The 56,587-nt window shown below is 72.6% G+C and carries 54 protein-coding genes and 3 tRNA genes (2 of these 57 cut by a window edge); 32 read left to right on the top strand and 25 right to left on the bottom strand.

What is annotated here, in order from left to right:
• Window positions 1–751, bottom strand: the 5' portion of a protein-coding gene (gene glsA / locus OHL10_RS10705; protein ID WP_265522193.1) for a glutaminase A. Its footprint begins 635 nt before the window's first position; the window shows 751 of its 1,386 coding nt (coding positions 1–751); it begins with the start codon at window positions 749–751; the stop codon falls past the left edge of the window.
• A 54-nt stretch (window positions 752–805) separates the two neighbouring features.
• Here glsA and gltX point away from each other — a divergent pair, with 54 nt between their 5' ends.
• Entirely contained in the window at window positions 806–2,305 is a 1,500-nt protein-coding gene (gene gltX / locus OHL10_RS10700) for a glutamate--tRNA ligase (protein WP_265522192.1), read from the top strand.
• Window positions 2,302–3,063: an HAD family hydrolase gene (locus OHL10_RS10695; protein ID WP_265522191.1), complete on the top strand. Its 762-nt coding sequence runs from the start codon at window positions 2,302–2,304 to the stop codon at window positions 3,061–3,063. The genes gltX and OHL10_RS10695 overlap by 4 nt, the downstream gene beginning before the upstream one ends.
• Before the next feature lie 36 nt (window positions 3,064–3,099).
• Here OHL10_RS10695 and OHL10_RS10690 read toward each other — a convergent pair whose 3' ends face one another.
• Complete coding sequence (locus OHL10_RS10690; RefSeq protein ID WP_265522190.1) at window positions 3,100–4,050, bottom strand: LysR family transcriptional regulator; 951 nt, start codon at window positions 4,048–4,050, stop codon at window positions 3,100–3,102.
• 69 nt (window positions 4,051–4,119) lie between these two features.
• Between OHL10_RS10690 and OHL10_RS10685 the strand changes: the two genes are divergently transcribed.
• Window positions 4,120–5,235 (top strand): YeiH family protein, encoded by a 1,116-nt coding sequence (locus OHL10_RS10685; RefSeq protein ID WP_265522189.1) that lies wholly within the window; start codon window positions 4,120–4,122, stop codon window positions 5,233–5,235.
• A 12-nt stretch (window positions 5,236–5,247) separates the two neighbouring features.
• Here OHL10_RS10685 and OHL10_RS10680 read toward each other — a convergent pair whose 3' ends face one another.
• Both OHL10_RS10680 and OHL10_RS10675 read right to left on the bottom strand, forming a co-directional pair.
• Complete coding sequence (locus OHL10_RS10680; RefSeq protein WP_265522188.1) at window positions 5,248–5,907, bottom strand: hypothetical protein; 660 nt, start codon at window positions 5,905–5,907, stop codon at window positions 5,248–5,250.
• A complete protein-coding gene (locus tag OHL10_RS10675; RefSeq protein ID WP_265522187.1) occupies window positions 5,904–6,689 on the bottom strand; it encodes a class I SAM-dependent methyltransferase in 786 nt (261 codons plus the stop codon). The genes OHL10_RS10680 and OHL10_RS10675 overlap by 4 nt, the downstream gene beginning before the upstream one ends.
• A 159-nt stretch (window positions 6,690–6,848) precedes the next feature.
• Here OHL10_RS10675 and OHL10_RS10670 point away from each other — a divergent pair.
• The 3 genes from OHL10_RS10670 to OHL10_RS10660 all read left to right on the top strand — a co-directional run bounded on the left by OHL10_RS10670 (window position 6,849) and on the right by OHL10_RS10660 (window position 7,229).
• Window positions 6,849–6,920, top strand: a tRNA-Gln gene (locus OHL10_RS10670).
• Between the two features lie 93 nt (window positions 6,921–7,013).
• A tRNA-Glu gene (locus OHL10_RS10665) sits at window positions 7,014–7,086 on the top strand.
• Window positions 7,087–7,156: 70 nt separating this feature from the next.
• A tRNA-Glu gene (locus tag OHL10_RS10660) sits at window positions 7,157–7,229 on the top strand.
• An 82-nt stretch (window positions 7,230–7,311) separates the two neighbouring features.
• Here the strand turns inward: OHL10_RS10660 and OHL10_RS10655 are convergent.
• The 3 genes from OHL10_RS10655 to OHL10_RS10645 all read right to left on the bottom strand — a co-directional run bounded on the left by OHL10_RS10655 (window position 7,312) and on the right by OHL10_RS10645 (window position 9,291).
• On the bottom strand, window positions 7,312–8,205 hold the full coding sequence (locus tag OHL10_RS10655; RefSeq protein ID WP_265522186.1) for a PH domain-containing protein: 894 nt from the start codon (window positions 8,203–8,205) through the stop codon (window positions 7,312–7,314).
• 7 nt (window positions 8,206–8,212) lie between these two features.
• Entirely contained in the window at window positions 8,213–8,380 is a 168-nt protein-coding gene (locus OHL10_RS10650) for a hypothetical protein (RefSeq protein ID WP_265522185.1), read from the bottom strand.
• Between the two features lie 191 nt (window positions 8,381–8,571).
• A complete protein-coding gene (locus OHL10_RS10645) occupies window positions 8,572–9,291 on the bottom strand; it encodes an IclR family transcriptional regulator (RefSeq protein WP_265522184.1) in 720 nt (239 codons plus the stop codon).
• A 171-nt stretch (window positions 9,292–9,462) separates the two neighbouring features.
• Here OHL10_RS10645 and leuC point away from each other — a divergent pair, with 171 nt between their 5' ends.
• Both leuC and leuD read left to right on the top strand, forming a co-directional pair.
• Window positions 9,463–10,944: a 3-isopropylmalate dehydratase large subunit gene (gene leuC / locus OHL10_RS10640; protein WP_265522183.1), complete on the top strand. Its 1,482-nt coding sequence runs from the start codon at window positions 9,463–9,465 to the stop codon at window positions 10,942–10,944.
• Window positions 10,945–10,987: 43 nt separating this feature from the next.
• Complete coding sequence (leuD, locus tag OHL10_RS10635; RefSeq protein WP_265522182.1) at window positions 10,988–11,623, top strand: 3-isopropylmalate dehydratase small subunit; 636 nt, start codon at window positions 10,988–10,990, stop codon at window positions 11,621–11,623.
• Between the two features lie 85 nt (window positions 11,624–11,708).
• Here the strand turns inward: leuD and OHL10_RS10630 are convergent, their stop codons facing one another.
• Both OHL10_RS10630 and OHL10_RS10625 read right to left on the bottom strand, forming a co-directional pair.
• Entirely contained in the window at window positions 11,709–12,593 is an 885-nt protein-coding gene (locus OHL10_RS10630) for an LLM class flavin-dependent oxidoreductase (RefSeq protein WP_265522181.1), read from the bottom strand.
• 57 nt (window positions 12,594–12,650) lie between these two features.
• Window positions 12,651–13,589: a DUF808 domain-containing protein gene (locus OHL10_RS10625; RefSeq protein WP_265522180.1), complete on the bottom strand. Its 939-nt coding sequence runs from the start codon at window positions 13,587–13,589 to the stop codon at window positions 12,651–12,653.
• A gap of 178 nt (window positions 13,590–13,767) precedes the next feature.
• On the opposite strand from OHL10_RS10625, the gene OHL10_RS10620 reads away from it, so the two are divergent.
• The 12 genes from OHL10_RS10620 (at window position 13,768) to OHL10_RS10565 (ending at window position 26,098) form a co-directional block, all read left to right on the top strand.
• Complete coding sequence (locus OHL10_RS10620) at window positions 13,768–14,664, top strand: pentapeptide repeat-containing protein (protein ID WP_265522179.1); 897 nt, start codon at window positions 13,768–13,770, stop codon at window positions 14,662–14,664.
• A gap of 10 nt (window positions 14,665–14,674) precedes the next feature.
• A complete protein-coding gene (lpdA, locus tag OHL10_RS10615) occupies window positions 14,675–16,084 on the top strand; it encodes a dihydrolipoyl dehydrogenase (RefSeq protein ID WP_265522178.1) in 1,410 nt (469 codons plus the stop codon).
• Between the two features lie 239 nt (window positions 16,085–16,323).
• A complete protein-coding gene (locus tag OHL10_RS10610) occupies window positions 16,324–16,878 on the top strand; it encodes a type IV toxin-antitoxin system AbiEi family antitoxin domain-containing protein (RefSeq protein WP_265522177.1) in 555 nt (184 codons plus the stop codon).
• Window positions 16,879–17,302: 424 nt separating this feature from the next.
• A complete protein-coding gene (locus OHL10_RS10605) occupies window positions 17,303–17,599 on the top strand; it encodes a hypothetical protein (protein WP_265522176.1) in 297 nt (98 codons plus the stop codon).
• A 135-nt stretch (window positions 17,600–17,734) separates the two neighbouring features.
• A complete protein-coding gene (locus tag OHL10_RS10600; RefSeq protein ID WP_265522175.1) occupies window positions 17,735–18,775 on the top strand; it encodes an adenosine deaminase in 1,041 nt (346 codons plus the stop codon).
• Between the two features lie 190 nt (window positions 18,776–18,965).
• Entirely contained in the window at window positions 18,966–20,294 is a 1,329-nt protein-coding gene (murA, locus tag OHL10_RS10595; protein WP_265522174.1) for a UDP-N-acetylglucosamine 1-carboxyvinyltransferase, read from the top strand.
• A 121-nt stretch (window positions 20,295–20,415) separates the two neighbouring features.
• Window positions 20,416–21,441 carry an ABC transporter ATP-binding protein gene (locus tag OHL10_RS10590; protein WP_265522173.1) on the top strand — a complete coding sequence of 342 codons (1,026 nt, stop codon included), beginning with the start codon at window positions 20,416–20,418 and terminating at the stop codon, window positions 21,439–21,441.
• Window positions 21,438–22,322, top strand: coding sequence for an ABC transporter permease (locus OHL10_RS10585; protein WP_265522172.1), 885 nt, complete (start codon window positions 21,438–21,440; stop codon window positions 22,320–22,322). The genes OHL10_RS10590 and OHL10_RS10585 overlap by 4 nt, the downstream gene beginning before the upstream one ends.
• Window positions 22,323–22,398: 76 nt before the next feature.
• Window positions 22,399–23,673 carry a sensor histidine kinase gene (locus OHL10_RS10580; protein ID WP_265522171.1) on the top strand — a complete coding sequence of 425 codons (1,275 nt, stop codon included), beginning with the start codon at window positions 22,399–22,401 and terminating at the stop codon, window positions 23,671–23,673.
• Window positions 23,670–24,275 carry a response regulator transcription factor gene (locus tag OHL10_RS10575; protein ID WP_265522170.1) on the top strand — a complete coding sequence of 202 codons (606 nt, stop codon included), beginning with the start codon at window positions 23,670–23,672 and terminating at the stop codon, window positions 24,273–24,275. Before OHL10_RS10580 ends, OHL10_RS10575 begins: the two co-directional genes overlap by 4 nt.
• A gap of 18 nt (window positions 24,276–24,293) precedes the next feature.
• Window positions 24,294–25,022 carry a lysophospholipid acyltransferase family protein gene (locus tag OHL10_RS10570; RefSeq protein WP_265522169.1) on the top strand — a complete coding sequence of 243 codons (729 nt, stop codon included), beginning with the start codon at window positions 24,294–24,296 and terminating at the stop codon, window positions 25,020–25,022.
• Between the two features lie 65 nt (window positions 25,023–25,087).
• Window positions 25,088–26,098, top strand: a complete 1,011-nt coding sequence (locus OHL10_RS10565) for an NAD(P)H-dependent glycerol-3-phosphate dehydrogenase (RefSeq protein WP_425498997.1) — start codon at window positions 25,088–25,090, stop codon at window positions 26,096–26,098.
• A 25-nt stretch (window positions 26,099–26,123) separates the two neighbouring features.
• On the opposite strand, the gene OHL10_RS10560 is transcribed toward OHL10_RS10565, so the two are convergent.
• The 8 genes from OHL10_RS10560 to OHL10_RS10525 all read right to left on the bottom strand — a co-directional run bounded on the left by OHL10_RS10560 (window position 26,124) and on the right by OHL10_RS10525 (window position 34,224).
• Window positions 26,124–26,858: an AMIN-like domain-containing (lipo)protein gene (locus OHL10_RS10560; protein ID WP_265522167.1), complete on the bottom strand. Its 735-nt coding sequence runs from the start codon at window positions 26,856–26,858 to the stop codon at window positions 26,124–26,126.
• Window positions 26,859–26,908: 50 nt separating this feature from the next.
• Window positions 26,909–28,069 carry a trans-sulfuration enzyme family protein gene (locus tag OHL10_RS10555; protein WP_265522166.1) on the bottom strand — a complete coding sequence of 387 codons (1,161 nt, stop codon included), beginning with the start codon at window positions 28,067–28,069 and terminating at the stop codon, window positions 26,909–26,911.
• A gap of 67 nt (window positions 28,070–28,136) precedes the next feature.
• Window positions 28,137–29,312: an acyl-CoA dehydrogenase family protein gene (locus OHL10_RS10550; protein WP_265522165.1), complete on the bottom strand. Its 1,176-nt coding sequence runs from the start codon at window positions 29,310–29,312 to the stop codon at window positions 28,137–28,139.
• A gap of 98 nt (window positions 29,313–29,410) precedes the next feature.
• Complete coding sequence (locus OHL10_RS10545; RefSeq protein WP_265522164.1) at window positions 29,411–30,187, bottom strand: ABC transporter ATP-binding protein; 777 nt, start codon at window positions 30,185–30,187, stop codon at window positions 29,411–29,413.
• Window positions 30,180–30,932, bottom strand: coding sequence for an ABC transporter ATP-binding protein (locus tag OHL10_RS10540; RefSeq protein WP_265522163.1), 753 nt, complete (start codon window positions 30,930–30,932; stop codon window positions 30,180–30,182). The genes OHL10_RS10545 and OHL10_RS10540 overlap by 8 nt, the downstream gene beginning before the upstream one ends.
• A complete protein-coding gene (locus tag OHL10_RS10535) occupies window positions 30,929–32,104 on the bottom strand; it encodes a branched-chain amino acid ABC transporter permease (protein WP_265522162.1) in 1,176 nt (391 codons plus the stop codon). The genes OHL10_RS10540 and OHL10_RS10535 overlap by 4 nt, the downstream gene beginning before the upstream one ends.
• Complete coding sequence (locus OHL10_RS10530) at window positions 32,088–32,972, bottom strand: branched-chain amino acid ABC transporter permease (RefSeq protein WP_265522161.1); 885 nt, start codon at window positions 32,970–32,972, stop codon at window positions 32,088–32,090. Before OHL10_RS10530 ends, OHL10_RS10535 begins: the two co-directional genes overlap by 17 nt.
• A gap of 7 nt (window positions 32,973–32,979) precedes the next feature.
• Window positions 32,980–34,224 (bottom strand): amino acid ABC transporter substrate-binding protein, encoded by a 1,245-nt coding sequence (locus OHL10_RS10525; RefSeq protein ID WP_265522160.1) that lies wholly within the window; start codon window positions 34,222–34,224, stop codon window positions 32,980–32,982.
• Between the two features lie 181 nt (window positions 34,225–34,405).
• Between OHL10_RS10525 and OHL10_RS10520 the strand changes: the two genes are divergently transcribed.
• Window positions 34,406–35,452 carry a LacI family DNA-binding transcriptional regulator gene (locus OHL10_RS10520; protein ID WP_265522159.1) on the top strand — a complete coding sequence of 349 codons (1,047 nt, stop codon included), beginning with the start codon at window positions 34,406–34,408 and terminating at the stop codon, window positions 35,450–35,452.
• Window positions 35,453–35,522: 70 nt separating this feature from the next.
• Here OHL10_RS10520 and OHL10_RS10515 read toward each other — a convergent pair whose 3' ends face one another.
• Entirely contained in the window at window positions 35,523–39,425 is a 3,903-nt protein-coding gene (locus tag OHL10_RS10515) for a PQQ-dependent sugar dehydrogenase (protein WP_265522158.1), read from the bottom strand.
• 232 nt (window positions 39,426–39,657) lie between these two features.
• Here OHL10_RS10515 and OHL10_RS10510 point away from each other — a divergent pair, with 232 nt between their 5' ends.
• Window positions 39,658–40,806, top strand: a complete 1,149-nt coding sequence (locus OHL10_RS10510) for a D-alanine--D-alanine ligase family protein (protein ID WP_265522157.1) — start codon at window positions 39,658–39,660, stop codon at window positions 40,804–40,806.
• A gap of 28 nt (window positions 40,807–40,834) precedes the next feature.
• On the opposite strand, the gene OHL10_RS10505 is transcribed toward OHL10_RS10510, so the two are convergent.
• The gene (locus tag OHL10_RS10505; RefSeq protein ID WP_265522156.1) at window positions 40,835–41,350 is read right to left on the bottom strand and encodes a DUF3515 family protein; all 516 of its coding nucleotides are present in this window, start codon (window positions 41,348–41,350) and stop codon (window positions 40,835–40,837) included.
• A gap of 39 nt (window positions 41,351–41,389) precedes the next feature.
• Between OHL10_RS10505 and OHL10_RS10500 the strand changes: the two genes are divergently transcribed.
• Window positions 41,390–42,409, top strand: a complete 1,020-nt coding sequence (locus OHL10_RS10500; protein WP_265522155.1) for a thiamine-phosphate kinase — start codon at window positions 41,390–41,392, stop codon at window positions 42,407–42,409.
• A 39-nt stretch (window positions 42,410–42,448) separates the two neighbouring features.
• Here OHL10_RS10500 and OHL10_RS10495 read toward each other — a convergent pair whose 3' ends face one another.
• A complete protein-coding gene (locus tag OHL10_RS10495; protein WP_265522154.1) occupies window positions 42,449–42,964 on the bottom strand; it encodes a GNAT family N-acetyltransferase in 516 nt (171 codons plus the stop codon).
• Between the two features lie 157 nt (window positions 42,965–43,121).
• The gene (gene rpmB, locus OHL10_RS10490; RefSeq protein ID WP_265522153.1) at window positions 43,122–43,313 is read right to left on the bottom strand and encodes a 50S ribosomal protein L28; all 192 of its coding nucleotides are present in this window, start codon (window positions 43,311–43,313) and stop codon (window positions 43,122–43,124) included.
• 282 nt (window positions 43,314–43,595) lie between these two features.
• On the opposite strand from rpmB, the gene OHL10_RS10485 reads away from it, so the two are divergent.
• From OHL10_RS10485 to rsmD, 3 genes are read left to right on the top strand one after another with little or no spacing between them, the layout of a single operon-like run.
• Window positions 43,596–45,314 (top strand): DAK2 domain-containing protein, encoded by a 1,719-nt coding sequence (locus OHL10_RS10485; protein WP_265522152.1) that lies wholly within the window; start codon window positions 43,596–43,598, stop codon window positions 45,312–45,314.
• The gene (locus OHL10_RS10480; protein ID WP_265522151.1) at window positions 45,311–47,599 is read left to right on the top strand and encodes an ATP-dependent DNA helicase RecG; all 2,289 of its coding nucleotides are present in this window, start codon (window positions 45,311–45,313) and stop codon (window positions 47,597–47,599) included. The genes OHL10_RS10485 and OHL10_RS10480 overlap by 4 nt, the downstream gene beginning before the upstream one ends.
• 9 nt (window positions 47,600–47,608) lie before the next feature.
• Window positions 47,609–48,220, top strand: a complete 612-nt coding sequence (gene rsmD / locus OHL10_RS10475) for a 16S rRNA (guanine(966)-N(2))-methyltransferase RsmD (RefSeq protein WP_265522150.1) — start codon at window positions 47,609–47,611, stop codon at window positions 48,218–48,220.
• Here the strand turns inward: rsmD and OHL10_RS10470 are convergent.
• On the bottom strand, window positions 48,145–48,951 hold the full coding sequence (locus tag OHL10_RS10470) for a GNAT family N-acetyltransferase (protein ID WP_265522149.1): 807 nt from the start codon (window positions 48,949–48,951) through the stop codon (window positions 48,145–48,147). The two genes, rsmD and OHL10_RS10470, sit on opposite strands and share 76 nt — an antisense overlap.
• 81 nt (window positions 48,952–49,032) lie before the next feature.
• Between OHL10_RS10470 and coaD the strand changes: the two genes are divergently transcribed.
• The 6 genes from coaD (at window position 49,033) to mutM (ending at window position 52,822) form a co-directional block, all read left to right on the top strand.
• Entirely contained in the window at window positions 49,033–49,584 is a 552-nt protein-coding gene (gene coaD / locus OHL10_RS10465) for a pantetheine-phosphate adenylyltransferase (RefSeq protein WP_265522148.1), read from the top strand.
• Entirely contained in the window at window positions 49,581–50,111 is a 531-nt protein-coding gene (locus OHL10_RS10460) for an ATP synthase subunit B family protein (protein WP_265522147.1), read from the top strand. Before coaD ends, OHL10_RS10460 begins: the two co-directional genes overlap by 4 nt.
• A gap of 228 nt (window positions 50,112–50,339) precedes the next feature.
• The gene (locus OHL10_RS10455) at window positions 50,340–50,888 is read left to right on the top strand and encodes a YceD family protein (protein WP_265522146.1); all 549 of its coding nucleotides are present in this window, start codon (window positions 50,340–50,342) and stop codon (window positions 50,886–50,888) included.
• 2 nt (window positions 50,889–50,890) lie between these two features.
• Window positions 50,891–51,085, top strand: coding sequence for a 50S ribosomal protein L32 (gene rpmF, locus OHL10_RS10450; protein ID WP_265522145.1), 195 nt, complete (start codon window positions 50,891–50,893; stop codon window positions 51,083–51,085).
• Between the two features lie 29 nt (window positions 51,086–51,114).
• A complete protein-coding gene (rnc, locus tag OHL10_RS10445) occupies window positions 51,115–51,888 on the top strand; it encodes a ribonuclease III (RefSeq protein ID WP_265522144.1) in 774 nt (257 codons plus the stop codon).
• Entirely contained in the window at window positions 51,881–52,822 is a 942-nt protein-coding gene (gene mutM / locus OHL10_RS10440) for a bifunctional DNA-formamidopyrimidine glycosylase/DNA-(apurinic or apyrimidinic site) lyase (protein WP_265522143.1), read from the top strand. The genes rnc and mutM overlap by 8 nt, the downstream gene beginning before the upstream one ends.
• A gap of 66 nt (window positions 52,823–52,888) precedes the next feature.
• Here the strand turns inward: mutM and OHL10_RS10435 are convergent, their stop codons facing one another.
• The 3 genes in view from OHL10_RS10435 to cydD are tightly spaced (at most 31 nt apart) and all read right to left on the bottom strand, a layout consistent with a single transcriptional unit that may run on beyond the window.
• A complete protein-coding gene (locus OHL10_RS10435; RefSeq protein ID WP_265522142.1) occupies window positions 52,889–53,830 on the bottom strand; it encodes a phosphoglycerate dehydrogenase in 942 nt (313 codons plus the stop codon).
• A gap of 31 nt (window positions 53,831–53,861) precedes the next feature.
• Window positions 53,862–55,697 (bottom strand): thiol reductant ABC exporter subunit CydC, encoded by a 1,836-nt coding sequence (cydC, locus tag OHL10_RS10430; protein WP_265522141.1) that lies wholly within the window; start codon window positions 55,695–55,697, stop codon window positions 53,862–53,864.
• Window positions 55,694–56,587, bottom strand: the 3' portion of a protein-coding gene (gene cydD / locus OHL10_RS10425; RefSeq protein ID WP_265522140.1) for a thiol reductant ABC exporter subunit CydD. It continues 858 nt past the right edge of the window; 894 of the gene's 1,752 nt are visible here — the last part of the coding sequence; its start codon lies beyond the right edge, outside the window; the stop codon is at window positions 55,694–55,696. Before cydD ends, cydC begins: the two co-directional genes overlap by 4 nt.

Here is a 56,587-nt window from a genome sequence, read left to right as displayed (position 1 = left end):
ACGTCGCCATGACGGCCAGGACCCGCTCCGCGACGTGCTCCTCGACGACCTCGACGCCCGTGACGGGGTTCACGCCGCCGTTCGCGAGGGTCGCCGCCATGACGGCGAGGTCGCGCGCGGTGACGAGCACCGAGCACTGGCGGAAGTAGGTGCCGAGCGTGCCCTCGACGTCGGCCTGCAACGACCCCGCGCCGTGCATGAGGTAGGCGATCGCGCGGTTGCGGTCGCCGGTCGCGGCCTCGGACGCGTAGACCCGCTCATCGACGTCGAGCTCCCGGCCGGCGAACGCCCCGAGCTCGGCGCGGATGCGCTCGAAGCGCGCGGCCTCGTCGGGCGCGTCGACGAGCGACGTCGTGACGATGGCGCCCGCGTTGACCATGGGGTTCGGCGGCCGGCCGGTGCCCGGCTCGAGGCGGATCGAGCTGAAGCCCTCGCCGCTCGGCTCCGCCCCGACGCGGACGAGCACCTCCTCCAGCCCCAGGTCGCGCAGCGCGAGGGCGAAGACGAACGGCTTCGACAGCGACTGGATCGTGAACGGTACGTCGGCGTCCCCGGAGACGTAGACGTTCCCCGTCACGGAAGCGACCGCGATGCCGAACAGGCCCGGGTCGGCCGTCGCGAGCTCGGGGATGTACGACGCCAGCTCGCCGCCCTCCGACGCGCTGAACCGGTCGTGCACCACGTCGAGCGTGTCGGTGATCAGCTCTCCCGCGCCGGTCGGTCGCATGCTGGGCTGCGCAGGGGGGCTCATACCGGAGATTGTGCCGGGCACGGGGCGGATGCGCGACGCCGATACCCTGGTGCCGTGATCCCCGCTCCCGGCACCTCGCCCGTCCGTGTCCGCTTCTGCCCGTCCCCGACCGGCACCCCGCACGTCGGTCTGATCCGCACCGCGCTGTTCAACTGGGCCTACGCCCGGCACACGGGCGGCACGTTCGTGTTCCGCATCGAGGACACCGACGCCGCGCGCGACTCGCAGGAGAGCTACGACCAGCTCCTCGACGCGCTGCGCTGGCTCGGCCTCGACTGGGACGAGGGCGTCGAGGTCGGCGGCCCGCACGAGCCGTACCGGCAGTCGCAGCGCACGGACCTGTACACCGACGTCGTCGCGAGGCTGGTGGAGGGCGGCTACGCCTACGAGTCGTTCTCCACGCCGGAGGAGACCGAGGCGCGCAACGTCGCCGCGGGCCGCCCGAAGGCCATGGGCTACGACGGCTTCGACCGCACCCTGACCGAGGAGCAGAAGGCCCGCTTCCGCGCCGAGGGGCGCGAGCCCGTCCTGCGTCTGCGGATGCCCGACGAGGACGTGACGTTCACCGACCTCGTGCGCGGCGAGATCACCTTCGCCGCCGGCTCCGTGCCGGACTTCGTCATCGTCCGGGCGAACGGTCAGCCGCTGTACACGCTCGTCAACCCCGTCGACGACGCCCTCATGGGGATCACCCACGTGCTGCGCGGCGAGGACCTGCTCTCCTCGACCCCGCGCCAGGTCGCGCTCTACCGCGCGCTCCTCGAGCTCGGCGTGGCGCAGGTCATGCCGGAGTTCGGCCACCTGCCGTACGTCATGGGGGAGGGCAACAAGAAGCTCTCCAAGCGCGACCCGGAGTCCAACCTCTTCCTGCACCGCGAGCGCGGCTTCACGCCGGAGGGTCTGCTCAACTACCTGGCGCTGCTCGGCTGGTCGATCTCCCCGGACAACGACATCTTCTCGGTGACGGAGATGATCGAGGCGTTCGACGTGCACGACGTCATCCCGAACCCGGCACGCTTCGACCTGAAGAAGGCCGAGGCCATCAACGCCACGCACGTGCGCCTGCTCGCCCCGGACGACTTCCGCGACCGCCTCGTGCCGTACCTGCACGCCGGCGGGTTCGTCCCCGCGGACTCCTACGCCGACCTCGACGCCCGGGACCGCGGCCTGCTCGACGCCGGTGCGCCCCTCGTGCAGGAGCGGATGGTCCTGCTCGGCGAGGCCCAGGGCATGCTCGGCTTCCTGTTCGTGGCGGACGCGGACGTCGTCGTCGAGGACGACGCGCGCGGTGCGCTGCGCGACGACGCGAAGGAGATCCTCACGGCCGCCGTCGAGAGCCTCGACGCGCTCGAGCAGTTCGCCGCCGAGCCGATCCAGGAGGTGCTGCGCGCCGCGATCGTCGAGGGCATGGGCGTCAAGCCGCGGTTCGCGTTCACCCCGCTGCGTGTCGCCCTGACGGGTCGACGCGTGTCGCCGCCACTCTTCGAGTCGATGGAGATCCTCGGGAAGGGCTCGACGCTCGCGCGTCTGACGAGCCTGCGGGACTCCCTGTGACGCTCGCCCCACCGCCCGTCGAGGGGGTGCTCTTCGACATCGACGACACCCTCGTCGACACGCAGGCGGCCTTCGCGGCCGCGATCGACGCCGTGGCCCGGGTGCACCTCCCGGACCTCCCGCCCGACCGCTACGGCGAGGCCCTGGCGCTCTGGCGCGCCGACCCGAACGGGCACTACCGCGCCTACACGCGCGGCGAGCTCGGGTACGACACGCAACGGATGCGCCGGGCGAACGAGCTGCAGGACGCGTTCGGCGGCGCGACGCTCGACGACGACGGCTACGCCGCGTGGTTGTCCGTGTTCTGGGGTGCCTTCGAGGCGTCGTGGACCGCGCACGACGACGCAGCGCAGGTGCTCGCCGACCTCGCCGTCGCGGGCGTCCGGGTCGGCTCGTTGTCCAACGCCGCGACCGAGCTGCAGACCCGCAAGCTGAAGAGCGCCGGGCTCGGGCACGTCCCGCTGCTGGTCGGGGTCGACACGCTCGGCGTCGGCAAGCCCGACCCGCGGGTGTTCCTCGAGGCGTGCCGCCGGCTCGGGACCCCGCCCGAGCGCACGGCGTACGTCGGCGACGAGCTCGACGTCGACGCGCTCGGCGCCCGCGGTGCCGGCCTCGTCGGGGTGTGGCTCGACCGTCCCGGCGCCCGTCGCGGCGGACCGCACCCGGAGGACCCGCTCGCGGCCCGGGCGTCGGGCGTGCCCGTCATCGGCTCGCTCGCCGAGCTGCCGGGCGTGCTCGGGCTGTCGGCTACCGCCTGAGACATCGGGCAGTTGGCTACCGCCTGAGACATCAGGTCAGCCGGTGGGCTGACCCGCCTGACCTGCCGACGACGTGGCGACCGCGGCGATGCGCCGCGCGGCGGCGGACAGGTCCGTCCCGTCCTTCCACACCATGCGCAGCCGGCGGGCCAGGTCGAGGCCGGGGACGGGCACCGCGACGAGCGTGCCCCGCGCGAGGTCGTCGGCGACGGTGAGGCGCGACAGCACCGACACGGCGCCCGCGTACTGCACGGCCGTCTTGAGCGCCGCCGTCGACCCGAGGTGGGCCAGGTGCCCGGGGAGGGCCGTCCCGGCCGTCAGGAGGGCCTTCTCGAGGATCTCGCGGGTGCCCGAGCCGGACTCCCGGACCACCAGGTCGCTCGCGACGAGCTCGTCCACCGTCACGGACCGGCGCCGTCGGGTCGCCCACGGGTGGGCGGGACCGACGACCGCGACCAGCTCGTCGTGGGCGAGCGTGCGGCTGCGCAGCCCGCGCCGCAGGCTCGAGCTCTCGACGAACCCGAGCTCGGCGTCGCCGGCCAGGACGAGGTCCATGACCGCCTGCGAGTTGCGGACGAGGAGCTCGACGTCGGGCGCACGGTGCTGCGGCCCGGAGAGGGCGAGCGTGGCGAGCCACCGCGGCGCGAGGTACTCGGCGATCGTCAGGCTCGCCGCGAGGCGGACACGCTCGTCCGGCGCCTCCCGCAGGGCCGCGGCCGACGTCTCGAGGCGGTCGGACGCCTCGATCACCTCGCGGGCCCACGTCGCCGTCGCCCGCCCTGTCTCGGTGAGGACCGCACCGCGGGGCGTGCGGGTCACGAGCTCGAGGCCGAGGTGCCGTTCCAGGCGGCGCAGCCCGGCCGAGGCGCTCGGCTGGGTGAGCCCGAGGGAGCGGGCCGCGGCGCTGATCGAGCCGTGCGAGTCCGTCGCGACGAGCACCTCGAGCAGTCCGAGCGGCGCCCGGGCGGTACGCGACGGCTGAGCCATAGCCTCATCCTATGGTTCGGTGCCGCATCCGGCCTTCTGGCCGGCCCCCGGACCGGGGAGGCTGGCAGCATGACCCCGCCCCCCGGCACCCTCGTGCGCACCGCCGCACCGGCGCGCGCCGCCGCGGCCCCCAGCAGGCGCGGGACGCCGGCCGGGATCGCGCTGTGCGTCCTCGCGACCGTCGGCGTGCTCCTCGCCGCCCGTCTGCTGCCCGGCGTCTCGCCCCTGGTGATCGCGCTCGTCGCCGGGTCCGTTGTCGGGTCCGTCCGGGGTGCGTCGACCCGCTCGTCGGCCGGTCGGCCGCGCGGTACCGCTCGCCCCGGTGCTGCCCCGCTCGACGCCGGGGCCCGCTGGGTCGCGACGCACGTGCTGCGGGCGGGGGTCGTTCTCTTGGGGCTGCAGCTCTCCGTCCCGCAGGTGCTGGGTCTCGGGTGGCGCGGCCTGACGGTCGTCGCCGTCACGGTCGCCGTCACGTTCGGTGCGACGTGCGCCGTCGGTCGCTGGTTGCGCCTTCCGCGCGCGACCGTGCTGCTCGTCGCGACGGGGTTCTCCGTCTGCGGCGCGGCCGCCATCTCCGCGATGCGGGGCGTTTTGGACCGCCGAGAGCCCGACGACGCGTCGCCCGCCGCGACCGCGCTCGCCCTGGTCACGGTCTACGGGTCGCTCGCGATCGTCGTCCTGCCGTGGCTGGCGGGTCTCGTGGGGCTCGACGCCGAGCAGACCGGGTTGTGGATCGGGGCGAGCGTCCAGGAGGTCGCGCAGGTCGTCACGGCCGCGGGGACCGTGTCGGCGGTCGCGCTGGCCACGGCGACCGTGAGCAAGCTCGCCCGCGTCGTCCTCCTCGCGCCGATCGTGACCGTCGCCGGGTTCGCCGCGGCACGCAGCGCGCGTGCCGACACCGAGACCGGGCCGGTCGCACGGCGGGTCTCGCCCGTGCCTCTGTTCGTCGTGGGCTTCCTCGCGGCCGTCGTGGTGGCGAGCCTCGGTGTCGTGCCTGCCGGGTGGGTCGAGGCGAGCGCGACCGTGACGACCGTGCTGTTCACGGCGGCCATGTTCGCCATGGGGCTCGGCGTCGACGTCCCGCACCTGGTCCGCACCGGGCGTCGGGCCCTGGTGCTCGGCGCGGCGTCGGCCGTCGTCGTCAGCGGTGTCTCGCTGGGCGCCGTGCTGCTCCTCACCGGGTGAGGTCGTCGGCGCTCAGGCGCGGACCGTGGAGTCCCAGCGCCAGCGGGTCTGGCGCGGGAGCCCGGGGAGCGTGCCCCGCCCCGTGCACCACACGAGCACGTCGTCGGCGGGGCCGTCGGGCGCCTCGGGGAACAGCCGTGCGACGACGCGCGCCGCGAGGCCCGGCGGGAACGACGGGCGTTCGCCGGTGAGGCCGAGAGCGATGTCCTGGCCGTGGACCAGCACCTCGATGGCGCCCATGGCCGCGAAGCCCTCGGGGTCGGACAGGCCGTAGGGGTGGAACGCCCGCACGTGCGTCGGCCGCGCCTCGACCTGCGTCGCGAGCAGCTCCGCCCCGGCCGTGAGGACCTCGGCGAGGCCGGTGGCACCGGCCTCGCGAGGGACGTGGGCGACCTCGTCCTCGCCCCGCGGGCCGCAGAGGGGGAGGTAGCCCAGGTGGGGGAGCCCGGCGAGCTGGAGGGCGTAGGCGAGGAGGTCGTCGATCACGTGCTCGGCGGTAGCCCAGCACGTCCAGCGCACCGGACCGGCCGGCACGTCGAAGGCCGAGGCGTCGCCGGGGTCGACGGCGGTGAGGATCTCGGCGAGCCACGCGGCCGCCGTCCGCACGTCGTCGCCCGAGACCGGTTCCGGCCGCGGTGCCGTGGCCGGAGCGCCCGTCACGCCCATGCTCACCCCGCCTCCGCGAGGTCGGCGCGCCAGCACTCGGCGCGGTAGGGCAGGTCGACCTCGTCGCGTCCCGCGAGGTCCGGGTGCGCGTGGGCGAGCTCGTCGACCTCGTCGAGCAGCTCGTCGCGCCGCGCCTCCGGCAGGGTGAGCAGGTAGCTGCGCGACGCGGCGAGGGCGCGCAGGGAACGGGTGCCGACGCGGTCGGCCCAGGGCACGGTCGTGTGCTCGGCCGGGGTGAACCGGTGGTCGAGGATCGGCACGCGGTAGCTGGGGTCGAGGGCGTCCCCCCGGTGGATGATCTCGGTGTACCGGCCGACCCAGTCGACCTCGTTGTCCCGGACGTTCCACACCAGTCCGAGTCGGCCGCCTGGCCGCAGCACCCGGGCAATCTCCGGCAGGGCGGTGGACGGCGTGAACCAGTGCCACGCCTGCGCCACGAGGACGGCGTCGACGCTCGCGTCCGGGAGGGGGAGCGCGTCGGCCGTCCCGGCGAGCGTGCGTGCCGCGGGGACCGCGCGGGAGAGCTCGGTCCGCATGGCGTCCGACGGCTCGACGGCCACGACGTCGAGCCCGCGGGCGACGAGCCGTTCGGTGAGCTTGCCCGTGCCGGCCGCCAGGTCGAGCACCTGGCGTGCCCCGCTCGGCAGGAGCCAGTCGACGGCCGCGTCGGGGTACGTCGGGCGGGTCGCGCGATAGACGTCGGCACCCTTGTCGAACGAGGCGGCCCGGTCCGTGCGGGAGGCGGCGTCCGGTCGTTCGGGGGGGAGCGGTGGCGTGCTGCTCGTCATGTTCAGACGGTGCCAGAGTTCGGCGGCGCCGTCGACCGCGTCCTGCCGCGAACGGGCGCATTTGGTCCCACGGCGGTTCCTCCGGTAATGTTCACCGCCGGTAAGACCTCCACAAACGCCCCGTCCAGAACGGGGTGCGCGGGGAAGGTCGTACCCCCTTGGGGTATGGTGTAATTGGCAGCACGAGTGGTTCTGGTCCACTTAGTCTAGGTTCGAGTCCTGGTACCCCAGCGCAGAGCACCGGCGTTCCGTAGCGGTCACACCGCAGCGGAGATGCGCTAGAGTTCTCATCGGCACGACGGCCCTCGCGGTCGTCGACCATAGGCCCCCATCGTCTAGCGGCCTAGGACGCCGCCCTCTCACGGCGGTAGCGCGGGTTCAAATCCCGCTGGGGGTACGAGCACGACGAGCCCGTTGCGGGCCTGGCGTGATCGCACGGTCCGTCGCCCTCGGGTGACGAGTCCCTGGCCCCCATCGTCTAGCGGCCTAGGACGCCGCCCTCTCACGGCGGTAGCGCGGGTTCGAATCCCGCTGGGGGTACATCGCACAAAGGCCTGGACATGATGTCCGGGCCTTTTGTCATGCCGGAGAGCTGCTGTGAGCTGTCGTCGTGTGCGGTACGTCACCGCGCCGGGGGCGGCGGCGGAGGGATCGTCGGTGGCAGGTCCCGCGGGGGAGCGGCGTCCCGTGGCGGGTGGAGGCTGACGAACGTCGCCCGGTCCTCGGCGGAGATCTCCCAACCACGGTCCACCTCGTCCAGGTCTTCCCGGGGCACGACGCGCAGCGGTTGCGTCTGCTGCTCGGGGGTCCGGTGAGGGCCCTCGCCGGCGCGGTGGGGAGGCGGCGGCACCGGTGGCGCCGACCACATCGACGAGCCTGCCGGTGGCGCCGGTACCGGGGAGAACGGCGGGGGCGGCGGGACGGGGGCCGGTGACTCACCGGGCCACAGAGGGGGCGGCGGGGCCTCGTCCTCGTCCTCGCCGTCGGGCCGGTCGTCGTCCGGGTCGTGACCGGAGGGGCCGAAGAGGGTGTCGCAGATCTGCCGGTAGGTGACGTCTGGGTTCTTCACCCAGTCGATCTGCCGCATCGCCTGGTCCTGGCCGGCGGACTCGAGGATGAACTGTCCGTACCCGAGGACGCGGCCCAGGATGGACCGCGAGTAGTTCATGTCGGTGACCTTGCCCAACGGCATCATCGCGACCTTGTGCGTGATGAGCCCGTAGGTGAGGATCATGCGCCGGTTCGTCGTGACGAACCATTCGTTGCGCCATTCGAGCAGCTTCCAGCCGGTGCGCGCGAGGACGGGTACCCACAGCCACCAGACCATCTGGGCACCGGCGCCCATGGCGGGCGCGAGGGCCCCGGCCAGCAGTGCCAGGAGGATCGCGGAGACGACGACCGTGGCGATCGGTTCGATGAGCTTGCCCCAGTGGTGGCGAGCGGCGACGACGATCCTCTCGTCGATCAGGATGTACCGGTCGAGGATCCGGCTGCTCACCTTCAGGCTGGGCTGCACCGCCGGCTCACTCGATGAGGTTGGTGAAGAACTGTCCGATGCTGCGGAAGGCCGAGATGATGACGTCCCAGACGCCTTGCAGGATGTCGGCGGCCCGGTCCGGGCTCGTGATGATGGCGTACAGCAGGAATCCGATCAGGAGCCACATCAAGATCGTCTTCGCCTTGGCGGGCATCGGGACTCCTCGCAGGTCTCGGGGCTTCGATCACGTTCTGCCGTGCACGTCGGTGCACCGCAGGCGTGCTGGACGACGTCCGGCGATCCGAGCCATTGTGGCAGCGCCGCACCGACCGCGTCCGAAGGCGCGCCGTCGGAGCATAGCGCGTTCCGGTGCGGATGAGGCTGATTCTGCCTGATCTGTCCGGATCACTCGCCGGCGCGGCGCAGCACCTCGGTGAGGCGGTTGGCGGCGGCGACGACGGAGCCCGAGTGCAGGCGTCCCGGCTGCCGGGTCAGGCGCTCGACCGGCCCGGAGATCGAGACCGCAGCCACGATCCGACCGGAGGGTCCGCGGACGGGTGCCGAGACCGAGGCGACCCCGAGCTCGCGCTCGGAGACGGACTGCGCCCAGCCGCGCCGTCGGACGCCCGAGAGGATCGTGGCCGTGAAGACGGCCTCCCGCAGCCCGCGGTGCAGGCGGTCGGGCTCCTCCCACGCGAGCAGGATCTGCGCCGCGGACCCGGCGTGCATCGTGAGGGTGGCCCCGACGGGGATGGAGTCGCGCAGGCCGACCGGTCGCTCGGCCGCGGCCACGCAGATGCGGTGGTCGCCCTGGCGCCGGTAGAGCTGCGCGCTCTCGCCGGTGTGGTCGCGCAGCGCCGTGAGCACCGGGTTGGCGGCCGCCAGGAGCCTGTCCTCGCCGGCCGCCGTGGCGAGCTCGTTGAGGCGGGGCCCGAGGACGAACCGACCCTGCATGTCCCGTGCGACCATGCGATGGTGCTCGAGGGCGACGGCGAGCCGATGCGCCGTCGGGCGGGCGAGTCCGGTGGCCGTCACGAGCTGCGCGAGGGTGGCCGGACCGGACTCCAGGGCGCCCAGGACGGACGCCGCCTTGTCCAGCACGCCGACTCCGCTAGAATTGTCCATAGGTCGATATTGCCGTCTCGCACAGTGAGATGCAAGTCAGCGAGGACGGCGAGTCGGCGCATTCTTCGAGCAGCACCCACAATTCACCCGATGTCAGCCCCACGAGGACCCGAGGTCACCCTGGTCCCCCCACAGGGTCGCCACCGCAGGACACAGGCAGGAGATACCAACATGGCCGGCACGCTGGCAGAGAAGGTCTGGGACGCGCACCTGGTGCGACGAGGCACCGACGGGTCCCCCGATCTCCTCTACATCGATCTGCACCTCATCCACGAGGTGACCAGCCCCCAGGCCTTCGAGGGCCTGCGGCTCGCCGGTCGCCAGGTCCGTCGGCCCGACCTCACCATCGCCACCGAGGACCACAACACCCCCACCCTCGACATCGACCTGCCGATCGCCGACCTCACGAGCCGGACCCAGATCGACACGCTGCGCAACAACGCCCGGGAGTTCGGCGTGCGCATCCACTCCCTCGGCGACGCCGACCAGGGCATCGTCCACCAGGTCGGCCCGCAGCTCGGCCTGACGATGCCGGGCCTCACGGTCGTCTGCGGCGACTCGCACACGTCGACGCACGGCGCGTTCGGAGCGCTCGCGTTCGGCATCGGGACCTCCGAGGTCGAGCACGTCCTCGCGACCCAGACGCTGCCGCTCGCCCCGTTCAAGACCATGGCGATCACGGTCGACGGCGAGCTGCCCCCGGGCGCGACGAGCAAGGACATCATCCTCGCGATCATCGCGAAGATCGGCACCGGTGGTGGCCAGGGCTACGTGCTGGAGTACCGCGGCGACGCCATCCGCAGGCTGTCGATGGAAGCGCGCATGACGATCTGCAACATGTCGATCGAGGCCGGGGCTCGCGCCGGCATGATCGCGCCCGACGAGACCACCTTCGAGTACCTCAAGGGTCGCCCGCACGCACCCGAGGGCGCCGACTGGGACGCCGCCGTCGAGTACTGGAAGACGCTGCGCTCGGACGACGACGCCACGTTCGACGAAGAGGTCGTCCTCGCGGCTGCGGACCTCGAGCCGTTCATCACGTGGGGGACCAACCCCGGGCAGGGCCTGCCGCTGTCGGCGAGCGTCCCCGTCCCTGCGGAGATCGCGGACGAGAACGAGCGGGTCGCCGCGGAGCGGGCCATCGAGTACATGGGGCTGACGCCGGGCCAGCCGCTGCGGGAGATCGCGATCGACACGGTCTTCATCGGCTCGTGCACCAACGGTCGCATCGAGGACCTGCGCTCGGTCGCGAAGGTGCTCGAGGGCCGCAAGAAGGCCGACTCGCTGCGCGTCCTGGTCGTGCCGGCCTCCGCCCGCGTCCGCCTGCAGGCCGAGGCCGAGGGGCTCGACAAGATCTTCCTCGACTTCGGCGCGGAGTGGCGCAACGCCGGGTGCTCGATGTGCCTCGGCATGAACCCGGACCAGCTCGCCCCCGGCGAGCGCTCGGCCTCCACGTCCAACCGCAACTTCGAGGGTCGCCAGGGCAAGGGCGGACGCACCCACCTGGTGTCCCCGCTCGTCGCGGCCGCCACCGCGATCCGAGGAACGCTCTCCTCGCTCGCCGACCTGGACCTGCCCGACGACGTCGACCTCACGTCGTTCGACGGCACACCGCTCGCGCCGCTCGACCCGCGCGTGCTCCTGCAGGTCTGATCGCCGCACCCGGACGCCACCCGAACAAGGAACGAGAGCACTCATGGAGAAGTTCACCACCCACACGGGCGTCGGTGTGCCGCTGCGGCGGAGCAACGTCGACACCGACCAGATCATCCCTGCCGTCTACCTCAAGCGCGTGACGCGCACGGGCTTCGAGGACGCGCTGTTCGCGGCGTGGCGCGGCGACCCCGAGTTCGTCCTGAACCAGCCCGCCTACTCCTCGGGCTCCGTGCTCGTGGCGGGCCCCGACTTCGGGACCGGCTCCTCACGCGAGCACGCCGTCTGGGCGCTCAAGGACTACGGCTTCAAGGTCGTCCTGGCCTCGCGCTTCGCGGACATCTTCCGCGGGAACTCCGGCAAGCAGGGCCTGGTCGCCGGCGCGGTCGCGCAGGAGGACATCGAGCTGCTGTGGAAGGTCCTCGAGACCAGGCCGGGCACCGAGGTCACCGTGAACCTCGTCGACCGCACCGCGATCGCGGACGACGTCGTCGTGCGCTTCCAGGTCGACGACTACACCCGCTGGCGGCTCATGGAAGGGCTCGACGACATCGGCCTGACCCTCCAGCACGAGGGGGACATCACGTCGTTCGAGGCGACCCGCGCGAGCTGGCGCCCCAAGACCCTGCCGGCGAAGACGCTGCCCAAGGTCGACATCGAGGCTGCTCGGCCGGTGTGATCTTCTTGCGGTGATCGTGGCCCGGGGCGGGTCCTGCGGAGGTGACGACGGGTCATCCGTCCGCGGGGCCCGCCCCTCGCTGCGTTCAGGTGCGGGTCGGGCCCTGGCTGATCGCGTCGAGGAGGCCCTGCGGGGTCGCGGTCTCAGGGTTCCAGCGGGACTCGACCCACCAGGTCGCACCGGCGTCGGCGAGCCCGGCGAGCTGGTCCTGCGCCGCGGAGCGGTCCGTGGGGAGCTCGCCCTGGAGGACGACGTCGAACGGCCGGTCCTCAAGCCCCAGCTCGGTGCGGCGGGTGGTGAGCCAGGAGACGAGGGCGGCGACGCCGGCGGGCTCGGGGACGTCGGTGCCGCGGTCGCCCTTGAGCTGCAGGACGATGCCCTCGTGGCGCAGCGTGCGGTCGAGCGACCGTACGGGCGGACGCTCGGCGTCCCACACACCGACGGGCCAGACGGGGATCCGCCGCCCGACGACCGGGCGCTCGACCGGGCGCGGGAGGAAGTGCATCTCGCTCGTCTCGAAGCGCCTGCCGGAGAACGCGAACGGCTCGCCGGTCCAGGCGCGGTCGAGGAACGCGAGGGTGTCGTCGAGCTGTGCGGCCCGGTCACGCAGCGCCTGCGGCTCGCCGGGGACGGCCGAGAAGCCGCCGTCGTCGAGCACGCCGACGCCCACCGGGAGGACGAGGCGCCCGCCCGACAGGTGGTCGACCGTGACGGACTGCCGTACGACCTCCCAGGGTTTGCGCCGGGGGAGCGCGAACACCATCGCGCCCAGCGTGATCCGCGCGGTCCGCACGGCCGCGGCGGCGAGCACGGCCCAGGGGTCGAACGTGTCGACGCCCATGATGCTCATGCCGTCCCAGGAGAAGAACCCGTCCCAGCCGTGCTCCTCCGCCGCGACCGCCATGTCGACCACCTCGGTCACGGTGCCGAAGCTCCCGACGATCCCGACCTTGATGCCCTGTGCGCTCATGCTCGGGACGCTACCCACACCCACCGACGCCCGCCGAGAGCCCTGAAGGAGACCCGCTCAGTGGTGCTGCGTGCTGCGGCGCGGGACCACGTGCATCACGGCGACCACGACGGCGCCGACGACGACGCCGACGATCGCGGAGCCCAGGGTGTCGACGAGCCACGCGAGGAACCCGCCCACGCCCGGCACGCCGTGGACGGCGTCCTCGAGCACGTGCAGCAGGTCGTACGGCGCGTGCCACCCGAGGTCGTACGTGCCCTGCAGGAGGATGTGGCCGCCCACCCAGAGCATGGCGACGATCCCGACGGTCGAGATGACGGACATGACACGCGGCATCGCCCGGACGAGGCCCCGGCCGAAGGACTGGACCCAGCCGGTGCGGCGGCGCGCGAGGTGCAGCCCGATGTCGTCCATCTTCACGATGAGCGCGACGATCCCGTAGACCACCGCCGTGATGAGGAACGCGACGACGACGAGGATGATCGCGCGGGCCCAGAAGCCCTCGTCCGCGACCTCGTTGAGCGCGATGACCATGATCTCGGCGCTGAGGATGAAGTCGGTGCGGACGGCACCCGACACGACCTTGTCCTCGTCGACGGCCTTCTTCGCGGCCGCGTCGTCGACAGCCTCGTGGTGCTTGCCGGACACCATCTCCCACAGCTTCTCGGCGCCCTCGAAGGCGAGGTACGTCCCGCCGAGCATGAGGAGCGGGGTGAGCAGCCACGGGAGGAACTGGCTGAGCAGCAGCGCCGCGGGGAGGATGAAGAGCAGCTTGTTCCGCAGCGACCCCGTCGCGATCCGCCGGATGATCGGCAGCTCGCGCTTCGCGGCCAGCCCTTCGACGTAGCGCGGCGTGACGGCCGTGTCGTCGATGACGACACCCGTCGCCTTGACGCTCGCGCGCCCGGCCGCCGCACCGATGTCGTCGACGGAGGCGGCAGCGAGCCTGGCGAACGCCGCGATGTCGTCCAGCAGGGCAGCGAGTCCGCCGGCCATGAGGTCTCCGTCCGTGGGCCCGTGGCGCCGCGGGCGGGTCCGGGTCGTGTCGAGATGCGGCCGCGACATCGTATCCGTCGCCGCACGACGTCGCTCCGCGTGCGGTGGTCAGCTGCACGACGCAACCCGCGGTTGAATGAGATGGCCGTGCGCGTGGGCGCCGGGGTCTACTGGTGCGGTGCGTACGACACCTCCCTCCCGGAGCGCGGCACGCGGTGCCGGCCGCGACCACCTGCGGGCGGACTGCTCGAGCTGCTTCGCCCTGTGCTGCGTGGCGCTGACCTTCCGCGTCTCCGCCGACTTCCCGGTCGACAAGGAGGCCGGCGACCCGTGCGTCCACCTGGACACCGGCTTCCGGTGCTCGATCCACGCCCGCCTGCGGCCCGAGGGCTACGCGGGCTGCGACACGTACGACTGCTTCGGCGCGGGCCAGCGCATCTCCCAGGAGACCTTCGGCGGGGCGAGCTGGCGCGAGCGCCCGGAGACGTCCGCCACGATGTTCGCCGTGCTCCCGGTCGTCCGCCAGCTCCACGAGCTGCTCTGGTACCTCACCGAGGCGCTCACCCTCCCGGACACGGCGTCGCTGCAGGCCGAGCTCGAGGCGCTGTGCACCACGGTCGACGACCTCGCGGGCGGCGCGCCCGAGACCCTCGTCGACCTCGACGTGACCCCGTGGCGCGCCCGCACGGGCGAGCTCCTCGCGGAGACGAGCCGTCTCGCCCGGGCGGGCGAGCGCCGTCGGGCACGCGGTGCCGGACGGCGCGACCACCGGCGCGCCGACCTCGCCGGAGCGCGGCTGGCGGGGGCGGACCTGCGCGGGGCGGACCTGCGGGGGGCGTGGCTCATGGGAGCGGACCTGCGTGGCGCCGACCTCCGGCGGGCGGACCTGCTCGGGACCGACCTGCGAGACGCCGATCTCACGGGCGCGGACCTCAGCACGGCGCTCTTCGTCACGCAGACCCAGGTGAACGCGGCGCGCGGGGATGTACGCACGCGGCTCCCGGAGGCCCTCGCGCGCCCGCGCCGCTGGGCGTGCGACGAGGATCACGCCTCGCGGGCTCGCGGTCCGTCGTAGGCTGGCCGACATGGCAGCCCACTATGACGTCGTCGTGCTCGGAGCAGGTCCTGGAGGCTACGTGGCCGCGATCCGCGCGGCCCAGCTCGGGCTCTCGGTCGCTGTGATCGAGGAGAAGTACTGGGGTGGTGTGTGCCTCAACGTCGGGTGCATCCCGTCCAAGGCGCTCCTGCGCAACGCCGAGCTCTCGCACCTGTTCACCCACGACGCGAAGACCTTCGGCATCAGCGGGAATGTGAGCTTCGACTTCGGCGCCGCGTTCGACCGCTCGCGCCAGGTCGCCGAGGGACGCGTCAAGGGCGTGCACTTCCTCATGAAGAAAAATAAGATCACCGAGTACGACGGCCGCGGGACCTTCCGTGACGCGCACACGCTCGACGTCGCGCTGGCCGACGGGTCGACCGACGAGGTCACCTTCGACAACGCCATCATCGCGACGGGCTCCGCCGTCCGGCTCCTGCCCGGTGTCGAGCTCAGCGAGAACGTCGTCACGTACGAGAAGCAGATCCTCACCCGCGACCTGCCGCGGTCCATGGCCATCGTCGGCGCCGGTGCCATCGGCATGGAGTTCGCCTACGTGCTGAAGAACTACGGCGTCGACGTGACGATCATCGAGTACCTCGACCGCGCGCTGCCGAACGAGGACGTGGACGTCTCCAAGGAGATCACCAAGCAGTACAAGAAGCTCGGCGTGCCGATCCTCACCTCGACGAAGGTCGAGTCGGTCACCGACAACACCGCCGCCGGCGGCTCCGTGACGGTCACCTACACGGGCAAGGACGGCTCCGGCGCCACGCTCGAGGTCGACAAGGTGCTCATGGCCGTCGGGTTCGCCCCGAACGTCGAGGGCTTCGGCCTCGAGAACACCGGCGTCGAGCTCACCGAGCGCGGGGCGATCGCCATCGACGACGTCATGCGCACGAACGTCGAGCACATCTACGCCATCGGCGACGTCACCGCGAAGCTCATGCTGGCGCACGTCGCCGAGGCCCAGGGCGTCGTCGCCGCCGAGACCATCGGCGGCGCCGAGACCATGACCCTCGGCGACTACCGCATGATGCCGCGGGCGACGTTCTGCCAGCCGCAGGTCGCGAGCTTCGGCCTCACCGAGGCCCAGGCCCGCGACGAGGGCTTCGACGTCAAGGTGTCCACGTTCCCCTTCACCGCGAACGGCAAGGCGCACGGACTCGGCGACCCCACCGGGTTCGTCAAGCTCGTCGCCGACGCCACGCACGGCGAGCTCCTCGGCGGCCACCTCATCGGCCCCGACGCCTCCGAGCTCCTGCCCGAGCTCACCCTCGCGCAGAAGTGGGACCTCACCGCCTTCGAGCTCGCCCGCAACGTCCACACCCACCCGACGCTGTCCGAGGCGCTCCAGGAAGCCATCCACGGCCTCACCGGGCACATGATCAACTTCTAGCCGACATCTCGTCCGCCACATGGCGGACAGCCTGGTCAGAGGCCCGGACCCGCGGAACTCCGCCGGTCCGGGCTTCTTGCTGTCTGGGGCCCGCGGACATCTGGCGCAGGTCAGCGTGCTGAAGGGGATCGGTGGTGAGGTGCGCTCGAGCGGGCCGCCGAGCGACCCGTCGACAGGTTGTCCTGGCTTCTCACCGTCTACAGGTCTAGGCTTCCTGTAGACAGTTAGGAGGTGGCGGGATGTCGGTACTGACGCTCGAAGCGGCACGCGCAGCGGGGTTGCGCAAGGACGAGGTATACCGCATGGCCCAGGCCGGCGAGCTGGAGCGGATCGGGCGCGGTGTGTACATCCGGCCCGGAGAGCTGGACCCTGCCATGGCGTCACTGGCGGGCGCGACGGCGGTCAAGCCCGCCGCGACGATGTGCCTCACCAGTGCACTGGTGCACCACGGGCTGAGCGACGAGATCCCTCGTGCCACCGACATCGCGTTGCCGCGCGGTACGAGGTTCCCCGCGGGCTTTGAGCACGTGATCTGGCACGCCTTCGGGCCGGCGACGTTCGAGATCGGCCGCATCACGATGAGTGAGCACCCTGACCTGTGGGTCTACTCAGCCGAACGGACCATCGTGGACGCGTTCCGGATCGCGCATCTCGAGGACATCGACCAGGCCAACCAGGCACTGCGTCGTTGGGTCCGGCGTCCGAACAGCTCGCCTGCCGAGCTGCTCCGCACGGCGGGACACTTTCCGCGGACCGTCACCGCGATCCGCGGGGCGCTCCAGGTGCTGCTGTGAGTCCGAACTCGTCACGCGAGACGCCGGCAGGTCGTGCGTACGACGACTTGCGCACCCTTGCCAAGGTGCAGGGCCGTGACCCAGCGGAGTACCTGGCGCTGTACGCGCTGGAGGGCTTCCTGACTCGTCTCGCCGCGTCTCGCCGACCCCGTTCTGGGTGGCCGGGCTCGCGGACTCGTGTGGCAGCCGATCGCGCGGACTTGGGCGCAGGACCTCTCCATCGCAGGCGGGTCCGGCGGCCATGAGGCGTGACGCAGCTGACGGCTCGGAGCCTGCGGCTTCCCGGAGCCTTCGTCCGCCACCCTGGGCCGAACTGGCTGCTCTCGGCGTCGTCGGTCTTCTCGTCGTCGCCGCGACCCTCGGGCCGCGCCTACCGCTACCGGGACGCGACTGTCCGGCGATCGGCTACTCCAGCCTCCTTGAAGTGGCCCTCTCGGGAGACACCGCCGAGGTGGCACGGCTCCAGGTGCGCGACGGCGAGCACTGGCAACCGACCCTTTCGACGGGGTCCGACGTGACGGTGCCTGTGATCCCGACGTCGCGGGACGGCGACACCTGGATCATCACGCTCTTCTACCCGCCGAACCCGATCGAGCTCCGCGCGCTCGGCGAGGACGAGGACGTGGTGGCTCGCACCGCGGTCGATGTCACCTGGGTCAGCGTCGGCGGCACCGAGGCCTGCGGCGGCCCGATGGAGGGCAAGGTCGACTGGGTGCTCTGAGGTGCTCCCGTGACGTGCCGTGCTGTCGTTCGTCTCTTCTTCGCGGTTACGGTTCGACGGGAGGTCCCGTGTGCTTCGACTCGGGGCTGAGAGACGATGGTGGGACAGCGATGACCGGACCCGACAAGGAGACCCATGACCCTGCCTGCCACGCCCACGCGCGAGTTCATCACCGGCCTGCCGAAGGCCGAGTTGCACCTGCACCTCGAAGGGACGCTCGAGCCCGAGCTCAAGCTGCGACTCGCCGAGCGCAACGGGATCGACATCGGCCAGTCGACGGTCGAGGAGATCCGCGCGACGTACGCGTTCGACTCGCTCGCGAGCTTCCTCGCCGTGTACTACCCGGCGATGGAGGTCCTGCAGACGGCGGACGACTTCTACGAGCTCGCGGACGCCTACCTCGCGCGGGCAGCGGCGGACGGCGTCCGGCATGTCGAGATGTTCTTCGACCCGCAGGCCCACACGTCGCGCGGGGTGCCGTTCGAGGCGGTCGTCACGGGGTACCACCGCGCGGCCGCCGAGGCGCCGACGAAGCACGGGGTCGACGCGCACCTCATCCTGTGCTTCCTGCGCGACATGTCGGCGGAGAGCGCCGCGGAGACGCTCGAGGCGTCGGTGCCGTTCGCCGACCGCATCCTCGGGGTCGGGCTCGACTCGGACGAGCGCGGCAACCCGCCGGAGAAGTTCGCGGGCGTGTTCGCCCGGGCGCGCGAGCTCGGCTACCGCCTGACGATGCACTGCGACATCGACCAGGAGGGGAGCATCGACAACATCCGCACCGTGCTCGACCGCATCGGGGTGGACCGCGTGGACCACGGGACGAACGTCGTGGAGGACCCGGCGCTCGTCGACGTCGTGCGCGAGCGCGGCCTCGGGCTGACGTGCTGCCCGGTCTCGAACTCGTTCGTCACCGACGAGATGAAGGCGACGGAGATCGCCGCGCTCCTGCGCTCGGGCGTGCGGGTCACGGTGAACTCCGACGACCCCGCCTACTTCGGCGGCTACGTCGCGGACAACTACGTGGCGCTCGTCGAGGCGGCAGGGCTGACGACCGAGGAGGTCGTGACGCTCGCCGCGAACTCGTTCGAGGCGTCGTGGCTGGGGGACGCGGAGCGCGCGGAGTACCTCGCCGAGATCGACCGCTACGTCGCCGGCCACGAGGCGCCGTCGTCCTGACGGGGGTTGCGCGCGCCCGGCCTGCGGGGCGAGGGTGGTGGTCACGGTGACGGTTCCTCCACCGGACCTCCACGGGCATGGCTGCATCGGGAGCGCGCGGGGTGAATAATCGCTTGGTGCTCCGTTCTGGCGCACGGGGCCCGCTCGCGGGCCCAGGGACTACCCGCTGTCGAGAGGGCTATCAGAGCTGATGAACGATCTGCTGTACGTGGGCGGGGGAAACCCGCTGAACGGGACCATCACGGTGCGCGGCGCCAAGAACTTCGTCTCCAAGGCGATGGTGGCGTCGTTGCTGGGTGAGTCGCCGAGCGTGCTGCGCAACGTGCCGCAGATCCGCGACGTCGGTGTCGTGACGGGCCTGCTCGAGCTGCACGGGGTCGCGGTGAAGTCGGATCCCGACGCGGGGATCCTCGACCTGGACCCGAGCAACGTCGAGTCCGCGCACGTCGCCGACATCGACGCCCACGCCGGCTCGTCGCGTATCCCGATCCTGTTCTGCGGGCCGCTGCTGCACCGGCTCGGCGAGGCGTTCATCCCCGACCTGGGTGGCTGCCGCATCGGCGACCGGCCGATCAACTACCACCTGGACATCTTGCGGCAGTTCGGTGCCGTGGTGGACAAGCGTGAGGGCGGCATCCACATCCGCGCCCCGCGGCGCCTGCACGGCACCAAGATCTCCCTGCCGTACCCCTCGGTCGGCGCGACCGAGCAGCTCCTCCTCACGGCCGTGCGGGCCGAGGGCATCACCGAGCTGTCGAACGCGGCGATCGAGCCCGAGATCATGGACCTCATCGCCGTCCTGCAGAAGATGGGCGCGATCATCTCCGTGGACACGGACCGCGTGATCCGCATCGAAGGCGTCGACCGCCTCGAGGGGTACACGCACACCGCGCTCGGCGACCGCATCGAAGCGGCGTCGTGGGCGTCCGCGGCGCTCGCGACAGGCGGTGACGTCACCGTCAAGGGTGCGACGCAGCCCGAGATGATGACCTTCCTCAACACCTTCCGCAAGGTCGGCGGGCGCTTCGACGTGCAGGACGACGGCATCCGGTTCTGGCACCCGGGCGGCGACCTCGACCCCATCGTGCTCGAGACCGACGTGCACCCCGGTTTTATGACGGACTGGCAGCAGCCGCTCGTCGTGGCGCTCACGCAGGCGAAGGGCCTGTCGATCGTCCACGAGACGGTCTACGAGAACCGCTTCGGCTTTACCGACGCGCTGCGCGGCATGGGCGCGACCATCCAGGTGTACAAGGAGTGCCTGGGCGGGCGCGACTGCCGGTTCGGCCAGCGCAACTTCCACCACTCGGTCGTCGTCTCCGGTCCCACGCCCCTCTCGGCCGCCGACATCGAGGTCCCCGACCTGCGCGGGGGCTTCTCGCACCTCATCGCCGCGCTCGCGGCGAAGGGCACCTCCACGGTGCGGGGCATCAGCCTCATCGACCGTGGCTACGAGAACTTCCAGGACAAGCTCGTCGCCCTCGGCGCGGACGTCAGCCGGGACGCCGGGAGGTCCTGACCTCACCGGGCGTGGCGTGACATCTGTCACGCCATGCCGGTGACGGCGTGTACGCGACCGGTGACGGCGCGCACTGCCGCTCGCCCGAGAGCGGCGGCAGGCTGGAGGCATGGACACCTCCATGGACACCTCACCTGGGTCGGCGCTCGACCACGAGACGATCATCGACGTGCACGCGGTGCGTCGCCGCTACGGCTCGCGCACCGGCGCCCGCCCCGAGTTCGAGGCCGTGCGCGGCGTCGACCTGCACGTGCGCCGCGGCGAGCTCTTCGCGCTGCTCGGCACGAACGGCGCCGGGAAGACCTCGCTCCTCGAGGTCGTCGAGGGCCTCGCCCGGCCGAGCGACGGCACGGTGCACGTCTTCGGCCAGGACCCCTACCGCCGTCGGTCCCTCGTGCGTCCGCGCATCGGCATCATGCTGCAGGAGGCGGGCTTCCCGTCGGATCTCACGACCGAGGAGACCGCCCGGATGTGGGCGGGCACGCTGCAGGAGTCCCGACCGGTCGCCGAGGCGCTCGACCTGGTGGACCTGCGCGGCCGCTCGTCCGTCGCCGTGAAGTCGCTCTCGGGTGGTGAGCGCCGGCGCCTCGACCTCGCGCTGGCCCTCCTCGGTCGGCCCGAGGTCCTGTTCCTCGACGAACCCACCACCGGGCTCGACCCGGAGAGCCGCCGGTCCGTGTGGGAGCTCGTCAGCTCGCTGCTCGACGAGGGCACGACCGTCGTCCTGACCACCCACTACCTGGAGGAGGCGGAGCGGCTCGCGGACCGGCTCGCGATCATGCACGGCGGCCGGATCGTGCGCGAGGGGACCGTCGCCGAGATCGTCGGCTCCGAGCCTGCGCACGTCTACCTCGACGCCGCGGCCGTGCGGCCGGACGACCTGCCCTCGCTGCCCGACGTCGTCGCTCCCACCCGGGTGGACGCCGGGCGCCTCGTGATCCCCACGCGCGCGCTGCAGCCCACCCTCGCGACGCTGCTGGCCTGGGCGACCGAGCACGACGTCGCCCTCACCGGCCTCGAGGCGCGGCCGGCGTCCCTCGAGCAGGCGTTCCTCACGATCGCCGCCGACCACCTCACCGACCACCCCACCGACGGTACCGCCGACCACCCGGCCGCAGGCCACACCCGTCAGGAGGCCGCAGCATGACCACCCTCGCCACCGAACCACCGACCAGCCCCGCCCCCCGCGCTGCCACCGGTCCCGCGTCGCGCACCCGCCCGGACGGGCTGCGGGCGCGGCTCCGCCGCACCGGCTCGCTCGTGCGGGCCGAGACCCGGCTGCTGCTGCGCAACCGCACGGCGCTGTTCAACGGCCTCGCGCTCGCACCCGCCATGGTCGCGTTCCTCCACGTGACCGGGACCTTCGAGGCCTTGGCCGCCGCGGACCCGGGCGCCTCCGTCGGGGCGCTCGCGCTGGTCTCGCTCGCCTGCTTCGCCCTGATGTTCGTCGTCTACTACAACCTGGCCAGCGCGTACGTCGCCAGGCGCGAGGAGCTCGTCCTCAAGCGGCTGCGGACGGGACAGGTTACCGACGCCGAGATCCTCGCCGGCGCGGCGACGCCCGCCGTGGTGACCCTGCTCGGCCAGCTCGTGCTCGGCGGCGCGGCCGTCGCGCTGTGGATCGGGCTGGACGTCCCGACGAACCTCGTCCTCGTGCTCGTCGCCCTCCTCGGCGGGACCTTCGTGTTCACCACGCTCGCCGCGGCCAGCACCGCCTTCACCAGGACGCTCGAGTCGGCGCAGCTCTCGACCCTGCCGATCATGGCCGTGGCCCTGCTGTTCTCCGGGGTGACCTTGCCGCTCGACGTGCTCCCCGACCCGGTGCAGGTGATCGCGCAGCTCACTCCGCTGCACGCCGTCGCCGAGCTCCTCGGGACGGGACTGACGGGTGTGGGTCCCGACGGCGCGACGTACTCCTTCGTCGAGTCCTTCGCCGCCGGCGCGGCGCCGCTCGCCGTGCTCGCCGCGTGGTGCCTGGCCGGGGCCTGGCTCGCCGGGCGGTACATGAGCTGGGAGCCGCGACGCTGACGTGGCGAGGCGGACGAGGTCGGGCCAGGGGCGTCGCCGGTGCCGCCGGCACCGGAGCCGTGACAAGGTGGTGGACGTGAGAGTTCCCGGCAACATCTTCGGCGTGTGGCAGCGCAGCTCGGACCCGGAGCGGTTCGACGCCTACACCCGCTGGTCGCTCTACGTGCTGTCCGCGTGCGAGGTGTTCCTCGTGCTGTGGGTCGTGGGCCTGGCCGAGCCCGAGCCCTCGCGGCCGGCCCTTCTCGGGCCGCTCCTGATCGTCGCCCTCGTGCACACCGTGGCGTGCATCGGCCTCCTGCGCTCGGGTATCACACAGTTCCTCGGGGGGCCCTCCGCCAAGAGGTGGGTCCTGGGGGCGGCGGTCGCACTCGGCGTGCTGGGCATCGTGCTGAGCACCCTGACGTACCCGGGCCAGGACGCCGCCTACGTCGACGGCAACACCCGGGTCGTGCTCACCCTCGTCTTCGCAGGGTTCACGGTCGCCGCCTGCGCACCCTTGCTCGCGTTCCGCTGGCTGACGGTCGGCGCCGTCGGGATCGGGGGCCTGGTCGCGGGGGTCCACCTTCTCGGGGCCGACCGGCAGGACGGTACGGCCGTCGGGGTCGCCACTGGTCAAGGGTTCGCCCTGATGATCGTGTGCTTCGGTGCCTTCCTGTCCTACCGCGCCTCGATCTGGATGGACGGCGTCGTCTGGGAGCAGGAGCGCACCCGCGTCCTGCACGCCCGGCTCGCCGTGGCCGAGGAACGCCTGCGTTTCTCCCGTGACCTGCACGACGTGTTCGGTCGCACCCTGTCCGTCGTCGCGGTCAAGAGCGAGCTCGCGGCAGAGCTCACCGCCCGCGGCCGTCCCGGCGCGGAGGAGCAGATGCTCGAGGTCCGTCAGATCGCGCAGGAGGCGCTGCGCGAGGTGCGGTCGGTCGTCGCGGGCTACCGCAGCGCGGACCTCGCCGCCGAGCTCGCCGGCGCACGCTCCGTCCTCCGCTCGGCCGGGATCGACACCACGGTGACGGGCGAGGACGTCCAGGTCGGCAAGGAGGCCCAGGAGGCCCTCGCCTGGGTGGTCCGCGAGGGGGTGACGAACGTCGTGCGCCACTCGGCCGCGGCGACCTGCCGCGTCGAGCTGCGCCGCGACGCCGACGGTGCGGTCCTCGAGATCGTCAACGACGGCGTGACCTCGCCGCCGGGACGTGGGTCCGGCCTCGTCGGGCTCTCCGAACGCCTCGCCGGTGTCCGCGGCGAGCTGACGACCTGGTACGAGGACGAGCGGTTCGGTCTCGTCGCCCGGGTGCCCGACCGCGCACCGACCCCTACCTACGCTCCTTCTGCCCTCGAGAAAGGCACCCACGCGTGATCCGCATCCTGCTCGCCGACGACGAGAACCTCATCCGTGACGCCGTCGCCTCGCTCCTGGCGCTGGAGGACGACATCGAGGTAGTCGCGCAGGCGGCCTCCGGGATCGAGGCCGTCGCCGCGGCGCGCAAGCACACGCCCGACGTCGCGGTCCTCGACCTCCAGATGCCCGGCCTGGACGGGGTGCAGGTCGCCGAGGCGCTCGCCACCGAGCTGCCGTCGTGCGCCGTGGTGATCGTCACGAGCCACGGCCGGCCCGGGTACCTCAAGCGATCGCTCGAGGCAGGGGTCCGCGCGTTCCTGCCGAAGACGGTCTCCTCGCGCGTCCTCGCGGACGTCGTCCGGCAGGTGCACGACGGCGGCCGGTACGTCGACCCGGAGCTCGCCGCCGAGGCGATCGCGGCGGGTGCCAGCCCGCTGACGGCTCGTGAGTCCGACGTCCTCGAGCTCGCCGCCGGCGGCGCGCCCGTCGAGGAGATCGCGACGCGCGCGTCGCTCGCGCCGGGCACGGTCCGCAACTACCTGTCGTCGGCGGCGGCGAAGCTCGGCGCGGCCAACCGGCACGAGGCCGTGCACATCGCGCGCCGGCACGGGTGGATCTGACCGGTAGGCTCGGTGTCCGTGCCGACAGCTCACCCCACCAGCCGCGTCTACCGCGGCGTCGCGTTCGTCCTGCGTCCGATCCTGTTCGCCATCACCCGTCGTGACTGGCAGGGCACCCAGAACCTGCCCGCCACCGGTGGCTACATCGCCGCGGCGAACCACATGACGAACATCGACCCCCTGACGTTCGCGCACTTCCTCTACGACAACGGGCGCGCGCCGAAGATCCTCGCGAAGTCGTCGCTGTGGAAGGTGCCGGGCCTCGGCTGGCTGCTCACGCAGACCGGCATGATCCCGGTGCACCGGTCCACGACGGCCGCGGCCTCGTCCCTCGCGGACGCGGTCGCCCAGCTCGAGGCGGGGGAGTGCGTCGCGGTCTTCCCCGAGGGCACGCTCACCCGTGAGCCCGACCTGTGGCCCATGATGGGCAAGACCGGGGTGGCGCGGCTGGCGCTGGTCTCGCGCGCGCCGGTCGTCCCCATCGCCCAGTGGGGCGCGCAGGACCTCCTGGGCCGGTACAAGAAGCTCTTCAAGCCGATCCCGCCGAAGAAGATCGCCGTGCACGCGGGCCCGCCCGTGGACCTCTCCGACCTGTACGACCGCCCGCTGGACACCGCGACGCTGCGCGAGGCCACCGACCGGGTCATGGACGCCGTCACGGTCCTGCTCGAGGAGATCCGCGGCGAGAAGGCTCCCGCCGAGCGCTACGACGTGCGCAAGCACCCCGGCTCGGAGGGCCGATCATGAGCGCGACGGAGTCCGCGCAGCCCGAGCCCGCGCAGCCCGAGTCCGCGCAGCCCGACGCCGCACCGATCACCGCGGCCGTGCTCGGCTCGGGCAGCTGGGGGACGACCTTCGCGGCGGTCCTCGCCGACGCCGGCTGCACGGTCCGCCTGTGGGGACGCGACCAGGAGGTCGCGGACCAGGTCACCTCGCAGCACCGTAACGAGAAGTACCTGCCCGGCGTCGAGCTCCCGGCCAGGATCACGGGGACGACGGACGCCGCCGAGGCGCTCGCGGGCGCACAGCTCGTCGTCGTCGCGATCCCGTCCCAGGTCGCCCGGACGACGCTCGAGGGCCTGCGGTCGCACGTCGCGCCCGGAGCCGTCGCCGTCTCCCTCATGAAGGGCGTCGAGCTCAGCACCGACCGGCGCATGAGCGAGGTCGTGGCGGAGGCGCTCGACCTGCCGGCCGACCGGGTCGCGGTCGTCTCCGGCCCCAACCTCGCGCGCGAGATCGCCGACAGGCAGCCGACCGCGACCGTGGTCTCCTGCAGCGACGAGGCGACCGCGCGGTTCGTCGCGCGCGCTTGCTCGACGCCGTACTTCCGTCCCTACACGAACGCCGACGTCGTCGGGGTCGAGCTGTGCGGTGCTGTGAAGAACGTCATCGCCCTGGCGGTGGGCATCGCCCAGGGCCGGGGGTTCGGGTACAACACGACGGCGACCGTCATCACCCGGGGCCTGGTGGAGATCACCCGCCTCGGGCTGTCGCTCGGCGCGGACTCCGCGACCTTCTCCGGCCTCGCCGGGATGGGCGACCTCGTCGCGACGTGCTCGTCGCCGTTGTCGCGCAACCACACCCTCGGCAAGCACATCGGCCAGGGCATGACGCTGGAGGAGGCCGTCGCCGCGACCGGCGGGACGGCCGAGGGTGTCAAGTCCTGCCGGTCGGTGCTCGAGCTGGGGCAGAAGGCCGGCGTCGACATGCCCATCACTGCCGGTGTGGTCGCGGTGCTCCACGAGGGCATGCCGGTCGACGACATGGCACGCGGGCTGCTGTCACGGCCCCAGAAGTCGGAGGGCGTGTCCGTCGACCACTGAGCCCTGCGGACGGGCTGGACCCCGGTCAGTCGTCGCGCACGTCGACCACCACGCGTACGGGGTCCTCGAGGGCGAACACGCGGAACGCCGGCCGGTCGTCGTCGTCGACCCCGATGAACGCCTGGGTGTAGCCCTCGAACACACCGCGGAGCAGGACCTCTTCGATCTCGTCGAGCTCGTCCGACCGGAGCGGGTTCTCGCCGGCGTACTCCTCGACCCCGCTGTCCATCGGGTAGGCCGAGCCGGAGATCATCACCTGCAGGAACGCGTCACCGTCGACCTCCACCGGGGACCCCGTGCCGTCGTCGGCCGGCTCGTCGACGTACTCGACGCGCCACCCAGGTGTACCGGTGCCGCCGAGCTCGAAGACGACCCGCTCGAAGTCGTCGTGGTACCCGAGGCGGATGTCCGTCACGGTGAGCATCGCGTCGCTCGAGGGGTCCTGCGTGTCGGGCGAGGCGTCGGCCGGGAACGGGACCGGCGCGGGGGCGAGCTCGTCCGTGCCGTCGTCTGTCGCGTCGTCCGGTGAGTCGGCCGTCGGTTCCGTGCTGGTCTCGTCGTCGCTCGGTGTCGTGGTCGCCTCGGTCGGCGAACTCTCGCCAGTGCTCGTGACCGCACCGTCGGCGGGTCCGTCCCCGCCCGCGCAGGCCGCCGCCGTCAGAAGCGCGGCGACGGTGATCGCCACCCCGGCGGTGCCGGGGCGCCGGGTCGACCCGCGGGTGTCGGGCTGCTGGCGCCGTGGGAGTCCTGAGCGGCTCACGTGATCCTCCGGTTCGACGACAGGGCCGGCGCGACGCCGGTCCACCGATGCTACGTGCGCAAGCCGTCCAGGGCCTGTTCGAGATCCGACCACAGGTCCTCGACGGACTCGATGCCCACGGACAGCCGCAGCAGGTCCTCGGGTACGGTGAGCGACTCGGTGGCGAACCGACGTCGCCGCTCGAGACTCGACTCGACGCCCCCGAGGCTCGTCGCGGGGACCCACAGGCGTACGGCCGCCACGAGCGCGTCGGCGGCCGCGGGTCCACCATGCGGGCGCAGCCCGAGGATGGACCCGAAGCCGTGCATCAGGCGCGCGGCTCGCTCGTGCCCGGGGTCGTCCGGGAGGCTGGGGTGGCGCACCTCGGCGACACCGGGGTGCGCGGCGAGGCGGTGCGCGAGCTCGGCGGCGTTCGCCTGGGACCGCTCGACGCGCAGGGCGAGCGTGCGGAGCCCGCGGAGAGCGAGCCACACCTCGAACGGCCCGGGGACCGAGCCGTGGAGCGTCCGGTAGGCGCGCAGCCGCGCCGCGATCTCGGGGGAGTCGGTCACCGCGGCACCGAGGACGACGTCGGAGTGGCCGGCGAGGTACTTGGTGACCGAGTGCACGACGACGTCGGCCCCGTGGGCGAGCGGCTGCTGGCCCAGCGGGGTGGCGAAGGTGTTGTCCACGACGCTGAGCACGTCCCGCTCCCGTGCGGCAGTGAGCAGGGCAGGAAGGTCCGCGACCTCGAGCATGGGGTTGGTCGGGGACTCGACCAGCAGCAAGGAGGCACCGTCGAGCGCGGCGACGACCTGGTCGGTGTCGGCGACGTCCACCCGGCGCACGGTCACGCCCGCGCGCCGGGTGAGGTCGTCGACGAACCCGAGGGTCACCTGGTACGCGTGCCGGGGCAGGACGACGGTCCCGCCCGCGGGCACCGACGACAGGGCCGCCGCGATCGCCGCCATGCCGGAGCCGAACGCGACGGCGGGCTCGCCGGCGCCCTCCAGCGCGGCGAGCGCCTCCTCGAAGGGGTGCCACGTCTCGGTGTCCATGCGGGTGTACAGCATCTCGCCGGGTTGCTGCACGCCCTGCGACACGTAGGTCGAGGAGAGCACGAGGGGCGGGTTGACCGGCGCGCCCTGCGTGCGCTCCGGGCGGCCTGCGGCGACCGCGAGCGTCTCCGGCCGGAGGGCCGCCGGACCGTGCGGGGGGTGGCTGGACGTCATGGAGGGAGCGTACGCCGCAGCGGCCGACGAGTGCCTCGGGCGACCGTCTGGCGGGCGGGAGCGTCGGTCACTCCACCGGACCCAGCAGCGACGTCGCAACGGTCGAGTGTGCCGACTCCGCGTCCGACGGGTGGAAGATCCCGGCCAGCACGTCCCGGGAGAGGCGACCCAGCTCCGACGACGCGAAGTACGTCGAACCACCCGAGACACGCACCGCCTGGTCGACGACGTCCCGCGCGGTCTCCGTCGCCCGCACCTTGAGGCCGGCTGCCGATCGGAACCAGCCCGACCCGTGGTCCACCAGGTCGTCGACATCGCGGGCGAGCCGGTCGATCTGCGGCACGATCCCGTCGAGCGCGATACCGGCCGCCGCGACGCGCCACCGGATGTCCGGGTCCTGCGCGAGGCTGCGGCCGTCGTGCTTCAGCGACGTCCTGCGGTGCGCCGCCTCGACGGCGAGCTCCAGCGCCCGCTGGGCGATGCCCGTGTAGACCGAGGCCAGGAGGATCTCGAACGAGGTGAAGATGGCGAGCACGAGGGGGTCCGTGCTGGGCCCGACGGGAAGCCTGCGCACGACCCGCTCGGCAGGGGCGTGCGCCCCGTCGAGGAGCGTCGTGCGGCTCTGGCTCGCCCGCATCCCGAGGGTGTCCCAGTCGTCGAGGATCTCGAACCCGCCACCGGACCGGGTGACGAACGCGTGCACGAGGTGCGGGCCGTCGTCGGACACGGCGTCGAGGCCGAGGATGCCGAGGCGCGTCCAGCCGGGGGAGTTGGACGTGAAGATCTTCCGTCCGTGGAACGTGTACCCGCCCGCGCCGTCGGGCCGCGCCTCGGTGCGCGAGCCCAGCAGGACGAGGTCGTTGCCGGGCTCGCTGTACCCGAAGCCGAAGACCTCGCCCCGCCCCGCCTCCTCGAGCAGCCAGTCGAGCGACGAGTCCCCGCGCTCGTGCAGGTACCGGGCGACCCCCGTCCACACGTGGTGCATGTTGACGGCGAGGGCCGTGGCGGGAGCCGCGCCCGCGAGGCGTGCCTGCTCCCGCGTGGTCTCGCGCAACCCGAGCCCGGCGCCGCCGAACGACTCCGGGACGAGGGCGCCCAGGTACCCGGCGGCCGTCAGGTCCGCCATGTCCTCCGCGAACCAGGCGTTGTCGCGGTCGTAGCCGGCCGCCCGCGAGCGGACGGCTGCGAGCAGGTCGTCGTCGAGGAGGCGGCGGTCCGGGCTGGAGGGGACGGTGCTGGGCATCGCGGTCCTTCGCGGGAGGGGACGGGCGTGGACGTCGGACGAGCGGTCTGCCCGTCCGACGTCCACCGTACGTCCACCGCGCGGTCAGCCCGGCGCGATCACCCGTCCGTCGACGGCGCGCGCTCGGCGGGACGACCGCCGAGGTAGAGCTCGGAGAGCTGCGGGTCGGCGAGCAGCTCGGGCGCCGGACCGGTGATGTGCACGCACCCGAGGTCGAGGACGCACCCGATGTCCGCGGTCTCGAGCGCCCGGCGGGCGTTCTGCTCGACGAGCAGCACCGCGACGCCGGCCTCGCGCATGCGCACGACCTGCTCGAACACGGTGGCCGTCGTCTTCGGGTCGAGCCCCATCGACGGCTCGTCGAGCAGGACGACCCGCGGGCTGACCATGAGCGAGCGCGCGAACTCGACCTGCTTCTGCTGCCCGCCGGACAGCAGGCCCGCGAGCTGCTTCCACCGCTCCCCGACGATCGGGAACAGGCTCTGCACGAACTCGACGCGCTCGGCGATCAGCGCCTTGTCGCGGAGCGTGTAGGCACCGAGGAGGACGTTCTCGGCGACCGACATCTCGCGGAAGACGCTGTGCCCCTGGAGCACGTGCGCCAGGCCGGAGGTGAGCATCTCCTGCGGGCCCTGCCCGGTGACGTCGGCGCCGTTCACCACGATCCGGCCCGAGCGGGGCGCGAGGAGCCCGCTCGCGACCTTGAGCACGGTCGACTTGCCGGCCCCGTTCGGGCCGACGAGGCAGACCACCGTGGCGGGCGGCACCTTGATCGTCAGGCCCCGCAGGACCATCGCGGCGCGTCCGTAGCCGGCCTGGATGTCGTTGAGCTCGAGGAGGAACTCGGGCTCGGGGGACGACGTCGGGTCAGACACCAAGGTAGGCCTCCAGGACTCGTGGGTCGGTCTGCACGACGTCGGGGGAGCCCTCGGCGATGGGGCGGCCCCGGTCGAACACGATGACGTGGTGGGACAGGCTCATGACCAGCTCCATGTTGTGCTCGACGACGATGAAGGTCTTGCCCTCGGCGTTGAGCTCTTGCACGAGCGTCGCGATGCGCCCGATGAGAGCCGGGTTCACCCCGCCGGCCGGCTCGTCGAGCATGATCGTGTCGGGGTCGGCCATGAGCACGCCCGCGAGCTCGAGGAGTTTTTGCTGCCCGTAGGACAGGTTCCGGGCCTCCGTGTCCTCGAGGTGGTCGATGCCGACACGGACGAGCAGCGCCCGTGCCCTGTCGATCTCCTCGGGGTTGCGCGCGCCGGCCAAGAGCTCCACGACGCCCGTCCGCCGGACGGCGACGAGCAGGTTCTCCAGGACCGTCATGCGGGGGAAGACGCGGCAGAGCTGGAAGCTGCGCCCGATCCCCGCCCGGGCGATCCGGTGCGGTGCCTTGCGCGTGATCGTCTCGCCGCGGTAGGTCACGGTCCCGGAGTCGGGCTTGATCATCCCGGTGACGCAGTTGAAGAAGGTCGTCTTGCCGGAGCCGTTCGGACCGATGACGGCGTTGATCCGTCCCGGCTGAAAGGTGACCGTCGCGTCCTGGACGGCGTGGACGCCGCCGAACGACTTCCTGAGCCCGACGGTCTCGAGGCTCCGTGCCTGCTGCGTCGTCGTGGTCATCGTTCGTCCTCTCCCTCGTCGTCGGCGACGGTCCTGCCGGTGGTCGTGCCGCTCGGGGTGCTGCTCGGGGTGCCGCTCGCCGTGAGGTTGCGCTCCTGCAGCTCGGCGGCCGAGATCTCCCGGATCGAGGAGTCCTGCGGACCGAAGCGCTTGGCGAGCGCCTTGGCCGCGGGGATGATCCCGTCCGGCATGAAGAGCACGACCAGACCCAGGAGCAGCGCCGTCGCGACGAGGTGGAGCTGGGTGTCGCCGAACTCGAGCTTGAAGTACTCGAGGCCGACGCCGACGACCACCGCGCCGAGCAGCGGTCCGTAGAGGTGCCGGACCCCGCCGAAGAGCGCCATCAGCACCATGTAGGAGCCGAGCATGATGGAGAACTGGAAGATCGGGTCGAGGTCGCCGAACCACAGGGCGTACATCCCTCCGGCGAGAGCCGTGAACGTCGCCGAGACGACGTACGCGACGAGCTTGTAGTTGCGCGTCGGCACTCCGAGAGCCTGCGCCTTGTCCTCGTCCTCGCGCACGGCCTTGAGCCCCGTGCCGAAGCGTGACCGGTCGATCAGCCACCAGGCGAGCAGCATGACCGCGAGCAGCGCGGTGAAGAGGTAGAAGAACACGCGGTGGTGCTCGGGCCGCAGCAGGTCGGGGAAGGGTCGGGGGACGACGAGGCCGTCGGACCCGCCGGTGAACGATCCCCAGGCCTGGAACACGAGCAGCAGGATCAGCACGAACGAGATCGACACGATGACGAACGACGCACCACGAACGCGCAGCGCCGCGATGCCGAGCGGGATCGTCACGAGCAGGACGAGGACGCCGGCGAGGAGCCACGCGACGAAGCTCGGGAGCCCGAGGTCGCGGATGAGGATGCCGGTGCCGTAGGCACCCAGGCCGAAGAACGCTGCGTGCCCGAGCGAGACGTAGCCCGTGAAACCACCCATGAAGTTCCAGGCGGTCGCGGTGCAGGCGTAGCTCGCGACGACGATTCCTGCCGACAGGATGTAGGCGTTGGGCGCCATCGACGGGAAGGACAGGACCAGGACGGCGCACACGACGAGCGCCGCGACGCGGGCGACGCGTCCGCGGCTCCAGCGAGCGGACCGGGTCGTGCCGCCCTCCTCCGAGCCCGCGGGCGTGGTCGCCGGGAGGCGCGTGTCAGAAGCGTTGCGCAAGGCGACCTCCGAAGAATCCCTGGGGCCGCAGCATCAAGGTCGCGAAGAGAGCGACGTAGAAGATGGTCTGCGCCCACGTCGTGCCGAGCGGTACCTGGAGAAGGCTCTGGCCGATCCCGAGGACCATCGCGGCGATCGCCGCCCCCGGGATGGAGCCCAGTCCGCCCACGACGATGATCGCCATGAGCGGCCCGATCCAGTGCCAGTGGAGCGACGGGTAGATCGTCGCGTCGAGCGACAGCGCGGTCCCGCCGATGGCCGCCGTGGCCAGTCCCAGACCGAAACCGAAGCCCGCGACCCGATCGGTCTTGATCCCGACGAGCTGCGCCGCCTCGCGGTGCTGGATCGTGGCCCGCAGCGCCTGGCCGAACCGGCTGTGCTTCATGAGGAGGTAGAGCCCGGCGAGCGCGAGGGCGGCGAGCGCGAACGCGACCAGCTTGACGACGGCGATGCGAGCACCGAAGAACTCGATGCTCGCGCCCGAGTACGGGAGCTGGATACGCCGCTGCGTGCCGCTCCAGACGAAGCCGATCATGCCCTCGATGAACAGGGCGACCGCGAAGGTCAGGAGGACCGACATCATCGTCAGGGTCGCCGGACGCAGGCGCGTGATGAGCAGGCGCTGCATGCCCACGCCGACCAGGAAGAACAGCGGCACGGTGATGACGAGCGAGAGCAGCGGATCCATCCCCGTCTGCTGGTGGAAGAACCACGCGAGGTACGCGGCGAGGATGAGGAACGCCGAGTGGGCGATCATCACCACGCGCATCACCCCGAAGTACAGGGTGAGGCCCGCTGCCAGGAGGGCGTAGAGCCCTCCCAGCAGCACGCCGAGCACGAGGCTCTGGAAGAGGAGAGTCCCTGTCACGAGCCGATCACCACTCCGGCTTCGGGTGCACGAGCTCGGCTTCCATCGCGTCCTCGGGCAGGACGATCTGGATCGCTCCGTCGACGTACTGCTGGATGAGGTGCGCGCCCTGGGGCTTGCCGGTCTCGTCCCACGACAGCGGTCCGACGACGGTCTCGACCTCGTTGGTCCGCAGCCAGTCGACGAGCTCCTGCTGGCAGTCGCCCTGCTCGGCGCACCCGACCGCCTCGACCGCGGCCGCGACGACCTGTCCGGTCGTGAACGCGTTGGCCTCGTCCTCACCGGGCGCGTTGCCGTGCAGCGCGGTGTAGCGCTCGACGAAGTCGACGTTCGACGGCCAGCCCGCGTTCTCGGTGTAGCCGGTGGGGGACAGGATGCCCTCCGTCTTCGCGCCGATGGCCGAGGCGAACTCCGGGTTGGTGGGAGCGGTCGAGAACGCCGCGAGCTGCGGCTGGTAGTCGAGCTGCTGCAGCGACACGATGAGGTTGACCGCGTCCTGGTACTGCGTGCCGCCGATGACCATGTCGGCGTCGGAGTCGTCGATCTTCGCGGCGATCGACGAGAAGTCGGTGGTGTTGGGCGGGTACACCTCGTCGACCACGATCTCGAGCCCGCCGTCGGCGAGCTTGTCGCGCAGGCCGTACGCGGTGCCCTGGGCGAACGGGTCGTCCATGGCCGCGACCGCCACCGTCTGCGGGCGCTCGTCCTCGGGCATGGCGAGGATGTGCTCCGCGAGGTAGTTGTAGTGGTCGTCCGCGACGGCCGGAGCCGCGTAGAAGAGGTTCTCGAAGCCCTGCTCGAACACCTCGTTCGCGGCGCCGGCCGGCTCGACGAAGAGCATGCCGTACTCCTCGGCGACCCGGGCGCTCGGCACCACGAGCCGCGTCGAGAAGGGGCCGAAGACGAGGTCCACCTCGTCCTGGGCGATGAGCGCCTCGTAGTCCTGCACGACGCGGTCCGCGTTGGACTGGTCGTCGAGGATCTTCAGCTCCACCTGGCGGCCGAGAAGGCCGCCGTCCTCGTTGATGAACTGCGCCCAGGCCTCGTAGCCGCGCTGCACCCCCTTGCCGGGCTCGGAGAAGTCGCCCGTGAGGGGGAGCGAGATGCCGACGACGATCGGGTCGTCCGACCCGTCACCACCGCCCCCTTCCTCGCCGGAGCACGCGGTGAGTACCAGGGCCGCGGTGGACAGACCGGCGACGACGGCGAACGCGCGTCGGCGGGCAGTGCGTGGGGACAACCGTGGGGACATGGGACTGACTCTCCCTACCTCGTCGTAGTGAAGACCTCGCCCGTACTCCGATGTACGGAAGCGCTTTCGTAAGCGCTTTCGCTACAGTACGCTGACCAGGTGGATGTGGCAAGCATCGCACTCGGACGATGGTGTCCGGAGAATGGGCTGAGCCCGGACGAGCGGAGCGGATGTGCGTCGAGTGAGTCGTCCCGCAGCGGAGCGGATCGCACCGCGCCTCGTGGACGTGGCGGAGAGCGCCGGCGTCTCCCTCGCCACGGCGTCGCGTTCGCTCTCGGGCAGCGTCGGCGTGTCCGAGGAGGTCGCCGCCCACGTGCGCGAGGTCGCGGCGCAGCTGGGCTATGTCGCGAACCTCCACGCTCGCACGCTCGCCGGCGGGAGGACGTCGGTCGCGGGCCTCATCGTCTACGAGATCGGGGACCCCTACTTCGCCGAGATCGCGAGCGGCGTCGTGCGCGTGGCGGGTGAGCACGGGTGGAGCGTGCAGATCAGCCACACCGAGCGCGACCCCGCCGCGGAGGTGGCGCAGATCCGCCTCCTGCGGGCCCACCGGGTCGGCGCGATCGTCGTGGCCGGGTCCGGCTACGTCGAGCCATCGATGGAGGAAGAGGCCGGGCGCGAGCTCGCGGCGTTCCAGGAGTCCGGCGGCCGTGTCGTCGTCGTCGGCCGGCACCACCTGCGGTGCGACGCCGTCCTGACGGACAACGAGGCCGCGGGGGAGAGCCTCACGCGGCACCTGCTCGAGCTCGGGCACCGGCGCCTCGCGGTGGCCGCAGGCCCCGCGCACCTGACCACGATCGTCGACCGGCTCGCAGGAATCCGCACCGCCGCTGCGGGGCACGGGCTCGACCCCGACGGACTGCCGGTCGTGCACGCGCCCTTCACCCGAGAGGGTGGCCGGGACGCGGCGCGCCGGCTGCTGGACGAGCACCCAGGGACGACCGCGATCCTCGCGCTCAACGACGCGATGGCGACGGGGGTGCTCTCGATCCTGCGGGAGCGGGGCACCCCGGTGCCGCAGGAGGTCTCGGTCACCGGGTTCGACGACATCCAGGTGGCCCAAGACCTTGCACCCGCGCTCACCACGGTCCGCCTGCCGATGAGCGAGATCGGCGCGGTCGCCCTCGAGATGGCGTTGCGGCCGCCGTCGGCCCGTCCGCGGCGCCGTTCGACGGGCCACGTGCTCGTCGTCCGTGACTCGACCGCACCTCCGCGCGGCCGGGACTGACGACCGGACGGCCCGACGAGCGAGGGGGTGAGCGGTCCGACCGCCCACCCCCTGGCTCGTCGCCGCGGTCCTATTCGCAGGTCAGCGCGCCATGCTCCACCACTGTCTCGGACGTCACCTCCACACCCTCGACGGTCGCGGACGCGGTCACGGTGACCGTCCCGGCCTCCACGGACTGCGCACGGACGGCGAACGCCTGGTACACGACGCGGCCGGGTGCGACGTCCTGCACGGTGCGGGAGCCGTGCGGCGTCGACAAGGTCACGTCGGTCGGCACGTCCGACGTGTTCGTCGCCGAGACCGCCACGTAGGCCTTCCCTGCGAGGCACCTGGGGGTCGCCGCGACGTCCACGGTCGGCCCGGCGGGCTCGTCGTCGGCCGTGGTGACCACGAGGTCGCGGAGGCGGCCGACGTTGTCGAACGAGCCGAAGCCGACGCGACCCTCGGTGAAGGTCGTGTCGTTCGCCGTGAGGAGCGGGGTGTCGAGCCCGTCGACGTAGACGGCGACGTCGCCGCTGTCCGCACAACGGACGACGCGCACGTCGTGCCACTCCTCGTCCGTGACGGCCGGCGGAGCGCCGACCGTTCCGTCCCACTGGTCGTCGATCCGCTCCCGGTCGGCACCGTCGACCTTGAAGATGCCGTTGTGGGCGTAGATCGTGTTGTCCTGGGAGAGGTGGGCGTAGTAGTACTCCGTGTCCGACTGCCACCCGAACACGACGATGACGTCCCGGTTGTTCACGGACGCGGGCGTATCGAGCCGGACCTCGGCCTCGAGCTCGAACGACCCGAGCTCAGGCCCCTCCGTCAGGACGGCGTACTCGAACGGACGGCGGATCCCGTCGTTCGGGTTGGTCCCGGCCTCCGCGAGGACGATCTCGTCCCCGGGGAACTGCCACTTGGCGGGCGTCCGCGGTGTCCAGCTCTCCGCACCCATGACGTCCGTGATCTGCTCACCCGCCGGGACGCAGGACGGCGGTGCGGGCGGTGCTGGCGGCTCGGCACCGAACAGCGCGTACTGCGCGGCGACCTGCTCGGGCGTCGGTGCGACGTCGAGGAACATGAGGTCGTCCATGCGTCCGGTGAAGGGGTTGGACTCGCGCGTGTTCTGCGGGTAGCTCCCGCCGATCTTGATGCCGGCCGGATCTGTCGGGGACGTCGAGCCCGAGCCCCAGGGGTTCGCCGAGGACGTGTACTCGCCCTCGAGCTCCTCACCGTTCATGAACAGCCGCATCTCGCCGCCCGCGAAGTCGAACGTCGCGGCCAGGTGGACCCAGCGACCTCGCTCGAGGATCTCGTCCCACGGCAGGTCCGCTGCGAACGTCCACGACCCGGCGCCGTCCACCCGACGGCCCAGCGCGACGAGCTTGAGCTCCCCGCCGACCGTGATGACCTCGAGGAGCGCGCGCACCGCGTGCCCGTCCGAGGTGCCCGTGAGGACCCCGGCCAGCCCGATCGCGCCGTACCGGTCGTCCGGGTTCGCCGTCCCGGAGTTCAGGGCGGGGAGCTCGCCGGTCGGCTTGAACCACCCCATGACCGAGATCTCGTCGGTGTCCGCGAACGCGCCGAGCGAGTCGACGCCGTCGGGGTCGTAGACGCCCGCCTTCCAGTCGTCGTTCGACACCGTGCGCGGGCTCATCTGCTGCGTCTGCAGCGCCTCACCCGCACCGGGGTAGGCGCGGTCCACGACCCGCATCTCGACCCCGCCGTTGACGAGCTCGATCGGGGTGCCGGACCAGCCCTGGTCCGCCTCCCGGGTCGGATCGCCCTCGACCGGGTGGTCGAAGTCGTAGTGCGCGACGAGGTGCGGCGCGAGCTCCGGGAGCGCGACCGGCGACGACGCGCCGACGTGCCGGGCCCCGGTGACCTTCCAGATCTTCCCGTTCGCCTTGGCGACCAGGTAGAGCTCGCCCGACGCGTCGGCCCCGAACCGCAGGTCCACCCGGGAGTCGCCGACGAGCTGCTGGAACGACGTCTCCTGACCGTCGTGGAAGACCCGCAGCTGCTCGATCGGCGCGAGGTCGTCGGGGTCGCCGTCGCCGCGGACCATCTCGTCCGAGTCGGCGGAGAGCACCCACCCGCGCACCAGGTCGGTGAACAGGTACCTGCCCTCGAGCTCGGGGATCTCCCCGCGATAGACGAACCCGCCGTTGAGCGCGACGCCCGCGTCACCCGTCTGTCCGGGGTCGCGGTTGTGGTCGTACGCCGCCACGGGATAGGTGAAGCCATTCTCGGCATCGTCGGCCGGCAGGGGGTAGATCTGCCGGTTCTCCGCCCGGAACGGACCCTCCCGCTCGGACCAGCCGAAGTTGTCTCCGGCCTCCACCGCGTAGACGGACTCGATCTGCCACTCGCCGATGTGCCCCATGTACATCGTGTGGTCGCCACCGGTGTCCCAGCTGATGCGGTGGGGGTCCCGCATGCCGACGGCGTAGATCTCGGGCAGCGCGCCGGGCTCGTCGAGGAACGGGTTGTCGGCAGGGATGCCGTACTCACCGTTCGCGCTGTCGTCACCCAGGGGGTCGATCCGGAAGATCTTCCCCTGCGGTGTCGCAAGGTTCTGCGGGTTGCCGTTGCCGACGCCGTTGCCGCCGTCGCCGACCAGGACGTACAGGTTGCCGTAGTCGGCGTCACCGGCCTCGACGGTGGGGTTGAAGGCGATCTGCTGCACCGTGTGCACCCGCCCGGCGAACGGCACCCGCAGGACCTCGCGGTGCGTGCCCTCGAAGACCTCGGCGGCGGGGTCGGTCGCGGTCCACTCGGTGACGACGCTGTGGAACGCCGTGTTGCCGTACCCGGGGAAGTCCGGGGTGTCCCCGGTGAGCGCGCTCCCGGCTTCGGTGTGCACCGTGTAGAACCGCCCGTTCTCGGCGAACTCGGGATGGAACTCGGCGGATCCGAGCCCGGTCCCCAGGCCAGCGCTGTTGTGATAGTTGTCGATGAAGACGTCCCGGACGTTGAGGTAGGGCACGTGCTCGCCCGTGTCCTTGTCGACCAGGTAGAGGATCTCGTTGTTGTCGGGGACCATCAGCCGCCCCGAGCCGTCGGGCACCTCGTCGAGGTGCGTGATGCGGTTGTGGCGCACGAGGCGCTGGTCCTGAGCCGCGGGCGTGGTCTGCGACGCCGGCAGCTGGGCGAGCTCGGTCACCTCGATGCCGAGGGTCGACGGGGTGGGATCGGGCAGCGGGTTGACCAGCGGTGCGTCCGGCTGGGTGCCGCCGGCGGCGCAGTCGGCGGGGTTCCCGGTCGGGACGGCGAGGTTCTCGGCGGCCACGTCCACGGCGACGTCGTCGAGCATGAGGCGCCCGGCGCTGCTCGCGCCGTTGATCCAGAAGAACCGGTCGAGGGCACCGTTGACGGCCTGGCGGAAGCCGAACTGCTCCACGGTCCCCTCGGGCAGGCGGGTGATCTCCTCGTACGGGCCGCCCTGGCTGTAGACCGCGACCTCGTCGGCCGCGTTGTCGGCGACGATCCACACGCACTGCCAGGTGTCGCGCGACCACACCCCGGCGGGCTTGAACGCCCCGCCGTCGCGGACGAGCATGACATCGGTGTTCTGGTTGTTGACGTAGGCGCGGCTGTGCGGGTAGTCGGACGGCGCGTCGACGTCGGTGAGGCCGAACGACGTGTCGACGCTGCCCGTCCGCAGGAAGCGGAAGAAGAGCGTGCCGGTGTCGCCGTCGGCGATCTCCGGGACGGCGCGGTAGGCCCTCTGGCCGCCCCCGACCATCTCCAGGACCTGGTTGTTCGCGTTGAGCGGGTCGGCGACGACCTGGGCCGCGCCCGAGGCCGTCCATCCGTCCTGCCCGCTGAGCGCGGTGCGTGCGTAGCTCTCGAAGCTGAGGATCTCGGTGAATCCTTCATCGGCCGATTCTGCGGCCGCCGGTGGTCCGAGGAGGGTGACACCGAGTGCGGCCGCGAGAGCGGCTGCCAGGCCCACCTTTCTCCGTCGGGCCGAGTGCGCTGACGTCATCGTCTGCTCCTTGTCGTCGGGTGTTGCTGCCACGACCACTGGTGCTGCTGCCCGGACACGGCTCTGCGGGTACTTCTCGGGTGTGTCCTGTGCACGTCGGTGTGCACGCCTCCCGAGGGTATGGAAAGGGCTTTCCCGCTGTCAAGAGAAGGAGTGCGGGGGTCGTGGGCGCCCGGAGGTGCGAGGCTCGTCGGCGCGGTGACAGGGCCTCGTTCCGGTAGGGTCGTCCGCGATGTCCAGCCAGATTCCGCAGCCCGCCGCGTCCGCCGCTGCCCGCAAGCCCCGTGTCCTCCTGCTGTTCGGTGGGCGCTCGGGTGAGCACGCCATCTCCGCCGCCACCGCGGCGGGGGTGCTGCGCGCCATCGACCGCGAGAAGTACGACGTCGTGCCCGTCGGCATCACCCGCACCGGCCAGTGGGTCCTCGCGGCCGACGAGCCCGAGCGCTGGGAGATCTCCGGCGGCCGGTTGCCCGAGGTCACGGCCACAGGCGGCGAGGTCATCCTCCCGCTCGCGACGGGTCAGCGTGAGCTGCGCGTCCTGGAGCCAGGGGAGCTCCCCCGTGAGCTCGGCGAGGTCGACGTCGTCTTCCCGCTGCTGCACGGCCCGTTCGGTGAGGACGGCACGCTCCAGGGCATGCTCGAGCTCGCCGACGTGCGCTACGTCGGCGCGGGTGTGCTCGCCTCGGCGGTGGGCATGGACAAGCACTTCATGAAGCTGGTCCTCGCGGGCCAGGGGCTGCCCATCGCGCCGTACACCGTGATCCGGCCGGGGGAGTGGGAGCGCAACCCGCAGGCGTGGACCCAGACCGTCGAGTCGCTCGGCCTGCCCGTGTTCGTCAAGCCGGCGCGGGCCGGGTCGAGCCTCGGGATCACGAAGGTCGACGACCTCGCGGACCTGCCCGCGGCCATCGCCGAGGCGGCCCGCCACGACCCGAAGATCGTCGTCGAGGCCGGGGTCTTCGGCCGTGAGATCGAGTGCGCCGTGCTCGGCGGCCGCGGTGGCGCGCGGGCTCGTGCGTCGCTGCCCGGCGAGATCGTCGTCACCGACGACAAGCACGGCTTCTACGACTTCGAGGCGAAGTACCTCGACGAGGCCGGCGTGCAGCTCTCCTGCCCCGCGGACCTGCCGCAGGACGTCATCGACGAGGTGCGTGAGCTCGCGGTGCGCACGTTCGAGGCGGTCGGCGCCGAAGGGCTCTCCCGGGTGGACGTGTTCGTCACGACCGACGGCCAGGTCGTCGTCAACGAGATCAACACCATGCCCGGGTTCACGCCGTTCTCCATGTATCCGCGCATGTGGCAGGCGTCCGGCCTGCCCTACCCGGAGCTCATCGACGAGCTGATCCGGCTCGCCCTCGAGCGGCCAACCGGCCTGCGCTGACGCCCGCCCGTCGTGGGCGCTGTGGTGCTCACGTGCAGGCGCGCTCCTGCGGGACGGCCAGCACGGCCTCGTTGATGTCGGCGACGAACGACGTCGAGCGGTTCTCGGCGACGGCGGGCGGCACCTGCACCTCGACGGCCGGGTCCCGGCCGTAGGTGACGAACGTCCACGTACCCGCCTCGTCGGTCAGGACGATCCAGTCGACCGTCCCCGAACCGCTCTCGACCGCCTGGCACGACGTGTTCGGTCCGGGTGGCTCGACTCCGCAGCGCAGCGTCACCGCGGCGCCCGGCTCGCCCCACGCCACGGTCGCCTGGCTGTTGGTCCGCAGCTTGGCCAGCCCGGGAGCGTCGCCGAGCTCGTCCGGGAGCGAGAGGACGACCCTCGCGCACAGCGGGTCCGCGGCGTCCGCCGCCACCGGCACGCCGATGGTCGGGGTGCACGCCCCCACGAGGGCGGTCAGCGCGAGCGTCACGACGGCGGCTGCCGTCCGGCGCGCCGGGCGTGCGGAGGAGGGGCGTGGGGTCCGGTGGTCGTCGAGCACGCGACCACCGTAGCCGCCCGCAGCGACTAGGGTGGCGCCGTGAGACCACCGGGCGACGAGCGACTGATCCGCGGGACCGCCGAGGAGGATCTCCTCGCCACGATCTTCCCCCTCCTGCCCGACGGCGCAGCGACGCTCGTCGGGCCGGGCGACGACAGCGCCGTGGTCCGGGCGCCCGACGGACGCTTCGTCGTCTCGACCGACGTGCTCGTCGAGGACCGCCACTTCCGCTCGCGCTGGTCGACGGGGTACGACGTCGGATGGCGTGCCGCGATGCAGAACCTCGCGGACATCGCGGCCATGGGCGCGCGGCCGACGTCCCTCGTCGTGTCGCTGGTGATGCCGGGCGACCTCGAGGTCGAGTGGGTGACGCAGCTGGCGCGCGGGCTCGCCGCGGCCTGTGCGCCCAGCGGCGCGGCCGTGGTGGGCGGCGACCTCTCCGGCGGTGTCCAGGTGGTCGTCGCCGTGACGGTGCACGGCGACCTCGAAGGACGGGAGCCCGTGCTGCGCTCGGGCGCCCGGCCCGGTGACGTCCTCGCCCACGCCGGGCACCTGGGCCGCTCGGCGGCGGGGCTGGCGCTGCTCGACGCGGACCTGCCCGACCTCGACCCCGAGCTCGTCGACGCCTACCTGCGACCGGACCCGCCGCTGCGCGCGGGCCCGTCAGCGGCGGTCGCGGGCGCGACCGCGATGATGGACGTCTCGGACGGGTTCCTGCGCGACGGCACACGGCTCGCCCGCGCGAGCGGCGTGCTGCTCGACGTCGACTCGGGCGCGCTCGGGGAGGACACCGGGCGGCTGACCGTAGCCGCCGCGCGGCTGACGTCGGAGGACGAGCACGCAGCGGTGCGCCCGCTCGTGGTCGACTGGGTCCTGACCGGCGGCGAGGACCACGGGATGCTCGCCACGTTCCCGCCCGGTGTGCCGCTGCCCGAGGGATTCCGCGCCGTCGGGCGTGTACTGGAGCCGCCGGGCACCGGGAGCGTCAGCGAGCGCGTGCTGGTCGACGGGGCCGCCCCGACGGCGCACGGGACAGGGTGGGACCACTTCGGGACCTGACGCGGGCGAGCCCGTGCGCCGGTCGGTCCGGGACGTGACTCAGGGGCGCCGGAAGCGGACCTCGGTGAGGTCCTTGCCGCCGATGTCCTCGCGGCGCTCGACACCGTCGGGCTGGAAGCCGTGGCGGCGGTAGAAGTGCTTCGCGCGTTCGTTGTCGGCCAGCACCCACAGCGAGACCGGGGTGCCCGGGGGGACTTCGCCGAGCATGGTCCGCATGAGGTCACGGGCCACGCCGCGTCCCCAGGCCTCCGGGTCGAGGTAGATCGCGTAGATCTCGAGGTCGCCGTCCTCGGCGTCCTCGTCACGTGACGGACCCAGGTTCGCGAACCCGAGGGCCCGGCCGTCAGCCTCGGCGACCCAGAGCGACCCCTCGCCGCCCGAGAGGATCTTGGCCCAGAGCTCTTCACGCTGGTCGACGTCCAGAGAGGCGAGGTACTCGTCAGGGACGATGCCCGCGTAGGCACCACGCCACGAGGCGATGTGCACCTGGGCGATCACCGCCGCGTCCCGGGGTGTCGCCGTCCGGATCGTGACCTCGCTGAGTTCCGTCGCCATGGTGAAAGCGTGCCACCGACCTCACGGAACGCCAAACACGTTTGTCCCGATCTTCAGGAGATCTCCGCAATGTGGGGCTGGGGGCGAACGGGGGTACGACGACGGAACGCCCGCCAGGAGATCCCCGGCGGGCGTTCCGTCGTCAGAGCTGAGCGGCTCAGGCGTGGCGTGTGACCTTGCCGGCCTTGAGGCACGAGGTGCACACGTTGAGACGCTTGGGCGTGCCCGAGACCACAGCGCGCACGCGCTGGATGTTCGGGTTCCAGCGACGCTTCGTGCGGATGTGAGAGTGCGAGATGCTGTGCCCGAAGCCCGGGCCCTTGCCGCAGACGTCGCAGTTGGCAGCCACGGTTTCTCCTGATCGTCGTGCACGGCCCGCGGCATGGCAGCGGGACGTATGAAATGGTCTGTGGGTATCGGGCGACGGTCAGCGCGTGTGCTGACCTGCCCTGTTGCCGATGACGTACAGGCAACCTCGATAGAGTAGCCGATGGGGAGGCCCGGCCTCAAGTGAGGCTCCGTCCGCACGTCGTCCAGCCGCTGTCGGGCGGTGCGCGCCGGGCCGCTGACCGCCGTGCGCACTACGGTGGTCGGCACCTGCCCGAGCCGCCGACCAAGGAGTCCCCCTGACGTGACCGGACCGTCCGACGTCATCGATCCCGCCACCGTGCGGCTGTGGGTCCGACGAGCCGTCGACGTCCTCGGGCGTGCTCGGCGGGAGATCGACCGTGCGAACGTCTTTCCCGTCGCGGACGCCGACACGGGCACCAACATGTACCTCACCCTGCTCGAGGGGCGGCGAGCGGTCGACGACCTGCACGACGACGCGGGTGTGGTCGAGCTGTTGCGCGCGCTGGCGCGTGGTGCGCTGCTCGGCGCGCGGGGGAACTCCGGGGTGATCCTCAGTGAGTACCTGCGCGGTCTGGCTGCTGCCGCGAGCGACGAGCCGGGCACCGCGGTGCCGGTCGACCGGGAGGTCGTGCTCGGTGCGCCCGTCGTGGTGCGTGCGCTGCGCTCGGCGTCCGAGGCGGCGTCCCGAGCCGTCGCAGACCCGGTGCCGGGCACGATCCTCACCTCGGCGGCCGCGGCGTCTGACGCAGCGGTGGCCGCGACGTCTGGTGCTGATGCGCTCCAGAGCGCGGACGGCGTCAGCGTGCTCGTCGTGCTGACCGCGGCGTGCGACGGGGCGCTGGCCGCGCTGCGGCGCAGTCCGCGCGAGCTGGACGTGCTGGCCCGGGCAGGGGTGCTGGACGCTGGGGCGTTCGGGCTCGTGCTGGTGCTCGACGCGTTGCGGGCGGCCGTCGACCCGGCGGCGGTGTCGGAGGCTGAGGGCACGATGCGGGTCATGTCTGCCGGTGCCCGCGACTCGACCACGCCCGGTCCTCTGCGCGATTCCCTTCCGGACTCCCGTCCCGACCTCGCAGGACGTCCGGAGCTCGTCGACGGCGAGTTCGAGGTGATGTTCGTCCTCGAGGAGTCGGAGCGCGGTGCGCACGGTGAGCCCGGGGCCGACCTCGCCGCGCTCGTGCGGGACGGTCTCCAGCAGCTCGGGGAGTCCGTCGTCGTGGTGGGCGGAGCGGGCGGCGCACCCGGCACGGGGGCGTGGCAGGCGCACGTGCACACCGACCACCCGGCCCAGGCGATCGACGTCGGTCGGCGCGCGGCGGTCGGGCGCGCGCGGCTGCGGCAGGTGTGCGTCCGTCACCTCCCCGGCCTCGCGCACGAGCACGGCACCCCCGTGGCCGGTGCCTCGGACCACGGTGTGCCGACGACGTTCGGGGAGGGGCTGGGTGTCGTGGCGGTCACGTCGGCGCCCGGGCTCGTGCCCGATCTGGCGCGCAGCGGTGCGGTCGTGCTCGTGACGGCCGACGGCGGCCGCGCCCCCGCGTCGGCCGAGGTGCGCCGCGTCGTCGTCGACGCGGGTACCGCCCGGGTGGTGGTCCTGCCCGGTGGCGTGGACGTCGCCGAGGTCGCCCGGCGCGTCGCCACCGACCGGGACGCGCTCGGGGGCGTCGAGGTCGACGTGCTCGACGCGCCGACCGACCTGCACGTGGTCGCGGCGCTGGCCGGCGCCCAGCTCGCGGAGGACGGGCACCAGGCCGCGATGGTGCGGGCGCTGGCCCAGGTGCGTGCCGCGCGCGTGACACCGGACGGCGAGGCCGTGCTCTCGGTGCTCGACGACCTGCTGTCGGACGCCCCGGAGGTGCTGACGGTGCTGCCGGGGCTGGCGGTGGATCCGGCGGTGGTGGAGATCGTGGCCGGGATCGCGCGCAGCCGTGTGCCCGGGATCGAGGTCGTGGTGCTGTCGTCGGGACGCGACGAGGCGCTGATCGAGCTGGGGGTCGAGTGAGCACCGAGGACGCGCCGGACCGGCTCGCGGAGCCGCTGACGAAGGTGCTGGGCACGCGCAGCTCGAAGCCGCTCGAGAAGCTCGGGCTGCGCACCACCGGGGACCTCCTGCGCCACTACCCCCGCAGGTACGGCGACCCGGGCCGGCTCACGGACCTCGCCGGGCCGGCGATCGGTGAGCACGTCACGGTCATCGCGCAGGTCGCGCGGGCGACGGTCCGCTCCATGCGCAACCGCCAGGGTGCGCTCCTGCAGGCGGTCGTGACCGACGGCACGCACGAGCTGTCCCTGACGTTCTTCGGCAAGCACCCGCGAGCCCTCGCGCCGCACGAGCAGCGGCTCGTGCCGGGCACCATGGGGATGTTCACGGGGGTGGTCAGCGCCTACCAGGGCACGCGGCAGCTGACGCACCCGGACTACAAGCTCATCGGTGTGGACGTCGACGACGAGGACAGCGCGATCGTCGAGGCGAGCCGTCCGATCCCGATCTACCCGGCGAGCGCGAGCACACCGAGCTGGAAGATCCAGTCGTCGGTCCGCACCGTGCTGGACCCGTTGCAGCCCGCGGAGGTCCCCGACCCGGTGCCGGCCGAGGTTCGCACGGAGCGCCGGCTGCCGGGTCGGCTCGAGGCGCTGCGCGACGTGCACGAACCGTTCGACGAGCGGCAGTGGCGGCGCGGTCAGCACCGGCTGCGGTACGAGGAGGCCTTCGTCCTGCAGTCGGCGCTCGCGCAGCGCCGTGCCCGCGCGATGGCGCACGAGGCCACGGCACGCCCGCTCCTGCCGGCGGACCCGCAGGCCGACCGGCCGACCCACAGACCCAGCCTCCTCGCCGACTTCGACGCCGGGCTGCCGTTCACGCTGACGTCCGGTCAGCGCGAGGTGGGGGAGGAGATCTCGGCCGAGCTCGCGCAGCCGCGGCCCATGCAGCGCCTGCTGCAGGGCGAGGTGGGTTCGGGCAAGACGGTGGTCGCGCTGCGCGCGATGCTCCAGGTCGTCGATGCCGGCGGCCAGGCTGCGCTCCTTGCCCCGACCGAGGTCCTCGCCGCGCAGCACGCCCGGACGTTACGGGCGCTCCTCGGCCCGCTCGCCGACGGAGGGCTGCTGGGCGGTGCCGAGCACGGCACGCGGGTGGCGCTCCTGACGGGTTCCCTCGGGGCCGCGGCCCGCAAGGAGGCGCTTCTGGACGCCGCGAGCGGGGCCGCCGGGATCGTCGTCGGCACGCACGCGCTGCTCGGTGAGCACGTGCAGTTCGCCGACCTGGGTCTGGTCGTGGTCGACGAGCAGCACCGGTTCGGCGTGGAGCAGCGCGACGCGCTGCGGGCCAAGGCGCGCACCAGCCCGCACCTGCTCGTCATGACGGCCACACCGATCCCCCGGACGGTCGCGATGACGGTCTTCGGCGACCTGGAGACCTCCACCCTCACCGAGATCCCTGCGGGGCGTGCCGGGATCACGACCCACGTCGTCCCCGCCGACAAGCCCGCCTGGATGGACCGCACCTGGGCGCGGGTCCGCGAGGAGGTCGACGCCGGCCACCGCGCCTACGTCGTGTGCCCGCGGATCCACCCCGACGACCCGGACGCCACGAGCCGTCCGGCCCGGGCAGCGGACCCCGAGTTCGACGAGGTCCCGGAGTTCCTCGAGCTCGAGGAGACGTCCGAGCGCGCGCCGCTGCGCGCCGTCCTGGAGGTCGCCGAGGAGCTCGCGTCGAACCCCCGCCTCTCCGGGCTGGCGATCGGTGTGCTGCACGGGCAGATGGCGCCGGCGGACAAGGAGCGGATGATGGCCGACTTCGCGGCGGGCACCGTCCAGGTCCTCGTCTCGACGACCGTGATCGAGGTCGGGGTCGACGTGCCGGAGGCGACCGTCATGGTCGTCTACGACTCCGAGCGGTTCGGCCTGTCCCAGCTCCACCAGCTGCGGGGCCGCGTGGGGCGCGGGAGCGCGCCGGGGCTGTGCCTGCTGGTCTCGACGGCGGCACCCGGCACCCCGGCCGCGGTCCGGGTGGAGACGCTGGCCGCCACGACCGACGGGTTCGAGCTCGCGGCCGTCGACCTGAGCCTGCGCAGCGAGGGCGACGTGCTCGGCGCCGCCCAGTCGGGGCGGACCAGCTCCCTGCGCCTGTTGCGCGTCGTCAAGGACGCCACCCTCATCGAGCAGGCCCGCGCCGACGCGGCGCAGGTCGTCGGGACCGACCCGGAGCTCGCCGACCACCCGGCGCTGCGCGCGGCGATCGCGGAGGCGCTCGACCCGGAGCGTGAGGAGTTCCTCGAACGTGCCTAGGCTGGGTCCGTGACACGGATCGTGGCCGGTACGGCCGGCGGGCGGACCCTGCAGGTTCCGCCGAGGGGCACCCGCCCGACGAGCGACCGCGCCCGGGAGGCGATCTTCTCCCGCCTCGAGCACTACGGGGTGGTCGCGGGCGCGCGCGTCCTCGACCTGTACGCCGGTACCGGGGCGCTCGGGCTGGAGGCGGCGAGCCGCGGGGCCCGGCACGTGGTGCTGGTCGAGGCTGCGCGCGTCGCGGCCCAGGTGTGCCGGTCGAACGCACGCGCGCTCGACCTGCCCGGTGTCGAGGTCGTCCAGGACAAGGCGGAGCGTTACGTCCAGGTCCCGCCGGACCTCCCGTGGGACCTCGTGCTCCTGGACCCGCCCTACGACCTGGGCGAGGACGCCCTCGCGGTGGTCCTCGACCAGCTCGCGAGGCCTGGCGCCCTGCTGCCGGACGCCGTCGTCGTGGTGGAGCGCTCGACGCGCAGCCCCGCGCCGGTGTGGCCGGGGACGTGGGAGCTGTTGGTCCGCAAGGACTACGGGGAGGCTGCTGTCTACTACGCGGGACCGGTCGAGGCCGAGGCGCCCGGATCAGTGGCGGACGGGTCCGGGGAGCCTGCCCAGGCCGTCTGAGGCGCGTGCGCGGTGGCGGCGTCGAGCTCGGCGACGGGTACGCGTGCACGGTCGAGGTCCGCGGGCTCCACCAGCTCCACCCGGTCGCCTGACACGGCGTCGAGGAGAGCACGGGTGGCCTCGTCGTCGGCCACCACTCCCTCGGCCGCCACCAGGAGCTCCTCGAGGAAGACCCGCACCGGGCCTGCCGGGACGCTCGAGGCCTCCGGCTCCGCGGAGCGCAGCACCATGAGCAGCAGCGCAGGCACCCGCGGGGCGCCCGGGGCGTTGCCGGGCTGGAAGTACGGGACGGGCAGCACCCGCGCGCCGTGCCGCGCGTAGAAGCGTAGGCGGGCCGACGGGTCGCCGTGCGCCTCGCTCGCGTCGTGGTGACCGGGGTGCTCGACCTCCGCGAGGACCAGCACGGGGTCCAGCGTCGCCTGCCACTCGTCGAGCGCCGCCGTGAGGAGCCTCGAGCCGATGCCCCCGCCCCGGTGACCGGGAGCGATGGCCAGGTACTCCAGGAGCAGGACCCCCGAGGTCGCCGACCAGGACCCGACGGCGCCCGCCACGACCGCGCCGTCGGACACGACCCCGACGCTGCGGGACCGGCCCGTCGCGTGGCCTCCCAGGAAGTCGTCGAGGTGCACGAGCTCCGCGGGCGGGAACGACGGGCTGAGCACGTCCCGGTGCAGCGCGGTGAGATCGTGCGTCGAGGTCAGCGGGACGACGGGCAGACGGGCGGAGTCCATGACGCCATCCTCGCCCGGGCGACGACGCGCCCGCACCCGGGGCGCCCTGCGAGACAGGCCCTGTGTACTACCGTGACGACCGTGAGCACCGCCGTCTGTCCCGGATCGTTCGACCCGATCACGCTCGGCCACCTCGACATCGTCCGGCGCGCCCGCTCGATGTTCGACGAGGTCGTCGTCGGGGTCGCGCAGAACTCCTCGAAGAACGTCCTCCTCGACGCCCCGCGCCGGGTCGAGCTGGCCCGGGCCGCGCTGGCCCGCAGCCCCGGCCTCGCCGACGTCCGGGTCGAGATCGTGCCCGGCCTCCTCATGGACTTCTGCCGCGAGGTAGGTGCCGTCGCGGTCGTCAAGGGCCTGCGCGGCGGCGCCGACTTCGACGCCGAGCTGCCGATGGCGCTCATGAACCGGCACCTCGCGGGCGTCGAGACCGTCTTCGTGCCGGGCGACCCGCGGCTCGCTCACGTGGCGTCCTCGCTCGTCAAGGACGTCGCCCGGTTCGGCGGGCCGATCGAGGACCTCGTCCCGCCGGGCGTCGCGCCTGCGGTGCACGCGGCGCTCGCGGCCCGCGGCGTCGTGAACGACGGGGCGCGAGCGGACATCGATCGTGGGACCACGGAAGGGGCAGGACGATGAGCGCGGTCGGGACGAGCGGGAACGAGCCGGGAGCCGGGGGCGAGGAGCAGGAGGTCGAGGCCGGCCTGCACACCATCCTCGACGACCTGACCCACCTCGTGGAGTCGGCGCGGGCCATGCCGATGTCTGCGTCGGTGCTGGTGAACAGGTCGGACGCCCTCGCGCTGATCGACGAGCTGCGCGATGCCCTGCCGGAGCAGCTCGCGCACGCCGACGAGGTGCTCGCGGAGGCGGACCGGGTGCTGGAGGACTCCCACCGGCAGGCGGAGGAGATCCTCACGACCGCCCGTGCCCGGGCGATCGAGCTCGTGCAGGCGGAGCAGGTCGTCGCGCAGGCGCAGTCCCGCGCCCACGAGATCGTGGATGACGCCCAGCGCACCGCCACGGAGCTCCGCGTGGACGCGGACGACTACTGCGACCGTCGGCTCGCCGAGTTCGAGGTCGATCTGGGCAAGGTCATGGCGCAGGTGCAGGCCGGCCGGGCCAAGCTCGCGGAGCGCCTGGACGGCACGACCGAGCGCGACTGAGCGCGCGATGTGACGAACGCGACGTCGGGCCCGGGGTCGTTTGGGACGGTGCTGCACATGCCGTAGGATTGTCCGTTGGTCCTGCCGAACACGGCGCGGGCCGTGGCCAGCACGTCGCCGCCCCCTGGGCGCCGTCGTGCACGCCGAGACCTCGACACCCGGGCCGACCGTCGTCCGCCCTGACACCCCGCGGAGCACCTCATCACTCTCGACCCTCGTTCGCCGCTCGTGCTCGACACGCACGAGCTCGGTCGACGTCCCGGTTCGATGATGCGGGTGCAGCGCACCGTCGACGCCCCGGCAGACCTCGGTACCGTCGTGATCGGCATCCCCGAAGGCACGGACCTCGACCTGGACCTGCGGTTCGAGGCCGTGATGGAGGGCGTCCTCGTCTCCGGAGAGATCCGTGGTGGCGCGGTCGGTGAGTGCGTGCGGTGCCTGGACGCGGTGACGGCAGACGTCGTCGTCGACATCCAGGAGCTGTTCGCCTACCCGGAGCGCGCCAAGGCCGCGGAGGAGTCCGGCGACGACGAGGAAGAGGTCTACGAGCTCGACGGCGACCTGGCCGACGTCGAGCCCGCGCTACGGGATTCGGTGGTCACTGCACTACCATTTCAACCGGTGTGCCAGCCGGACTGCCCCGGTCTGTGCTCCGAGTGCGGAGCGCGGCTCGCGGACGACCCGGAGCACACGCACGAACTTGTCGACCCCCGGTGGTCGGCGCTGAAGAGCATGCTCGACGATTCGAGCGTGTCCGACGAGACGAAAGAGAGCTAGCCGTGGCTGTTCCGAAGCGCAAGATGTCGCGCAGCAACACCCGTGCGCGTCGTTCGCAGTGGAAGACCACCGCCGCGAACCTCACCACCTGCCCGCAGTGCAAGGCTGACAAGCTGTCGCACGCGGCGTGCCCGACGTGCGGTACCTACAAGGGTCGCCAGTACGCCGAGGCGCTGCGCACCGAGCACGCAGGCTGAGCCTGCGGCTCGATCCGGCATCGCCGACAGTGACTTCGTCGTCCTCGGGACCGTCAGCGTCCTCGGCATCGCCGGCCGGTCTTCTCAAGAAGCTCGGGGTCCATCTGGACCCCGAGCTTCTTGTGCTGTCGTTGACGCACCGCTCGTTCGCGCACGAGAACGGTGGCATCCCGACGAACGAACGCCTCGAGTTCCTCGGCGACACGGTGCTCGGGCTGGTGGTCACCGAGGCGCTGTACCGGCGTCACCCTGACCTCTCGGAGGGTGAGCTCGCGAAGATGCGGGCCGCGACCGTCTCGCAGAAGGCGCTGGCCGCGATCGCCCGGACCCTCGGGCTGGGTCGCTACGTGCTGCTCGGCAAGGGGGAGGTGCGCACCCGCGGGTTCGACAAGGACTCGATCCTCTCCGACACGGTCGAGGCGCTCATCGGCGCGACCTACCTCAGCCACGGCCTGGAGATCACCCGCGGGCTCGTGCACCGGCTCGTCGACCCGACGCTCGCCGTCGCCGCCGACCTGGGTGCGGGCCTGGACTGGAAGACCTCCCTGCAGGAGGCCGCCGCGGCCGCCGGGCTCGGTGCGCCGTCCTACTCCAACGAGGCGTCCGGCCCGGACCACGCCCGGATGTTCACCTCGTCGATCCACCTGGGCGGTCGTGTGTACGGCACGGGCACGGGCACGGCGAAGAAGTACGCCGAGCAGCAGGCGGCCGAGCGGGCCTACCGCGCGCTGCGCGAGGAGTCTGCCGCAGCGGCACCCGCCCACGACGCTCCCGCCGACCAGGCCGAGAAGCCGGGTGCCTGAGCTCCCGGAGGTCGAGACCGTCCGGGACGGTCTCGTGCGGCACGCCGTGGGTGGCGTCGTGCGGGACGTCGAGGTCCTGCGGGACTACAGCATCCGGCGGCACGACGGCGGCGCGAGCGCCTTCCGCGGCCAGCTCGTCGGCCGTCGCCTGGTCGCCGCGGCCCGCCGCGGCAAGTTCCTCTGGCTCCCGCTCGGCGAGCCCGGTGGTGGCGACACTCAGGCACCCGGCCCGGCGGCGGCGATGATGGCGCACCTCGGGATGTCCGGGCAGCTGCTCGTGCGGTCCGGGGAGCAGCTCGACGTCCGGTCGTCACACCTGCGGGTGCGCCTGCTCCTGGACGTCGGGGCAGAGCCGGTCGCGCTGGACTTCGTCGACCAGAGGACGTTCGGCCACCTGTCGGTGACCGACCTGGTCCCGACGCCGGACGGTGCGTCCGGGGGGCAGGGCTCGCCCTTCGCCACGGTGCCGGCCCCCGCGGTGCACATCGCCCGCGACCTGCTCGACCCCGCGCTCGACCGGGACGCCGTCGTGCGGGCGATCCGCGCCCGGCGCACCGGGATCAAGCGTGCGTTGCTCGACCAGCGCCTCGTGTCGGGGATCGGGAACATCTACGCCGACGAGGCGCTGTGGCGTGCAGGGCTGCACTACGCGCGCGCGACCGACACCCTGCGCGCCGCGCAGGCCCGGCAGGTGCTCGACGCCGCGGAGGAGGTCATGCGCGAGGCCCTGGCCCAGGGAGGCACGAGCTTCGACGCCCTGTACGTCAACGTCAACGGCCGCTCCGGGTACTTCTCGCGCTCGCTCGCCGTCTACGGCCAGGAGGGGCAGCCATGCCCGCGCTGCGGGTCGCTCGTGCGGCGCGACGAGTTCATGAACCGCTCGTCGTTCACGTGCCCCACCTGCCAACGCCGGCCCCGCGCCGGCCGCTGGTAGCACCCTGCCGCTGAGTGCGGGAGAACGGCGCGGTCGAATCGTTCTGACCGCGCCGCTTCCATGCACTCAGCGGGGGACGACGTTGCGCAGCTCGCGGCCGGAGCGGAGTGCGGCGAGGTTGTCGTTCACCAACGCCGCGGCGCCGCGTGGACGGTTGCCCGCCACGTGCGGTGTGAGGACGAGGTTCGGTGCGTCCCACAGCGGGGAGTCGGCGGGCAGGGGCTCGGTCTCGGTGACGTCGAGCGCGGCGCCGCCGAGCCGACCGTCGCGCAGGGCGTCGCCGAGCGCGGTCTCGTCCACGGTCGCACCGCGGCCGACGTTGACGAACCACGCGTGCGACGGCAGCAGACCGATGACCTCGGCGTCCAGGGCGTGCCGGGTCGACGGCAGCGCCGGGAGCAGGGACACGAGCAGGTCGGCGTCGGCGAGGACGGCGGGCAGGTCGGTGCGGGTGACGACCGGGACGCCGTGACGCTCGCCCGCGCTGTTCGCGACGCCCGTGACCCGGGCACCGAGCGCGGACAGCAGCGGCGCGAGCCGGCCGGCGATCGACCCGAAGCCCCAGATCACGACGTGCGCGCCGGCGAGCGTGTACCGCTGCGCGGTCGTGGGGTCCGCCTGGGCGCGGTTGAGAGTCGTGTCCCAGCGCCGCTCGCGCTGGGCCGCCCCGAGCAGGTCGAGCCGGCGCACGGCCGCCAGGACCAGCGCGAGCGTGTGCTCGGTGACGGTGGCGTCGTGCAGCGAGCGTCCGGAGGTCACGAGCACCTGCGGGCCGAACCCCGCACCGAGCACGGCGTCCGGCCCGGCGGCCAGCGTCTGCACCCATCGCAGCCGGGTCAGGCGCGCGGCCGCGTCGGCGAGGTTCTCCGGCGTGTTGCCCCAGACGACGAGCACCTCGGCGTCGGCGTCGTCGTCCGCGAACGGTGCCGACACGTCGTAGGCGGCCACCTCGTCCTCGGGCATGAGGTCGAGGTCGAGAGGGAAGGTGCGGGGGACGAGGATCTTCACGGCTCCGACGCTATCGCGGCGGCCGGTCGCCTCAGGTCACCTGCACCCCGCTCTGCTCGCGGTCGAGCGCCCAGCGGTAGGCCTCGACGTCGCGCACCAGGTCGGTGTGCGGGCCGCGGGCGACGACCGCCGCCGGTCCGCCGTCCGCGGGCTGCGCGAGCACGAGCACCTCGTCGACGCCGACCAGCGCGCTGAGCCGGTGGGTCGCGAGGAGCAGACCGCGTCCCCGCGAGCGGCACACCTCGACGAGCCGGGCGACGAGCGCGTCCGCGGTGGCCGCGTCGAGGTGCTCGGCCGGTTCGTCGACGAGCAGCAGCGGTGCCGGGGCCAGCAGCGCCCGCGCGACGAGGAGACGACGGCGCTCGCCGCCGGAGACGGTCGTCGCGTCCGGTCCCAGGGTCGTGCCCAGACCGTCGGGCAGGGCGTCGAGCCAGCCGACGAGGCCGACGTCGGCGAGCGCCTCACGCGCTTCCTCTGGTGTCACGTCCCCCCGGGCGACCCGGAGGTTCTCGAGCACGGTGGTGTCGAAGACATGCCCGTCCTCGGCGACGAAGACGACCTGTCGGGCGAGTTCGTCACCCGGGACGTCGTCGACGGCCACGCCGTCCAGCGTGACGGTTCCGGCCTGCGTCGGCACAAGACCCGCTGCGGTCATGAGCAGCGTGGACTTCCCGATGCCGGAGGGTCCGACGACGCCGACGGCGCGCCCGGGCCGCAGCACGAGATCGATCCCGGTCACGGCCGGGTCCCTGCCCCAGCCGCACGCCACCCCGTCGAGCCGGGCGACGGGCGCGGTGCCCTCTGCCGTGCCGCCGCCGTGGACGGTCGAGCCCACGGGGGCGCTGTCCGCCACGGGAGCGTCGTCGGCAGCGGGCTCGGCGCCGTCGAGCATCGCCATGATGCGCTGGGCGGCGATCCGGGACCGGCGCAGCTGCACGGCCGCCGCGGGCAGGACGGTGGCGACCTCGAACACGGCGAGCGGGGTGAGCACGACGACGGACAGCTCCGTCGCGGTGAGCGTCCCGGCGGTGATCGCGGGCAGCCCGAGCAGGAGCGCGGCGAGAACCGCCGTCCCGGTGGCCCCGGCGACGAGCCCGGCGGAGAGACCTGCGGTGCGGGCGCCGTCGTCGTTCGCGGCGGCGAACTCGCGGTCGGCGGCGCGCAGCGCGGCCGTGCGGGTCTCGAGCCGTCCGGAGACCGCGAGCGGGCCGGCGTTCTCGAGGAGGTCGAGGCAGGCCGAGGTCATGTCGGCGCGCGCGGCCGCGCCGCGCACCTCGATCGTGCGGGCGGCCCGGGCGGACAACCAGGGGCCCACCACCGCCGCGACGACCAGGCACGCGGCGAGGGCCAGACCAGCGGCCGGGAGGAACGCCGTGAGCAGCACGACCGACCCCGTGCCGACGACCACCGCGACGCCCGCGGGGATGAGCGCACGCACGACGACGTCCCCCACCGCGTCGACGTCCGCCCCGACCCGTGCGAGCAGGTCGCCGCGCCGGAGCGCGACGACGGTGCCCGGGCGCCCGGCGGCGAGCGCGGCGTAGAGGTTGGCCCGCAGGACGGCCATGCCGCGCAGCGCGACGTCGTGGGACGCAAGCCGTTCGAGGTAGCGGAAGATGCCACGGGAGATCCCGAACGCCCGGACGGACACGACCGCGACACCGAGCGTCAGCACGGGCGGCATCTGCGAGGCGCGGGCGATGAGCCACGCGGCGACGGCGGCGAGCGCGACCGAGCTGCCGAGCGCGAGCGACCCGAGCACGACGGCCTTCACGGTGCGGCCCCAGCGCACGTCGAGCAGACGGACAGCACGCCAGAGCGGGTCGGCGGCGAGACGGTCGCGCAGCCGACCGGCGGACGCGCTCATGAGCGCACCTCCACCCGGTCCCGCGCGTCTGCGGCTGACCCTGTGTCGACGCCTGACGTCGCCTCGACTGCTGAGGTCACCGTCACGACGGTGTCCGCGAGCGCCACAAGGCTCGCGCGATGGGCGACCACGACGACGGTGCGGCCCTGGTCGCGCCAGGTGCGCACGGCGTCGAGCACGGCCTCCTCGTCGTGGGCGTCGAGGTGCGCGGTGGGCTCGTCGAGGACGACGAGGGGCACGGCGGCGGGGTCGCCGAGCAGGGCGCTCGCGAGGGCGACGCGCTGGCGCTGGCCGACGCTGAGCCCGACGCCACCGAGGCCGACGGGTGTGTCCCAGCCCTGCGGGAGGCCGGCGACCACGTGGTCGAGCCCGGTGATGCGCGCGGCGCGGGCGAGGGCTTCGCCCGTGACCTGCCCGACGCCGTCGAGCACCGCGTCGCGGACCGTGCCGGGGGAGAGGGTGGGGCGCTGGGGGACCCAGGCGATCTGTGACCACCACGTCGCCGGGTCGAGGTCTGCCAGGTCGTGGCGCTCGCCCGCCGGGGTCGTGATGACGACCCGGCCGGCGTCGGGGGCGACCAGGCCGAGCAGGACCAGGGCCGCCGTCGTCTTGCCCGCTCCGCTCGGTCCGGTCAGGGCGACGACGGACCCGCGGCCACCGGCGGCGCGTCCTAGCGTCGCGGTGAGACCGGCGGGCGCGAGGACGTCACGGTCGCCGGCGCGCACGCTCACGTCGTCGAGGGTGATCGTGGCGCCCGCGAGCGCGGGGGCAGGGACCGTCCCGCGGGGCCGGACCGGCTCGTCGAGCACGTCGAACGCCTGCTGCGCCGCGGCGATGCCGTCGGTGGAGGCGTGGAAGTGCTGCCCGACCTGCCGCAGGGGCAGGTACAC

Source organism: Oerskovia flava (assembly GCF_026163685.1).
GTDB classification, from domain to species: Bacteria; Actinomycetota; Actinomycetes; order Actinomycetales; family Cellulomonadaceae; genus Oerskovia_A; species Oerskovia_A flava.
Note: the sequence above shows the minus strand (reverse complement) of the source record. Positions and strands in the feature narration are given on the sequence as shown.

Excerpts from the sequence above, each read along its gene's own strand:
- OHL10_RS10645 (WP_265522184.1), bottom strand. The coding sequence starts at position 9,291 with ATGGACAATTCTAGCGGAGTCGGCGTGCTGGACAAGGCGGCGTCCGTC.
- OHL10_RS10460 (WP_265522147.1), top strand. The coding sequence starts at position 49,581 with ATGAGCGCGGTCGGGACGAGCGGGAACGAGCCGGGAGCCGGGGGCGAG.
- OHL10_RS10675 (WP_265522187.1), bottom strand. The coding sequence starts at position 6,689 with ATGACGAGCAGCACGCCACCGCTCCCCCCCGAACGACCGGACGCCGCC.
- OHL10_RS10510 (WP_265522157.1), top strand. The coding sequence starts at position 39,658 with ATGTCCAGCCAGATTCCGCAGCCCGCCGCGTCCGCCGCTGCCCGCAAG.
- OHL10_RS10590 (WP_265522173.1), top strand. The coding sequence starts at position 20,416 with ATGGACACCTCACCTGGGTCGGCGCTCGACCACGAGACGATCATCGAC.
- OHL10_RS10555 (WP_265522166.1), bottom strand. The coding sequence starts at position 28,069 with ATGACGTCCAGCCACCCCCCGCACGGTCCGGCGGCCCTCCGGCCGGAG.
- OHL10_RS10625 (WP_265522180.1), bottom strand. The coding sequence starts at position 13,589 with ATGGCCGGCGGACTCGCTGCCCTGCTGGACGACATCGCGGCGTTCGCC.
- OHL10_RS10685 (WP_265522189.1), top strand. The coding sequence starts at position 4,120 with ATGACCCCGCCCCCCGGCACCCTCGTGCGCACCGCCGCACCGGCGCGC.
- OHL10_RS10600 (WP_265522175.1), top strand. The coding sequence starts at position 17,735 with ATGACCCTGCCTGCCACGCCCACGCGCGAGTTCATCACCGGCCTGCCG.
- OHL10_RS10610 (WP_265522177.1), top strand. The coding sequence starts at position 16,324 with ATGTCGGTACTGACGCTCGAAGCGGCACGCGCAGCGGGGTTGCGCAAG.
- leuD (WP_265522182.1), top strand. The coding sequence starts at position 10,988 with ATGGAGAAGTTCACCACCCACACGGGCGTCGGTGTGCCGCTGCGGCGG.
- OHL10_RS10550 (WP_265522165.1), bottom strand. The coding sequence starts at position 29,312 with ATGCCCAGCACCGTCCCCTCCAGCCCGGACCGCCGCCTCCTCGACGAC.
- OHL10_RS10630 (WP_265522181.1), bottom strand. The coding sequence starts at position 12,593 with ATGAGCGCACAGGGCATCAAGGTCGGGATCGTCGGGAGCTTCGGCACC.
- OHL10_RS10585 (WP_265522172.1), top strand. The coding sequence starts at position 21,438 with ATGACCACCCTCGCCACCGAACCACCGACCAGCCCCGCCCCCCGCGCT.
- leuC (WP_265522183.1), top strand. The coding sequence starts at position 9,463 with ATGGCCGGCACGCTGGCAGAGAAGGTCTGGGACGCGCACCTGGTGCGA.
- cydC (WP_265522141.1), bottom strand. The coding sequence starts at position 55,697 with ATGAGCGCGTCCGCCGGTCGGCTGCGCGACCGTCTCGCCGCCGACCCG.
- OHL10_RS10515 (WP_265522158.1), bottom strand. The coding sequence starts at position 39,425 with ATGACGTCAGCGCACTCGGCCCGACGGAGAAAGGTGGGCCTGGCAGCC.
- lpdA (WP_265522178.1), top strand. The coding sequence starts at position 14,675 with ATGGCAGCCCACTATGACGTCGTCGTGCTCGGAGCAGGTCCTGGAGGC.
- OHL10_RS10690 (WP_265522190.1), bottom strand. The coding sequence starts at position 4,050 with ATGGCTCAGCCGTCGCGTACCGCCCGGGCGCCGCTCGGACTGCTCGAG.
- OHL10_RS10495 (WP_265522154.1), bottom strand. The coding sequence starts at position 42,964 with ATGGCGACGGAACTCAGCGAGGTCACGATCCGGACGGCGACACCCCGG.
- OHL10_RS10650 (WP_265522185.1), bottom strand. The coding sequence starts at position 8,380 with ATGCCCGCCAAGGCGAAGACGATCTTGATGTGGCTCCTGATCGGATTC.
- OHL10_RS10470 (WP_265522149.1), bottom strand. The coding sequence starts at position 48,951 with ATGGACTCCGCCCGTCTGCCCGTCGTCCCGCTGACCTCGACGCACGAT.
- murA (WP_265522174.1), top strand. The coding sequence starts at position 18,966 with ATGAACGATCTGCTGTACGTGGGCGGGGGAAACCCGCTGAACGGGACC.
- OHL10_RS10540 (WP_265522163.1), bottom strand. The coding sequence starts at position 30,932 with ATGACCACGACGACGCAGCAGGCACGGAGCCTCGAGACCGTCGGGCTC.
- OHL10_RS10525 (WP_265522160.1), bottom strand. The coding sequence starts at position 34,224 with ATGTCCCCACGGTTGTCCCCACGCACTGCCCGCCGACGCGCGTTCGCC.